Source organism: Vibrio sp. ZOR0018, assembly GCF_963865925.1.
In the GTDB taxonomy this organism is placed as follows: Bacteria; Pseudomonadota; Gammaproteobacteria; order Enterobacterales; family Vibrionaceae; genus Vibrio; species Vibrio anguillarum.
The window spans coordinates 372-58042 of record NZ_CAWMCN010000044.1 but is presented as its reverse complement, the minus strand read 5'-3'; the positions used below and the strand labels follow the sequence as shown (position 1 = coordinate 58042).

At 45.2% G+C, this 57671-nt stretch carries 47 protein-coding genes, 1 other RNA gene and 2 pseudogenes (1 of these 50 only partly in view); 18 read left to right on the top strand and 32 right to left on the bottom strand.

Annotated elements, in window-relative coordinates; genetic code table 11:
- The 3 genes from glnE to AACR75_RS01435 all read right to left on the bottom strand — a co-directional run.
- On the bottom strand, positions 1–2285 hold the 5' portion of the coding sequence (glnE, locus tag AACR75_RS01445; RefSeq protein WP_047691533.1) for a bifunctional [glutamate--ammonia ligase]-adenylyl-L-tyrosine phosphorylase/[glutamate--ammonia-ligase] adenylyltransferase. It extends 562 nt beyond the left edge of the window; the window shows 2285 of its 2847 coding nt (coding positions 1–2285); it begins with the start codon at positions 2283–2285; its stop codon lies beyond the left edge, outside the window.
- Positions 2286–2411: 126 nt separating this feature from the next.
- Positions 2412–3668: a methyl-accepting chemotaxis protein gene (locus AACR75_RS01440; protein ID WP_013856051.1), complete on the bottom strand. Its 1257-nt coding sequence runs from the start codon at positions 3666–3668 to the stop codon at positions 2412–2414.
- A 382-nt stretch (positions 3669–4050) separates the two neighbouring features.
- Positions 4051–5574, bottom strand: a complete 1524-nt coding sequence (locus tag AACR75_RS01435; RefSeq protein ID WP_047691531.1) for a CYTH and CHAD domain-containing protein — start codon at positions 5572–5574, stop codon at positions 4051–4053.
- A 204-nt stretch (positions 5575–5778) separates the two neighbouring features.
- On the opposite strand from AACR75_RS01435, the gene AACR75_RS01430 reads away from it, so the two are divergent.
- The 3 genes and pseudogenes from AACR75_RS01430 (at position 5779) to AACR75_RS01420 (ending at position 8630) form a co-directional block, all read left to right on the top strand.
- The gene (locus tag AACR75_RS01430; RefSeq protein WP_013856047.1) at positions 5779–6459 is read left to right on the top strand and encodes a TIGR00153 family protein; all 681 of its coding nucleotides are present in this window, start codon (positions 5779–5781) and stop codon (positions 6457–6459) included.
- Between the two features lie 144 nt (positions 6460–6603).
- Complete coding sequence (locus tag AACR75_RS01425; RefSeq protein WP_026027278.1) at positions 6604–7863, top strand: inorganic phosphate transporter; 1260 nt, start codon at positions 6604–6606, stop codon at positions 7861–7863.
- 158 nt (positions 7864–8021) lie between these two features.
- Positions 8022–8630: pseudogene (locus AACR75_RS01420) on the top strand (TIGR04211 family SH3 domain-containing protein).
- A 62-nt stretch (positions 8631–8692) separates the two neighbouring features.
- Here AACR75_RS01420 and AACR75_RS01415 read toward each other — a convergent pair.
- Both AACR75_RS01415 and AACR75_RS01410 read right to left on the bottom strand, forming a co-directional pair.
- A complete protein-coding gene (locus tag AACR75_RS01415; protein WP_047691528.1) occupies positions 8693–9460 on the bottom strand; it encodes a general secretion pathway protein GspB in 768 nt (255 codons plus the stop codon).
- Complete coding sequence (locus tag AACR75_RS01410) at positions 9460–11058, bottom strand: ExeA family protein (RefSeq protein WP_047691525.1); 1599 nt, start codon at positions 11056–11058, stop codon at positions 9460–9462. Before AACR75_RS01410 ends, AACR75_RS01415 begins: the two co-directional genes overlap by 1 nt.
- An 88-nt stretch (positions 11059–11146) precedes the next feature.
- Here AACR75_RS01410 and AACR75_RS01405 point away from each other — a divergent pair, with 88 nt between their 5' ends.
- Positions 11147–12358 (top strand): multifunctional CCA addition/repair protein, encoded by a 1212-nt coding sequence (locus AACR75_RS01405; RefSeq protein ID WP_047691523.1) that lies wholly within the window; start codon positions 11147–11149, stop codon positions 12356–12358.
- 116 nt (positions 12359–12474) lie between these two features.
- On the opposite strand, the gene eno is transcribed toward AACR75_RS01405, so the two are convergent.
- From eno to rlmD, 5 genes are all read right to left on the bottom strand, one after another.
- Positions 12475–13776, bottom strand: a complete 1302-nt coding sequence (eno, locus tag AACR75_RS01400) for a phosphopyruvate hydratase (protein WP_047691520.1) — start codon at positions 13774–13776, stop codon at positions 12475–12477.
- Positions 13777–13855: 79 nt separating this feature from the next.
- On the bottom strand, positions 13856–15496 hold the full coding sequence (locus AACR75_RS01395) for a CTP synthase (protein WP_047691517.1): 1641 nt from the start codon (positions 15494–15496) through the stop codon (positions 13856–13858).
- A gap of 223 nt (positions 15497–15719) precedes the next feature.
- On the bottom strand, positions 15720–16517 hold the full coding sequence (mazG, locus tag AACR75_RS01390; protein ID WP_047691514.1) for a nucleoside triphosphate pyrophosphohydrolase: 798 nt from the start codon (positions 16515–16517) through the stop codon (positions 15720–15722).
- A gap of 135 nt (positions 16518–16652) precedes the next feature.
- The gene (relA, locus tag AACR75_RS01385; protein WP_047691511.1) at positions 16653–18875 is read right to left on the bottom strand and encodes a GTP diphosphokinase; all 2223 of its coding nucleotides are present in this window, start codon (positions 18873–18875) and stop codon (positions 16653–16655) included.
- A gap of 63 nt (positions 18876–18938) precedes the next feature.
- The gene (gene rlmD / locus AACR75_RS01380) at positions 18939–20261 is read right to left on the bottom strand and encodes a 23S rRNA (uracil(1939)-C(5))-methyltransferase RlmD (protein WP_047691508.1); all 1323 of its coding nucleotides are present in this window, start codon (positions 20259–20261) and stop codon (positions 18939–18941) included.
- 183 nt (positions 20262–20444) lie between these two features.
- On the opposite strand from rlmD, the gene barA reads away from it, so the two are divergent.
- Complete coding sequence (gene barA / locus AACR75_RS01375) at positions 20445–23225, top strand: two-component sensor histidine kinase BarA (RefSeq protein WP_047691506.1); 2781 nt, start codon at positions 20445–20447, stop codon at positions 23223–23225.
- Between the two features lie 96 nt (positions 23226–23321).
- On the opposite strand, the gene acpS is transcribed toward barA, so the two are convergent.
- The 11 genes from acpS to rpoE form a co-directional block, all read right to left on the bottom strand.
- The gene (gene acpS / locus AACR75_RS01370; protein ID WP_047691503.1) at positions 23322–23702 is read right to left on the bottom strand and encodes a holo-ACP synthase; all 381 of its coding nucleotides are present in this window, start codon (positions 23700–23702) and stop codon (positions 23322–23324) included.
- A gap of 9 nt (positions 23703–23711) precedes the next feature.
- Positions 23712–24443 carry a pyridoxine 5'-phosphate synthase gene (gene pdxJ, locus AACR75_RS01365; protein WP_013856034.1) on the bottom strand — a complete coding sequence of 244 codons (732 nt, stop codon included), beginning with the start codon at positions 24441–24443 and terminating at the stop codon, positions 23712–23714.
- Positions 24440–25168: a DNA repair protein RecO gene (gene recO / locus AACR75_RS01360; protein WP_026029137.1), complete on the bottom strand. Its 729-nt coding sequence runs from the start codon at positions 25166–25168 to the stop codon at positions 24440–24442. The genes pdxJ and recO overlap by 4 nt, the downstream gene beginning before the upstream one ends.
- A 47-nt stretch (positions 25169–25215) precedes the next feature.
- Positions 25216–26190, bottom strand: coding sequence for a GTPase Era (gene era, locus AACR75_RS01355; RefSeq protein ID WP_010319802.1), 975 nt, complete (start codon positions 26188–26190; stop codon positions 25216–25218).
- Entirely contained in the window at positions 26183–26860 is a 678-nt protein-coding gene (gene rnc, locus AACR75_RS01350; protein ID WP_010319803.1) for a ribonuclease III, read from the bottom strand. Before rnc ends, era begins: the two co-directional genes overlap by 8 nt.
- 36 nt (positions 26861–26896) lie before the next feature.
- A complete protein-coding gene (gene lepB, locus AACR75_RS01345; protein ID WP_047691500.1) occupies positions 26897–27793 on the bottom strand; it encodes a signal peptidase I in 897 nt (298 codons plus the stop codon).
- A gap of 94 nt (positions 27794–27887) precedes the next feature.
- On the bottom strand, positions 27888–29681 hold the full coding sequence (lepA, locus tag AACR75_RS01340; protein WP_026027281.1) for a translation elongation factor 4: 1794 nt from the start codon (positions 29679–29681) through the stop codon (positions 27888–27890).
- A gap of 112 nt (positions 29682–29793) precedes the next feature.
- Positions 29794–30264, bottom strand: a complete 471-nt coding sequence (locus AACR75_RS01335; RefSeq protein ID WP_017046485.1) for a SoxR reducing system RseC family protein — start codon at positions 30262–30264, stop codon at positions 29794–29796.
- Complete coding sequence (gene rseB / locus AACR75_RS01330) at positions 30261–31241, bottom strand: sigma-E factor regulatory protein RseB (protein WP_047691497.1); 981 nt, start codon at positions 31239–31241, stop codon at positions 30261–30263. The genes AACR75_RS01335 and rseB overlap by 4 nt, the downstream gene beginning before the upstream one ends.
- Positions 31238–31861, bottom strand: coding sequence for a sigma-E factor negative regulatory protein (locus AACR75_RS01325; RefSeq protein WP_017046484.1), 624 nt, complete (start codon positions 31859–31861; stop codon positions 31238–31240). The genes rseB and AACR75_RS01325 overlap by 4 nt, the downstream gene beginning before the upstream one ends.
- A gap of 34 nt (positions 31862–31895) precedes the next feature.
- Positions 31896–32468, bottom strand: a complete 573-nt coding sequence (gene rpoE, locus AACR75_RS01320; RefSeq protein WP_026027282.1) for an RNA polymerase sigma factor RpoE — start codon at positions 32466–32468, stop codon at positions 31896–31898.
- 423 nt (positions 32469–32891) lie between these two features.
- Here rpoE and nadB point away from each other — a divergent pair, with 423 nt between their 5' ends.
- A complete protein-coding gene (gene nadB, locus AACR75_RS01315; RefSeq protein WP_017046483.1) occupies positions 32892–34499 on the top strand; it encodes an L-aspartate oxidase in 1608 nt (535 codons plus the stop codon).
- A gap of 54 nt (positions 34500–34553) precedes the next feature.
- On the opposite strand, the gene AACR75_RS01310 is transcribed toward nadB, so the two are convergent.
- Entirely contained in the window at positions 34554–35003 is a 450-nt protein-coding gene (locus AACR75_RS01310) for a protein YgfX (RefSeq protein WP_331415636.1), read from the bottom strand.
- Positions 34951–35211 (bottom strand): FAD assembly factor SdhE, encoded by a 261-nt coding sequence (locus AACR75_RS01305; protein ID WP_010319812.1) that lies wholly within the window; start codon positions 35209–35211, stop codon positions 34951–34953. Before AACR75_RS01305 ends, AACR75_RS01310 begins: the two co-directional genes overlap by 53 nt.
- A gap of 147 nt (positions 35212–35358) precedes the next feature.
- Between AACR75_RS01305 and ygfZ the strand changes: the two genes are divergently transcribed.
- Both ygfZ and AACR75_RS01295 read left to right on the top strand, forming a co-directional pair.
- Positions 35359–36330, top strand: a complete 972-nt coding sequence (gene ygfZ, locus AACR75_RS01300) for a tRNA-modifying protein YgfZ (RefSeq protein ID WP_047691494.1) — start codon at positions 35359–35361, stop codon at positions 36328–36330.
- Between the two features lie 641 nt (positions 36331–36971).
- Entirely contained in the window at positions 36972–37178 is a 207-nt protein-coding gene (locus AACR75_RS01295; RefSeq protein ID WP_010319814.1) for a DUF1107 domain-containing protein, read from the top strand.
- A gap of 74 nt (positions 37179–37252) precedes the next feature.
- Here the strand turns inward: AACR75_RS01295 and AACR75_RS01290 are convergent, their stop codons facing one another.
- From AACR75_RS01290 to AACR75_RS01280, 3 genes are read right to left on the bottom strand one after another with little or no spacing between them, the layout of a single operon-like run.
- Positions 37253–38482, bottom strand: a complete 1230-nt coding sequence (locus tag AACR75_RS01290; protein WP_047691489.1) for an FAD-dependent 2-octaprenylphenol hydroxylase — start codon at positions 38480–38482, stop codon at positions 37253–37255.
- A 12-nt stretch (positions 38483–38494) separates the two neighbouring features.
- Positions 38495–39676, bottom strand: a complete 1182-nt coding sequence (gene ubiH / locus AACR75_RS01285; protein WP_026028706.1) for a 2-octaprenyl-6-methoxyphenyl hydroxylase — start codon at positions 39674–39676, stop codon at positions 38495–38497.
- A 12-nt stretch (positions 39677–39688) separates the two neighbouring features.
- Positions 39689–40264, bottom strand: coding sequence for a YecA/YgfB family protein (locus AACR75_RS01280; RefSeq protein WP_017046479.1), 576 nt, complete (start codon positions 40262–40264; stop codon positions 39689–39691).
- A gap of 243 nt (positions 40265–40507) precedes the next feature.
- Between AACR75_RS01280 and AACR75_RS01275 the strand changes: the two genes are divergently transcribed.
- The 5 genes from AACR75_RS01275 (at position 40508) to serA (ending at position 43828) form a co-directional block, all read left to right on the top strand.
- Complete coding sequence (locus AACR75_RS01275) at positions 40508–40816, top strand: cell division protein ZapA (protein ID WP_010319818.1); 309 nt, start codon at positions 40508–40510, stop codon at positions 40814–40816.
- 20 nt (positions 40817–40836) lie between these two features.
- A non-coding RNA gene (gene ssrS, locus AACR75_RS01270) (6S RNA) lies at positions 40837–41021 on the top strand.
- Between the two features lie 2 nt (positions 41022–41023).
- Entirely contained in the window at positions 41024–41614 is a 591-nt protein-coding gene (locus AACR75_RS01265) for a 5-formyltetrahydrofolate cyclo-ligase (protein ID WP_047691486.1), read from the top strand.
- A 64-nt stretch (positions 41615–41678) separates the two neighbouring features.
- Positions 41679–42335 (top strand): ribose-5-phosphate isomerase RpiA, encoded by a 657-nt coding sequence (gene rpiA, locus AACR75_RS01260; protein ID WP_010319820.1) that lies wholly within the window; start codon positions 41679–41681, stop codon positions 42333–42335.
- A gap of 263 nt (positions 42336–42598) precedes the next feature.
- Positions 42599–43828: a phosphoglycerate dehydrogenase gene (serA, locus tag AACR75_RS01255; protein ID WP_026028313.1), complete on the top strand. Its 1230-nt coding sequence runs from the start codon at positions 42599–42601 to the stop codon at positions 43826–43828.
- A gap of 82 nt (positions 43829–43910) precedes the next feature.
- On the opposite strand, the gene ilvN is transcribed toward serA, so the two are convergent.
- The 6 genes and pseudogenes from ilvN to AACR75_RS01225 form a co-directional block, all read right to left on the bottom strand.
- The gene (gene ilvN / locus AACR75_RS01250; RefSeq protein ID WP_010319822.1) at positions 43911–44405 is read right to left on the bottom strand and encodes an acetolactate synthase small subunit; all 495 of its coding nucleotides are present in this window, start codon (positions 44403–44405) and stop codon (positions 43911–43913) included.
- A 1-nt stretch (position 44406) separates the two neighbouring features.
- Entirely contained in the window at positions 44407–46146 is a 1740-nt protein-coding gene (locus AACR75_RS01245) for an acetolactate synthase 3 large subunit (protein ID WP_013856017.1), read from the bottom strand.
- A 431-nt stretch (positions 46147–46577) separates the two neighbouring features.
- Positions 46578–48386, bottom strand: coding sequence for an AMP-dependent synthetase/ligase (locus AACR75_RS01240; RefSeq protein WP_026028312.1), 1809 nt, complete (start codon positions 48384–48386; stop codon positions 46578–46580).
- A gap of 197 nt (positions 48387–48583) precedes the next feature.
- Entirely contained in the window at positions 48584–49543 is a 960-nt protein-coding gene (gene leuO, locus AACR75_RS01235; protein WP_047691484.1) for a transcriptional regulator LeuO, read from the bottom strand.
- 343 nt (positions 49544–49886) lie between these two features.
- Positions 49887–50933 (bottom strand): annotated as a pseudogene (locus AACR75_RS01230) (MJ1255/VC2487 family glycosyltransferase).
- Complete coding sequence (locus AACR75_RS01225) at positions 50930–51463, bottom strand: phosphatase PAP2 family protein (RefSeq protein ID WP_047691481.1); 534 nt, start codon at positions 51461–51463, stop codon at positions 50930–50932. Before AACR75_RS01225 ends, AACR75_RS01230 begins: the two are co-directional and overlap by 4 nt.
- Positions 51464–51922: 459 nt before the next feature.
- On the opposite strand from AACR75_RS01225, the gene leuA reads away from it, so the two are divergent.
- From leuA to AACR75_RS01200, 5 genes are all read left to right on the top strand, one after another.
- Positions 51923–53470 (top strand): 2-isopropylmalate synthase, encoded by a 1548-nt coding sequence (leuA, locus tag AACR75_RS01220; protein ID WP_013856011.1) that lies wholly within the window; start codon positions 51923–51925, stop codon positions 53468–53470.
- Positions 53471–53543: 73 nt separating this feature from the next.
- Positions 53544–54635 (top strand): 3-isopropylmalate dehydrogenase, encoded by a 1092-nt coding sequence (leuB, locus tag AACR75_RS01215; RefSeq protein ID WP_019282467.1) that lies wholly within the window; start codon positions 53544–53546, stop codon positions 54633–54635.
- 59 nt (positions 54636–54694) lie between these two features.
- Positions 54695–56116: a 3-isopropylmalate dehydratase large subunit gene (leuC, locus tag AACR75_RS01210; RefSeq protein ID WP_047691479.1), complete on the top strand. Its 1422-nt coding sequence runs from the start codon at positions 54695–54697 to the stop codon at positions 56114–56116.
- A gap of 14 nt (positions 56117–56130) precedes the next feature.
- Positions 56131–56733: a 3-isopropylmalate dehydratase small subunit gene (gene leuD, locus AACR75_RS01205; protein ID WP_017042706.1), complete on the top strand. Its 603-nt coding sequence runs from the start codon at positions 56131–56133 to the stop codon at positions 56731–56733.
- Between the two features lie 112 nt (positions 56734–56845).
- Positions 56846–57631: a DUF547 domain-containing protein gene (locus tag AACR75_RS01200; RefSeq protein WP_013856007.1), complete on the top strand. Its 786-nt coding sequence runs from the start codon at positions 56846–56848 to the stop codon at positions 57629–57631.
- The last annotated feature ends 40 nt before the right edge of the window (positions 57632–57671 follow it).

Genomic DNA, 57671 nt, shown 5'->3' with positions numbered 1-57671 from the left:
GACGGGCGCAAACGAGTATCAACTTCATACAAAATACCAGAGGCGGTACGAGTGGCAAAAATGTGGATCACGCGCTGGGCTAAGCGCAAATAAAACTGACGGCCATCAATCTCTTTTGCGCCATCGGTGTAACAATCCACTGGGCAGTCATGGAGAAACACGATATCAAGATCGGAATTGTAGCCCAACTCCCAGCCCCCCACTTTGCCATAACCAACAACTGCAAACCCTTTACCATCCCTCTCTTTTAAATGAGTGGGTTGGCCGTATTTTGCACTGACTTGCTGCCAAGCTTGGTTGATCACAGCTTCAACGATGGCTTCAGCAAGGTAGGTTAAGTGATCGCTCACTTTCATCACAGGCAAAGCACCAGCAATATCAGCAGCAGCAATACGCAAAATGCAGATCTGTTTAAATTGGCGTAATCCTTCCATTTGCTGCTCCATATCCTCTTCGGGAATACGAGCAAGAAAATCACGCAGTTCAGTTTTATAAGCGGACAACTCCATTGGATTATAGAGATGCTGCGGGTCGATAAGTTCATCGAGTAAAATGGGGTAACGACTAAGCTGTTCCGAAATCATCGGGCTTGCGGTACATAAACGCACCAGTTGCGTCAATGCCGCAGGGTGTTCATCTAGCAGCTCAAGGTAAGTGGTTCGAGTCACAATTTTGTACATCAAATGCAGCACACGAGGTAAGCCAAACTGCGCATCTGGGTGAATGAAAATCGCTTGGAACAGTTTTGGCATCAACCGGTTTAATACATCTCGTCCGCGTGGGCCCAGCGTTTTTTTCGCTAAATCCTCTTTAAATTGGATCAATACATGCGCCATGCCGGCAGGATCATCACAGGTAAGCTCTTGTTGAAAAATCGTTTCAAGCACATCTGACTTGTGCGCCATATCCCACAGCTCGTGAAAATGTTTAGCAACGCAGTGGTCATCTTCTTCTTCATCATCGCCAATCAGAGTTGCAAATACTTGATGTACTTTGGTCATGTGTTGATGCGTTTCGTGAAGCAGCGTTACCCAGTCAGTGCATTGCATAGCAACAGCTAAGCGAAGTTGATCCAGTTCATTGTCTGGCAAGGTTTGCGTCTGCTTGTCGGCCATCGCTTGCAATAGGTTCTCAAGGCGACGTAAAAACAGATAAGCTTGTCGTAAATCGGCCACTTCTTGCGGTTTGAGCAGGGCAAGTTCTTCTATTGCAACCAGTGTTTCTAATAGTCCACGCTGACGTAAACTGGGTTCTCGTCCACCACGAATTAACTGAAATACTTGTGCGATGAATTCAATTTCGCGGATCCCGCCTGCGCCTAATTTGATGTTGTTATGCAGCCCTCGACGTCTCACTTCGCTGCTGATCATCGATTTCATACGGCGCAGAGATTGAATGGCGCTAAAATCGATGTAGCGGCGGAACACAAATGGTCGCAGCATTTGACGCAGCTCTTGGTACTGCGGATACATTTCCCGCCCCATTACTCGAGCTTTGATCATCGCATAACGCTCCCAATCACGCCCTTGCTCTTGGTAATAATCTTCGAGCGCCGCATAGCTCATCACCAGTGGGCCACTTTCACCAAAAGGACGCAAACGCATATCAACTCGGTAGCAAAAACCGTCAAAGGTATGTTGATCCAACGCTTTAATGATTCGCTGGCCTAAACGGGTAAAAAATTGCGCATTCGCGATGCTGCGGCGAGCGCCTTGTGTTTCACCGTTTTCAGGATAAGTAAAGATGAGGTCGATATCCGACGAGAAGTTCAACTCACCGCCACCTAACTTGCCCATACCGATGATCAGCATAGGTTGTGCTTCACCTTGGTCGTTAGTTGGCGTTCCCCACTCGAAGCAGCAAACAGCGTACTGCCACTGGTAAGTCTCAAAAATGAGTGCTTCCGCCAGTGCTGAAAGATGTGCAAGGCTCTCTTCTAACGTCCAACTGGCGGTGAAATCTCGCCAAGCGATGTACACCATTTCACGGTTACGAAACTGACGCAAAATACGATGCCCTGACATTTCATCTTTGCACTCTTCTAGCTGTATAGCGAGATCGTCTCGGTAATGCTCTAGCCTTGACTCTCCCGCCAACATTTCTGGTAATTGCATACACAACCGTTCATCTCGCAATAATGCTTCATTGATAAACTGGCTCATCCCGACCACATACAACAGCTGTTTTTTCAATGGCTCGGACCACTGTGCAATGCTCGGTTGTTGCTCTAGCAAATGTTGATAGGTGGTATGCGCAAAAGCGTGAAGTGATGAAGGCAGTAACATGAGACATCCTTGTGAATTGAGACCAATGCAGTCGCTAGAAGGCTATTTATAGCAAACTTATATCAATAAAAAACGCCCAACAACAAGAATTGTGGGCGTTGATTGAAGGATCGAATTTCTACAGAGTTAGACTTTGAACATCGTGATTTTCCGATCTAACTCTTCAGCGTTGCTTTGCATGATCTCTGATGTTTCAAGCAACTCACCAACTACTGTTACTGAGGCTTCAACGAGCTCCCTCACATTGGTTAGATTTTGGTCCATTTCCTGAGCCACGCTAGTTTGCTGCCCAGCGGCCGTTGCGATTTGGATATTCATGTCATTGATCCGTTGCACTTGATTCACAATACCATCTAATTCAGTGCCCGCATTCGTAACCAGCTCAACTCCTTCAGCCGCTTCAACTACACTTTTTTCCATTAAATCAACGGCTGAATTGGCACTATTTTGTAATTGAGAAATCATCTCTTGGATCTCAATCGTCGCTTTTTGGGTGCGCTGCGCTAAGTTACGCACTTCATCGGCCACCACCGCAAAACCACGCCCAGCTTCACCAGCCCGAGCCGCTTCAATGGCAGCATTGAGCGCGAGTAGGTTGGTTTGCTCGGAAATACTTTGGATGGTTCCAACAACACTGCCAATCGCAACCACTCGTTCTTCAACTTGGTTGACGGCTTGCGCTGATGCCGCGATATCCTTCGATAGCTCACTCATCTTAGTGATGGTGCCTTTGACAAAACGCTGACCAGTTTCTGCTTGACCTGACGCTTGCTCGGTTAGTGCTGATGCATTTTGTGCATGCTCTGCGACCGTTTGCACCGTGGATGTCATTTCACTCATGGCGGTGGCCAATTGGTCAATTTCGTTAAACTCTTCTTGAGCCGAATCTTTGGTTTCTGACATGCTGATGGTCATGACTTCAGTAAGTGACGAAAGCTCTTGTGAGGCATCCACTTGCATCTTAATGACGTCTTGCAACTGACGGCGGGTTTTCTCAAGCTCTCGCGCAACGTCGCCGTACTCATCTTTACATTCCATATTAATCGGTGTGGAAAGATCACGACTTGCCATCAACTTAATTGAATCACTTAAATATTGTGTTTGGCGTAGCATGACTTTCGCTGCGGCGAGTAAAAGCACAACAAAAACGATGATCATGAATGCCGTTTGCCATACTACTTGAGTCAAATAAGCATCATAGTGTTGCTGAGCGATTTCGGTATTCTGAGTTGCTGCAAGCAGTGATTCGTAAAAAGTACGAGCATCCCAAAGCTGCTTTGCGATGATCAATACTGTACTAAACACCATCAGCATAACCATTTTAGGAACGAGACGAATATCGGTAATCAAACGTTCCCATGGCTTAAATGCCATTGTTGCCATTGTCAGTTCTCCACTATGTCTTATATGTTGAAATTTCGGTAAGTAAGCAAACTCAAAAACTAAAAAAGCTATTTATTTTGAGCTTCGTATGAAAAAAGATGATATCAAAGATGAGACAAATCCAATGTGTTTATTGTTGCTGATCCACTCACTCATGGCATTATTTGTGATCTCAGGCTTGTTGTTCATCTCTGTCAATCATGATACCTGTTAGGTTTCTATCGACCCTGATTTTTTGAACTGTAGTCGTTTCGTTGTGCAACCTGTTGGAGATTTGATCTCATCCACAAATCAATTGCAATTAATGAAACTACATGAGCAGAGATATAAAAAAAGAGACACCGCAGTATCTCTTTTTCATTTTGGCTGTGAGCCATGTTGATTAGCGACTTTTACGCCAATAAGGCTCGGCTTCAATACCAATTTGTCGCGTCTGCTCCATTGCATGAACAATGGAGTTTTGTTGGCGAATCAGCCATCGCTTGAGTTGTTCTTGTTCGTCTTCTTGCAACTTGTCGATCAAATTCTCTAGCGGCTTGAGCATTAATAAATCATCTATTCCTTGCAGTAAATCAGCCCAAGGGAGACGGAAGTTTTTGCGCTCTTCAATATCATAAAGGCTCGCAAAACCAATGCCAGTGTAGAGATTACGCATTAAACGATACTGCTGATCAATATACTCTTGAGGGCTTAGCTCAACTTTAGGAGGAAAAGCTTCCATTAACTCGGCCCATGTGCGATCCAACTGCTTCACCGAAAACGAACCGACATTACGCGCCATTTTTTCTCTGGCTTTATCGTCCAAGAAGGGTTGCCATCCACGGCTCAAAATCCAACGACTGAGATCAAGCAGTAACCCTGTATACCGCGCCGAACTGAGCAGCTTTAAGTTTTCTTCCCGAGTGGGTAGTGCCTCTTGCTGCTCTTTTAACTCGGCGATGATAAATTTACGAGCGTCCAGTTTACGCAGTGCGTGGCCTTTATCTTCAAGCAGGTTTGTTAGGTAGTCATGAGTTTTTAACCACGATAACTCTTGCTCCAACCATTTCAATTCCTGACGTAAAATAGCGCTGGCGCGACGTGGCACAATGCCGCCATAAATGCTCAAGATCTGGCGTAAAAAACTGGTGGCGTGGCTTATCTCATGTAACGCCGGAATTGAATCGCGCTCGGTGTAGATCTGTTCATGGTGATGCCAATGGGATAATGCATGCTCTAGCGAGTGAATAAAACACTCTTCCACGCTGTCAGTACTGACTGTATTGACCAGGGTTAAGGCGTGAACTTCATCACCTTGATAACCAGGCGCAAGACGATAGCCTCGCGCCGCTTTACTCAAGTTACCCAGACGCATACCACCGTGCTCACAAAACTGGCGAGCTAACGTAAACAAAGCATCCGTTTGCCCCGATTTCAACTCCAGCTCCACTTCGCAGATAGGTTCTTGTTTTTCACCTGCAACGACAAAGCCTTGATCGAAAGCCACTTCAACTTGGCTGCCATCGGCCATGCCAATCAACCACTGCTCGCGTGTGAAGTTGGTCGAAAATAGAGGCATCAGTTCAGATTGTAAGGTCGTAATATCTTTACCTTGTGGCCAGATATCTTCCGGATGAAGCGTCAAGTTCGGTTCATTGCTGTTGTGCTCAGCATTGTATTCTGGTCTTTGGTGCAACCCTGCAACGACTCGACCCGCCGTTTTAACAGTTTGAACATACACATCATCAAAGCGACGAATACGAAGCCCTGTGTCATGTTGACGCAACCAGTTGTCAGGTGTATCGAAGTAAGTGTTCCCTAACGCTCGACAACTGTGCTGAAGTACTTTGATTTCAGAGATCTTGTAACGCAAAATTTCCGAAAATTCTGGTGAAACAAAAAACTTCAGTTCTATCTCGGTTTCCATAACTAACCCTTTCAAAGCAGATAGCGAAAGAATATGGCCTAATGCACAGTGGGGCAAGTAACAAATATCACCGGAATGATGATCTAAAACAGTTTTAATGAGAGATTTAATGGGTTAACATGCGCGCCTTTATAGCCATCGCTCAACATTTCGCCATGAATGGTGTATGTTATTTTAAGGTTATATTTTTTAGGTTGAACGACCATGCCAGTAAATACAATTATGGGGTTATTTGCAAAGTCCCCTATAAAGCCTTTGCAGCGCCACGTTGTGTGTGTGAATGAATGTTGCTCTCACTTAGTCAATTTCTTTGAAGTTTGTTCAAAGGGTGACTGGGAGAAAGCAGGTGAAATTCGAGCCCAAATTTCTCATTTAGAGAAAGAAGCGGACGTACTCAAGCGTGAAATTCGTCTTAAACTACCACGCGGTTTATTTATGCCTGTCGATCGTACTGACATGCTAGAGCTGTTAACTCAGCAAGATAAACTGGCCAACCTTGCAAAAGATATTGCAGGCCGTGTCTACGGTCGTCAATTGATCATCCCAGAGCCTCTTCAAGAAAACTTCATTGCCTACGTAAAACGCTGCCTTGATGCAGCAAATCAAGCGCAAAAAGTGATCAATGAGCTCGATGAGTTATTGGAAACAGGATTTAAAGGTCGTGAAGTCACACTGGTGGCGGAAATGATCAATCAACTGGATGTGATTGAAGATGACACCGATGCGATGCAGGTTCGACTCCGCCAACAATTAATGGCTATTGAGTCGAAAATGAATCCGATCGATGTAATGTTCTTGTACAAAATTCTAGAATGGGTGGGCGGCATTGCCGATCAAGCTCAGCGCGTTGGCGCTCGTCTTGAACTAATGCTTTCTCGCTCTTAAATCAGTAAGTTAACCAAATAACGAAGAGCAAAACTTGATCCATCAGCTTAGGCGTTGATTATTTTCTCCGCTGATGGTTTTGACTCGCTTCGAGAAAATGAGTCCAGTTATGCTCCGCTTGTTATCAAAAGACTAGGTATTACGATGGATATCCTTGCGAACTACGGCACTGTCCTGATTCTTGTTGCAGCCGCTTTTGGCTTCATGATGGCGATTGGTATTGGTGCAAATGATGTTGCTAATGCAATGGGAACTTCAGTAGGCTCAAAAGCGCTAACCGTAAAACAAGCTATTATCATTGCGATGATTTTTGAATTCGCTGGTGCATATTTAGCGGGTGGTGAAGTAACCGAAACCATTCGTAACAGCGTCATCGAACCCGCACTTTTCGCTCACCAACCCGACGTTCTTGTTTATGGCATGATGTCTGCACTTCTCGCTGCCGGAACATGGTTATTGTTGGCTTCATACATGGGTTGGCCTGTATCAACGACTCACTCTATCATCGGCGCCATTATCGGATTTGCCTGCATATCTGTCGGCCCAGAAGCGGTTGATTGGGCCTCAGTAAAAGGCATCGTAGGCAGTTGGATTGTCACTCCAGTCATTTCTGGTTTGTTCGCCTACTTAATCTTCGTCAGTGCTCAACGATTGATTTTCGATACTGAAAATCCACTGATGAATGCCAAACGCTTTGTTCCTATTTATATGTTCATCACCACTATGGTGATCGCACTGGTTACCATCAAAAAAGGCCTTAAACATATAGGCTTACACTTGAGTACCGGTGAAGCATGGTTATGTTCTGCGGCGTTATCAGGCCTTGTTATGGTCGGTGGTTACTACTACATCAAGAGAAAATTTGCCAACCGCGAAGAAGACCATGGGTTTTCCGGTGTTGAGAGCATCTTTAGCGTATTGATGGTGATCACTGCGTGTGCAATGGCTTTTGCGCATGGTTCAAATGATGTAGCTAACGCGATTGGTCCTCTGTCTGCGGTGGTTTCAACTGTTGAAAGCTTGGGTGCTGTTAGTGCTAAAAGCTCAATTGCTTGGTGGATTTTGCCACTGGGTGGTTTTGGTATTGTGGTTGGCCTAGCTACCCTTGGTCACAAAGTGATGGCGACGGTCGGTACGGGTATCACTGAACTGACGCCAAGCCGTGGCTTTGCCGCTCAGTTGGCAACAGCGTCAACGGTCGTATTGGCATCAGGTACTGGCCTTCCAATCTCAACCACACAAACACTTGTTGGTGCGGTATTAGGGGTTGGTTTTGCTCGTGGAATTGCGGCATTGAATCTAGGTGTGGTGCGTAATATCGTTGCTTCATGGATTGTCACCTTGCCAGCAGGCGCTTTACTTGCGGTCATTTTCTTCTATGCCCTGCAAGCAATATTTGGCTAATACAATAAGTCAATAGATTGTAAGTGCAATGTCATTAATTGACTCAAACGCACAGAAAGGGAGGCTTAGCCTCCCTTCTTTGTTGCACCAATCAACGAAACTTCTTAATATTTGTCGAAAGCATTTTAATACCTCATTTGATAGCTAAAGGACTTATCGTGAAAAAACTGATCTGCATGGTTTTACTGACCATGTTGGCTGCGCCAACGTTTGCGCAAGACCGCTATATTGCGGACAAACTCTTTACTTATATGCATTCAGGTCCAAGTAACCAATTTCGCATTCTCGGTAGCATCGATGCAGGAGACAAAGTAAAGCTGCTTGATGTTAATAACGATACTGGTTATAGCCAAATTATCGATGAGAAAGGCCGCACGGGTTGGGTTGAAAGCCGTTTTGTCACTCGCCAAGAAAGCATGGCGATGCGTTTGCCGAAATTGGAGAGTGAGCTGGCCGAAGTGAAAAGTAAATTGGCCAATGCAAAGCAAAATGCAGACAGTGAAAAAGCCGGATTGGCCAATTCATTAGAGGCTCGCAATCAACAAATTTCAGAGTTAGAACAAAACTACAGTGATATCAGTAAGCAGCTCACTGATTCACAAACTGAAATTCGCGAACTGCGCGCTAAGCTGGATACTTAGAAAGAGGATCTACTGCTTAAATACTTTACTTATGGGGGCGGCGTAGCGGGTATTGGTCTGTTACTTGGACTAATTTTGCCACACATTATCCCACGCCGTAAGAAACACCCTTCTGGTTGGGCATAATCTCCCTAACAGACTGGATCTATCACTTGAAAAACGGTCACCAGAGAAAGGTGACCGTTTTTTTATCCTTTCCAATCATAAAGAGCTGGGATTTCAATCAATTCACCATCAAAACGTATCAAGGTTGATTGCGGATTGATCTCGACTAATTGCACGCCATTCACCACATCATCGCCTACCTTTCGCTCTACGCCATTAATTTTTACCCATCGTTTATCTGTGCGACTTGAATAAACGTGAGTCTGGAAATTCAGCGCTGGGATACGTCCTGAAAAGGTATCAAGATGTTCTGTGAGCAGAAGATGATCTTTTGATGTGTCTCCTACAAGTACGACTTGATCTTTGCCTTGAATCGCCAACTCGACTCGTTGTACCAATTCCGGGGATAATTGACTTAAGTCGAGATCATTAAGGCCAAACTCCTGATCTGCGTTTTTATCTCGCGGCTCACGAGTCGTCAACTGAGTATCATGTAAAGGAGTAAGTGGCTGCGTAGAGCTTGTCTCGGTAAGTGTTTTCACTCGTGGTGTATTGATTTGTAACTCACCAAAGTCAGGGTATTCAAGAACTTGGTAAGCCCCCTCTTGTTGCACAACTTGTGGCGCATTGCGCTTCAATTGTTCTAGCTCATCGATTCGAGCTTGGTATGAATGATAAACAAGATAACCGCAACAGAGTAACGATGGAGCAAACAACACGGTAAGCGATGATTTCGAGCACCATGAAGATGGCAAGGATTGATTAAACACTGCCACATGAGAAGAGTGAGGTAAGCTTTTGCTCTGGTGGCTAAGCTCTGATTGCTCTAATGCTTTAAGCACTTGCGACATTATCCTTGCTCCTTAGTAATGAGAAGACGAGGTGCGTTGTGTTGAGTCAATAGCTCAAGCCGACTGATCGTGCGAGCCCCAGCAATACCATCGCTGTCCATTTTCTGCCAGCGCTGGAAAAACGCTACTTTGCGCTTTACCTCACCATCAAATTGTTGATGCCCTGTGGCTTGCTCTCCAAGTAACTGAGACAATTTTTGGTCAAGCAGTTCAACATCATCTCCTTGCATGCCCTGTTTCAACGTTCGGAGTAAATCGTGCTGCCAAATGTAGTGATATTCTCCTGTCCATACGTCATTGAGCTGACTTTGGTTAATTTGCACATGCTTTCCTGCCATTAACAATTGCACCTGCTCAGCATTGATCTGGTACAGCACCGCATAAGCTTGTGTTTGCTCCGCAGCTAAAGTAAGCACCACTGGCAAATTTAACTGCTTTAATTGGTTGAAATCACCCTGCATACGCTGACATTGAAAGCGTCCTTGTGCTTGAACATCACAAAAACTATCGGCCAAAGATGCACTGTAACCCCAAACTTTATAAAGATCGCTAATGGCCGCTTCCAATGCCTTCGAGCGTTCTAGATCTTGTTCCAATTGAACACTGATCACCACTTGAGTGATCGGTTTAGGTAATTCAGGGGAAGGCAACGCAAAGCGCATCATGCGATCAATCCATGGCGGGCTAAACCACGCCATGAACACCGCTAACACTAAACCCGCAATGAGAGGAGAGCGATACGATATTGAAGACGGTACGAGGCGAGCATGAGGCGACTGATAGACCGAGGACTGAAAATTCATGACCTCTTGACCCGCGGTACGCACTAATTCAAATGAGAGCGCTTTCACGCCCTGCTGATAGGCTAACTTGAAACTCGCATCGCACACTAAGTTAATTAAACGCGGAATACCGTGGGTCTGTTCCGCTATCCATTTGATACTTTTCTGATCAAACCAATCCTTGTGACCGCCGGCTAACGCTAAACGAAAGTGGATGTACTGCTCTGTCTCTTGAACATTGAGAGGCAGCAAGTGATAACGACCGGTAATACGTTGCGCAAGTTGGCGTAATTGAGGTAATTGCAATTTTTGTTGTAACTCGGGCTGACCAATCAGTAAAACCTTAAGTAACTTACGGCTCTCCGTTTCAAGGTTAGTCAGTAGTCGCAACTGTTCCAGTACATCGGCGGCCAGATGCTGCGCCTCATCTATCACTAATAGCGTCTGTTTCCCTTGCGCGTGGTTATGCAGTAAATGATGATAAATTACTTGGCTAAGCGCCTTTAAACTCCCTGAAGGTGGGTAAGACAGCGCAAACTCATCACAAATCGCTTCAAGCAACTCGATGTTCGAAAAAGTTGGATTTAAAATAAACCCCGCCTGAGTACACTCATCGAGTGCCGCAAGCATCGCTCTTGCGATGGTTGTTTTGCCAGTCCCCACTTCGCCAGTTAATAGCGCAAAACCACCACCATCACCCAGCCCTGCTTGTAAATGTTGCATCGCTTCACGATGACGATGGCTCAAAAATAGGTAACGAGAGCTCGGTACAATTGAAAATGGCGGCTCGGTAAATCCAAAAAATTCCTTATACATTCTCTCGTCTCTATCATTTCACTGTGATGAAAAGTACCATTACTAACATCAATCGCCAATGGCGTTTCAGCATATTTAAGGTAATCCGGTGCAAGTATACTTAGTTGGGGGCGCGGTACGCGATCAGTTGCTCCATATTGATATCTATGACAAAGATTGGGTTGTAGTAGGCAGCAGCCCAGAGCAAATGCTGGCCACTGGTTTTACTCCTGTAGGAAAAGATTTTCCCGTATTTCTTCACCCGAAAACGAAACAAGAGTATGCCCTTGCTCGCACTGAGCGCAAAACTGGCGCTGGCTACACAGGCTTTGCCTGCTACTACGCACCCGATGTGACTTTGGAAGAGGATCTCGCCCGCCGCGATCTGACCATTAACGCCATTGCACAAGATAACGCTGGTAAGCTTATTGACCCCTATGGCGGCCAGCGCGATCTGCACAATCGCCTACTGCGCCATGTTTCTGATGCCTTTATCGAAGATCCACTACGCGTCCTTCGCGTGGCTCGTTTTGCGGCCAAATTCGCACATTTAGATTTTACCATTGCCGATGAAACCATGGCACTGATGAAACAAATAACGCAATCAGGTGAGTTGCAACACTTAACCGCCGAGCGCGTATGGCAAGAGTGGCAGAAATCACTGGCCACTCAGCATCCAGAAATATTTCTTTCTGTTTTATATGAATGCGGTGCACTTAAAGTGGTATTACCCGAACTGGATCGCCTGTTTGGTGTTCCTCAACCGGAAAAATGGCATCCTGAAATTGATACCGGAGTACACACCTTGATGGTTGCAGCGCAAGCGGCGAAGCTCTCTTCATCGATAGCGGTTCGTTTTGCAGCGCAAGTGCATGACTTAGGCAAAGGAGTCACACCTAAAAGCGAATGGCCCAGCCATAAAATGCACTGTCACACAGGAATTAACATCATTAAAGCCTTGTGCGAGCGGGTGCGTATTCCAAATGAGTGTAAAGAGTTGGCACTACTCGTCTGCGAGCAGCATTCCAATATTCATCGAGCGGCAGAATTAAAACCCAGCACCAAACTCAAAATACTCGATAAACTCGATGCATGGCGCAAGCCTGAGCGCTTGCTGGACGTTTTACTTTGTTGTCAGGCCGATCATGCGGGTCGATTAGGTTGCGAAGAGACCCCTTATCCGCAACGCGATATTTTTCTCAAAGCTTATCAAGCGGCACTGAGTATCGATGTACAACAGGTGATCCGTGATGGTTTTCAAGGGAAAGCGATCAAAGAAGAACTGGATAAACGACGGATCGCAGCGATTAGAGCGGTGTAAATCTTTCCCTTCTTAACTCGCAATTCAAAATGCGAGTTGCGATAGCAGAAAAAACAAAACGCCCTGCATTGCAGGGCGTTCTTTAAAGTAATGATGCTAAGCTGTACCCCGTGGGATTAAGCTTGGCCTTTCACTTCTTTAAGACCGTTGAAAGGAGCACGACCAGCTAGCGCTTCTTCAATACGGATTAGTTGGTTGTACTTAGCAACACGGTCAGAACGGCTCATAGAACCCGTTTTGATTTGACCTGCAGCTGTACCTACTGCTAGATCAGCGATAGTTGCATCTTCAGTTTCGCCAGAACGGTGAGAGATTACCGCTGTGTAACCTGCGTCTTTAGCCATCTTAATTGCAGCTAGAGTCTCAGTTAGAGAACCGATTTGGTTGAACTTGATAAGGATTGAGTTAACGATACCTTTCTCAATACCTTCTTTAAGGATCTTAGTGTTAGTAACGAATAGATCATCACCCACTAGCTGAATTTTGTCGCCTAGAAGTTCAGTTTGGTGTTTGAAACCAGTCCAATCAGACTCGTCCAAACCGTCTTCGATAGAAACGATTGGGAATTGCTCAACAAGGCCCGCTAGGTAGTGGTTGAACTCTTCTGAAGTGAACGTTTTGCCTTCACCTTTCATGTTGTAGATGCCAGCGTCTTTGTCGAAGAATTCAGATGCTGCACAGTCCATCGCTAGAGTGATGTCTTTGCCTAGCACGTAGCCAGCCGCTGCAACCGCTTCTGCAATAACTTCTAGCGCTTCAGCGTTAGATTTTAGGTTAGGAGCGAAACCACCTTCGTCACCAACAGCAGTGTTGTAGCCTTTAGACTTGAGAACTTTAGCTAGGTTATGGAATACTTCAGCACCCATGCGAACCGCTTCTTTAAGAGTTTTCGCGCCAACAGGTTGGATCATGAACTCTTGGATGTCTACGTTGTTATCTGCGTGCTCGCCACCGTTGATGATGTTCATCATTGGTAGAGGCATAGAGAATTGGCCAGCAGTACCGTTTAGCTCAGCAATGTGCTCGTATAGAGGCATGCCTTTCGCAGCCGCAGCCGCTTTTGCGTTCGCTAGAGAAACCGCTAGGATTGCGTTCGCACCGAAGTTAGATTTGTTTTCAGTACCATCAAGGTCGATCATCACTTGGTCGATAGTTGCTTGATCTTTAGCATCTTTACCAACTAGAGCATCAGCAATTGGGCCGTTTACAGCTGCAATCGCTTTAAGAACACCTTTACCTAGGAAACGTGATTTGTCACCGTCACGTAGCTCAAGAGCTTCGCGAGAACCAGTAGATGCACCAGATGGCGCAGCTGCCATACCTACGAAACCGCCTTCTAGGTGAACTTCAGCTTCTACTGTTGGGTTACCACGTGAGTCGATGATTTCGCGACCTAGAACTTTAACGATCTTAGACATTAATGTTTCCTCTCGTTGAATTTAAATGTCAAAACTATAAAGGGCAGCAGCACAACAATTGCAACTGCCCGTATCCTTGTTACTTCTCTGATTCACCGCGTTGGAACTCACCTGCCGCTTTAATAAAGCCTGCAAATAGTGGGTGACCATCACGAGGGGTTGACGTGAATTCTGGGTGGAACTGAGCTGCTACAAACCATGGGTGAGTAGGGTTCTCAATCACTTCAACTAGCTTCTTATCAGCAGACAGACCTGATACTTTCAAGCCAGCTTTTTCGATCTGCGGACGAAGTTTATTATTAACTTCATAACGGTGACGATGACGTTCATGAATGGTTGCACTACCGTAAAGCTCATACGCTTTGGTGCCTTTCTCTAAGTGGCATAGCTGCGAACCAAGGCGCATAGTACCACCAAGATCAGACTTTTCAGTACGCTCTTCTACGTTACCTTCGTCATCTACCCATTCGGTGATCAAGCCTACCACAGGGTATTGAGTCTCTTTGTTAAATTCTGTTGAATGCGCACCTTTCATACCCGCAACGTTACGCGCGTATTCGATCAGCGCCACTTGCATACCTAGACAAATCCCTAGGTAAGGAACTTTGTTTTCGCGGGCATATTGCGCAGCAAGAATTTTGCCTTCGATACCGCGATCACCAAAACCGCCAGGTACGAGGATTGCGTCCAAACCAGTCAGCACTTCCGCACCTTTGGTTTCAACGTCTTGAGAATCGATGTATTTGATTTTCACGCTCAAACGGTTTTTCAAACCTGCGTGTTTCAGTGCTTCGTTAACCGATTTGTAAGCATCAGGCAATTCAATGTATTTACCGACCATCCCGATCACCACTTCAGCGGTTGGGTTAGCCTCTTCGTAAATCACTTGTTCCCATTCAGAAAGATCCGCTTCCGGTGCTTTAATACCAAAACGGTTACAAACGATATCATCCAAACCTTGAGCTTTGATCAGTTGAGGGATCTTGTAGATAGAATCAACATCTTTCATCGAGATAACGGCTTTTTCAGGCACGTTACAGAACAAAGCAATTTTCTTACGTTCGTTCGCTGGGATAACGCGATCGCTACGACAAACCAAAATATCAGGCTGAATGCCGATAGAAAGCAGCTCTTTAACTGAATGTTGAGTCGGTTTGGTTTTCACTTCACCAGCAGCGGCAAGGTAAGGAACTAAAGTCAGGTGCATAAACATCGCGTGTTCACGGCCCACTTCAATCGCAAGCTGACGAATCGCTTCCATAAATGGCAATGACTCGATATCACCAACGGTTCCGCCTACTTCAACGATAGCGACATCGTGACCTTCAGAGCCTGCGATAACGCGATCTTTAATCGCATTGGTGATGTGTGGAATAACCTGAATCGTTGCACCTAGGTAGTCACCACGGCGCTCTTTACGCAATACATCGGCATAAACACGACCAGCAGTAAAGTTATTGCGCTTGGTCATTTTGGTACGAATAAAACGTTCGTAGTGACCAAGGTCAAGGTCAGTTTCAGCGCCATCTTCCGTGACAAACACTTCACCATGTTGAGTTGGGCTCATTGTGCCTGGGTCAACGTTGATGTAAGGGTCAAGCTTCATCATAGTCACTTTAAGACCACGAGCTTCTAAAATCGCCGCAAGAGATGCTGCCGCAATACCTTTACCTAGAGAGGATACAACCCCGCCAGTAACAAAAATGTAATTTGTCGTCATGTTTAACCTGAAATTGGTTGAATGAGGGAAATGGATTTCTTCTGGACGGGATAAAAATATACCAGAAGCCCTTATTCGCTACAACGTGAAATCTATCACACTGTCATTTTTTATTTTTTGCTTCAAATCAAAGAGCACCGCTTGATATGGCTTATCACACCACTCAAATGAGTCAAATTTGTCTCAATGGGTGGGTTTTATTGTGGATTGCCAACACAGGGTATTACTTCGACTCCAAGCGCTTCACTTCATTCCACATCGCATCCAACTCTTCGAGAGAAAAATCGGTCAAGGTTTTGTGCTGACGTGCCACCAGCATTTCAATGCCTTTAAATCGACGTGAAAACTTTCGATTTGCTTTATTTAACGCCACTTCTGGATCAATTTTTAAGTGCCGAGCAAAGTTAACAGTGGCAAATAATAGATCGCCCATTTCATCCTCTACTCGAACCGGATCAGGGTTGATTTGCAACGCCTCTTCCATGACTTCTTCGATCTCTTCTTGGACTTTATCAACCACTGGGCCGATAGAATCCCAATCAAAGCCATATTGGGCACACTTTTTTTGAATCTTTGTAGCACGTAAAAGAGACGGGAAAGCGTGTGGTATTGAGTCTAGAATACTTTGATCTTTTTTTCCTGATTGTACCTTTTCTTTGGCTTTTTCAGCTTCCCAATTGGCGTTGATTTGCGCTTCATCCTCAAACTTGGCACCCGAAAAAACATGAGGATGGCGGCGCGTAAGTTTTTCATTCACCGTTTCAACAACTTGCGAGAAATCAAACAACCCTTGCTCTTTCGCCATTTGACTATAAAAAATAACTTGAAATAGCAAGTCACCTAATTCTTCTTTGAGATTAGGCCAATCTTGGTTGTGGATCGCTTCTACCACTTCATAGGTCTCTTCGATTGTGTAAGGAACAACCGTGTCAAAAGTTTGCTTGATATCCCAAGGACAACCTGTTTTTGGGTCACGCAACTGTGCCATGATCTGTTCCAGTTGTTCAATTGGGTGGCTCATTTATCCGCTCCTTACATCAATATTTAAAATAAAAAAGCGAGCAGTCATTGCCACTCGCCTTTGAAAACCTAGGGCGCTTGCGTCGCGATTCAATTGCGATTCACGCCAAATAAGAGTGTTACAGTGATATGAAATTTAGCCTAGGCGTTTCACCAACATCACATCTTTGATCTGCTCGACTCGCATTGATACTCGTGACAGCGCTTCGATGTTACTCACCTCAAGATCAAAATCCATGATGATTAACTGTCTTTTGTAGTCACTACGACTTTTCATGCTGATGACTTTCACTTTCTCATTTGCAAGCAAGGTGGTGATGTCTTTGAGTAACCCACCTCGCTCCATCGCTTCAACGCGCAGCGTCAAAGTATAGGTTCCAACAAACCCGCGCCCCCAAACGGTATCAATGATGCGTTCAGGTGCGTGATGGCTCAGCTCTTCTAGCTGTTCACAGTCACTGCGATGGACTGAAATACCACGCCCTTGAGTAATGTAACCTTTGATCTCATCACCTGGGATAGGTTGGCAACAGCGCGCTAGGTGTGTCATGAGGTTATCTACCCCTTCCACTACAACGGCATCTTTGTGCGCTCGATGTGGCTGAGCTGGACGAGTTTGCGCATCTTGCAATTTTTGCAGTGCTTGTTGATCTTCTTGCTCAGCGGTCGGCTTATTCACCAAGGCATTGATGTGATTAACAATTTGGTTGATTCGCAGATCACCACTGCCAATGCCGACGTACAGCTCGTCAGGCGTATTGACGTTAAAACGTTTGAGCGCATATTTATCGGCATCTTTTAACGTGGCACCGATTTTGGCTAATTCTGATTCGAGGATCTCTCGTCCGGCTTCAAGGTTTTTCTCGCGGCCTTGTTTACGGAACCAGGCGTTAATCTTGGCGCGCGCACGGCCTGAATGAACAAACCCCGTTGCTGGATTTAGCCAATCACGCGACGGATTCGGCTCTTTCTGAGTGATGATTTCGACTTGATCACCCATAGATAATTTATGAGTAAATGGAACAATACGACCCGCGACTTTGGCACCGATGCAGCGATGCCCCACTTCAGAGTGAATATGGTAGGCAAAATCGAGCGGCGTGGCTCCCATAGGTAAATCAACCACATCACCACGAGGTGTAAAGGCGTAAACGCGATCATCAAACACCTGGCTACGCAGCTCGTCGATCATCTCACCCGAATCAGACATCTCTTCTTGCCAATCAAGAAGCTTGCGCAACCAAGTAATTTTCTCATCGTAACCGCTGCGGGCAACCGTTGCGCCCTCTTTATATTTCCAGTGCGCAGCAACCCCAAGTTCAGATTCTTCATGCATCTGCTTAGTACGAATTTGAATTTCGATGGTTTTGCCTTCTGGTCCTAAAATCACCGTATGAATGGATTGATAGCCATTCGGTTTCGGATTCGCAACATAATCATCAAATTCGCTAGGCAGGTGTTTGTATTTGGTATGAACGACGCCCAAGGCGGCGTAACAGTCTTGCAATTGATCAGCAATAATGCGAACTGCACGCACATCAAACAGTTCATCGAAAGCCAACCCTTTCTTCTGCATTTTGCGCCAGATGCTATAGATGTGTTTCGGACGGCCACTCACTTCGGCATTGATATGAGAAAGCTTCATCTCGGCGCGCAGATCTTCGACAAAATCGTGAATATATTGTTCGCGCACGATGCGGCGCTCGGAAAGCTGCTTAGCAATTTGTTTGTAGGTATCGGACTGCTGGTAGCGAAATGCGTAATCTTCAATTTCCCATTTGAGCTGACCAATGCCCAAGCGGTTTGCTAAAGGGGCATAGATATTGGCGCACTCTTTAGCCGCTACACGGCGAATTTCGTCAGGTTCATCTTTTACTTCACGTAAATTACAAATGCGCTCCGCTAATTTGATCACCACGCAACGAAAATCATCTACCATCGCAAGCAGCATGCGGCGAACGTTATCCACCTGCTCTGAAGCTTCACTGCCTTGCAAGGTGACGTTTAACTGACCAAGTGCCGCCATCTCTTCGACACCATCAATCAGCTTCACTATGCCTTTACCATAGGTCTCTTCTAATACTTCACGGTCAAAAAGCCCACTACTGACGATAGGAAAGAGCTGAGCCGCGACTAAAGTGGCGCGATCCATCGATAAGGTAATCAGGATTTCGATCATTTCACGGCCGCGCCACAGCAGTAGCGGTCCTTTGGCATGACCTTCTAATAACGTTTCACACTGACGATATACGTCCGTCAGTTTAGAAGCTGTGCTTTTATCTTGATGTAAACTCGCAATCCATTTATCTAGCTCAAACTGTTCGTCTGGATTCAAGTGTGCGCTTCTTACCGCAACCATCTGATTCGTCCTAGTTTTATAGTTTGTGGTATTCGACTAACTTCGACTGAGTTAGTTCTCTGTCTACCGACTTTTTACAAATAGCGCCATCGATTCTAAATGACTGGTGTGTGGAAACATATCCAACATGCCAAGTTTTACCAACTTATAACCTTGGCTGAGTAAACTTTGACTGTCTCTTGCCAGTGTCGCCGGGTTACAAGAAACGTACACCACGCGCTGAGCGCCGAGCTTAGCCAATTGGTCGACAATGCCTGCCGCTCCTGCTCGCGCTGGGTCGAGTAGTACTTTAGCAAATTTTTGCTTTGCCCACGCTTGCGTTGACATATCTTGTTCCAAATTTGCTTGGTAGAACGTGATATTGTCGATTTGATTGCGCTGCGCGTTTTGTGTCGCTTGCTCAACCATCTCATCCACACCTTCAATGCCCACCACCGATTGAGCGTATTGGGCCATCGGCAAACTAAAGTTCCCTACGCCACAAAATAGGTCCAACACTCGGTCATCCTCAGTCAAGGCTAACCATTCCAATGCTTGAGCCACCATTTTTTGGTTTACTTGACGATTGACTTGAATAAAGTTGGAGGGCAAAAATTCGATAACTGATCCGGTTTCACAGTAGCTTGCCATCTCTCCGTGAAGACGTTCGAGCTGATCGCTTTCTGGCATCACATACAAAGTGAGATGATGCTGCTGAGCAAACGCCAGCAGCGCCGCGTGATCTTCACTTGGCAGCGGCTGAAGATGGCGCAACACCATCATCGCGCCTTGATCACCCAGCACCAATTCAACATGGCCAATCGCTTGCTGAGATTTAAATTGCGTTAACAGCGCTTGGATAGGTGTAAGTAGCGTGTTGAGTTGTGGTTCTAGCACTGGGCAGTCCGTCACGTTAACGATTTGCTTGCTCTGCTTTTTGCGAAAGCCAAATTGCAGCTGTTGCTGCTTTTTGTCCCACAACACGCTGATGCGGGCACGGCGGCGATAGCCTTTATCGGCGCAACTTATTGCGGGGCTCAATGCCAACGTTTGTCCGGCGAATTTACTCATCAATTGCGAGAGTGTTTGCTCTTTGTGCGCCACCTGCGCACTGTGCTCTAAATGCTGCAGATCGCAACCACCACATTGACCGTAATGGCGACAAAATGGCGTCACGCGTTGTTCACTGGCCGTTAAGACTTTAATCAACTGACCGCGAGAGTATTTATTTTTGCTTTCAGTTAGCTGCATCAGCACTTGCTCACCGGGCAGCGCGCCATCAACAAAAAGCAGTTTATTATGTTGATAAGCGATACCAGAACCTTGATGATCAAGACGTTCAATCAATACCGTTTGATGTTTTGTTTCTAATTGCGCTTTCTTTTTCGGTTGGAAAAAACGTGCCATGCTCTGTGCCTAAGTAAAATTAAATCGATGTTTTTTGCCCTAGCGTCACTATTTAGTGCGGGGATGATTGTCGAACTTACTCGACTTGATTAAGCTAGCCGTCAATTAAACGATTTTCGTACAGGCTTGCTCATCAAATTGCGGGCTATTTTCCCATATCCACACCACGATGTTTAGACAATAATGACCAGATATGGCTTACGCGCGCGCGTTATTACTTTAACCTTAGCTCCAACCTTAATTATCGGCTTGTTGCTCAGTGCTTTTTTCTCATTCAATCGCTACCATGATCTGGAAAAACAGGTGATCAATGCGGGGGCAAGCATCATTGAGCCCTTGGCCATTGCTAGTGAAGACGCCTTAAAAAACCAAAGCCGTGAGTCGGTGCGCCGAATTATCAGCTACGCGCATCGGAAGAACTCTAAATTTGTCCGTAGTATTGCGGTGTTTGACGCCAACCACGAACTGTTTGTCACCTCGAACTTCCACCCTAACTTTGAAAGCTTAACTTATCCAAAAGAGAAACCCATTCCGATTTTAAGCAGCTCAAATCTCACCGAGAACACTTTAATACTGCGCACGCCAATTTTGGCTGAAAACCGTCTAACCGAAGGCATAAATGCCAATACATCAACGCCTGCGCTCGGCTATATCGCGATAGAGTTGGATCTCTCTTCATTGCGTTTACAACAGTATCAAGAGGTCTTTTCCGCCTTTTTAGTGCTTGCGCTTGGGCTCGGTTTATCAGGGATGTTCGCATTCCGACTCCTGCACGATGTGACTCGCCCTATCTCACACATGAAAAACATGGTGGATAGAATTCGTCGCGGCCACCTTGATGTGCGGATCGAAGGCAAAATGCACGGTGAGTTAGATTCGCTCAAAAAAGGGATCAACGCGATGGCGGTATCGCTATCGGAATATCACGTCGAAATGCAGCACAGTATCGACCAAGCCACCTCGGATTTGCGAGAAACCTTAGAGCAGTTGGAAATCCAAAACGTTGAATTGGACATTGCCAAAAAACGCGCCCAAGAAGCCGCGCGCATAAAATCAGAATTTCTTGCCAACATGTCCCATGAGTTGCGCACGCCGCTTAACGGTGTCATTGGCTTCACCCGCCAAATGCTCAAAACCCAGTTGACGAATAGCCAAGCAGATTACTTACAAACCATTGAAAAATCGGCCAATAACTTATTGAACATCATCAATGACATTTTGGATTTCTCCAAGCTAGAAGCCGGTAAGTTAGCGCTGGAAAATATTCCGTTCGAGTTTCAAGAAAGTTTGGAAGAGGTGGTTAACCTCCAAGCGACCAGTGCTCATGAAAAAGGATTGGAAATTACTCTTAAAGTGGATCAAAAAATCCCAGCAGGCTTGGTCGGTGACCCACTTCGTATCCAACAAGTGTTGACCAACCTGGTCGGTAACTCGATTAAGTTCACCGAACGTGGCAACATCGACATCAGTGTTGAATTGCGCTCACAACGCGACAATGTGGTTGAGCTGCAATTTATGGTGCGCGACACCGGCATTGGTATTTCAGAGCGCCAACAAGCACAACTGTTCCAAGCCTTTAGCCAAGCCGATGCCAGTATTTCTCGTCGCTACGGCGGTACTGGACTTGGTTTGGTTATTACTCAGAAATTGGTCAGCCACATGGGCGGTGAAATTAGCCTCACCAGCCGTCTTCACCAAGGTTCCACCTTCTGGTTTACGCTGCGTCTTAATACCACTGAAATGCCGATGAGCGACTGGCTTGATCCACATATTTTGAGCAATAAACAGCTGTTGCTCGTTGAACCCAATATGCAAGCCGCCTCCATCATCCAGCAAATGTTGGTGCAGGCAGGGTTGAGCGTCACATATCGAGCGGTGATGCCAGAAGAGACGGATCGCTTCGATTATGTATTACTCAATTTAGCCCCAAGTAGAGAGACTGATTTAGATTTGGTTGAGCAGTGGGTCACAAAGGCTATTCAGCTTGCCGACAACGTGATTATCGGTACACCAAGTACCGAGCTCGCCCTATCCGATTATTTAATGCAGCATCATCCAGTGCAGTGCATTACCAAGCCACTGTCGCGTAAAAAATTGCTGCAACTGTTAATCGCGCACCAACCTGTACAGACTGCCATTCAAGATCTACCGATCACACTCGATACATTACCCCTGAAAGTAATGGCGGTGGATGATAACCCTGCCAACCTCAAATTGATCATGGCCCTGCTGCAAGAACGTGTTGAAACCGTCATTGCCTGTACCAACGGTCAAGAAGCGGTCGAACAAGCAAGCCGCCAGAAATTTGATATGATTTTGATGGACATCCAAATGCCACAGATGGACGGAGTCACCGCTTGCCAAGAAATTAAGAAAACGGAGCTCAATCACCAAACGCCCGTGATTGCGGTAACAGCTCACGCGATGATAGGAGAGCGCGATCGTCTACTGAAAGCAGGAATGGATGATTACCTCACCAAGCCGATCGAAGAGCACATCTTGCAGCAAGTGTTAGCACACTGGAACCCCTACGCCAACCGTGAACAATTGGAAAAATTACAACTCACAGAACAAGTCATACCGCCATCATCACAGGAAGCTGAGCAGCCTAACCATACCATTATCATTGACTGGCAAAGTGCACTCAAACAATCGGCCAACAAGGAAGATTTGGCCAAAGAGCTGCTACAGATGCTAGTTGATTCGATTCCACAGGTGAGCCAAGTCGTCAGTATGGCGTTGGAAGATGATGAATACTCTACTCAAGATCTACTGCATCATATTCATAAACTGCACGGCAGTTGCTCATACAGTGGCGTACCCCGCTTGAAAAAAGTGTGCGCGGCGCTCGAACAGACATTGCGCTCAGGCAAATCCATCAGCGATGTCGAACCGGAATTATTCGAGCTACAAGATGAGATGGACAAAGTGATCATCACCGCTAAACCGTATTTAAGCGAATGAGCAATTTAACCGAAGAGACAATTTAACCGAATGAAAAAAGGGGCTTGCCGCGCAGTTGCCATGTTTGCTTATCAGCAAGCAGAGAAGATTGACAGATTAAGACTCTAAAATCACCGTCGCCACCGCATAATGACGCTCATCAGAAATGGTTAGGTGAATGTGATTCACACCGGCTGTGGCAGCCAACTGCTTAGCCTTACCTGATAGTGTTAGCACGGGTTTTCCGTTGGCGTCGTTGGTGACGGTAAAATCCTGAAAGCTAACGCCATGCGCAATACCCGTACCAAGCGCTTTAGATGCCGCTTCTTTAGCGGCAAAACGTTTCGCTAAATAGCGCCCTTTTTTCTTGAGCGAATGGAACACCGTCAATTCATCTTGGGTTAGCACCCGCTCGGCAAAAGCATCGCCACTGCGTGACAATGCTTTTTCTATGCGTTCAATTTCCGCAATATCAGTCCCTAAGCCGATAATCGCCATCGGTAGACCTTATTTGCGAGCCGCTTGCATGATGGCTTTCATATCGGCGACCGACTTCTCCAAACCATCAAATACAGCACGCCCGATAATCGAGTGCCCAATGTTGAGTTCGTAAATTTCAGGCAGTGCAGCAATGGCAGCTACGTTGTGGTAAGTCAAACCGTGACCAGCGTTCACCGTAATGCCCAAATCACTCGCATAGCTCGCAGCCGCCGCAATTTTCTTTAACTCATCTTGCTGATCCGCTTCGGTTGTTGCATCGGCGTAATGACCAGTATGCAATTCAATAAACGGTGCACCGCAAGTTTTAGCTGCGTTAATCTGCTCACGATCAGCATCAATAAACAGAGAGACTTTGATGCCTGCAGCGGTCAGTTTTTCGGTTGCCGCTTTCACTTTGTCAAGCTGTCCTAATACGTCCAGCCCACCTTCCGTCGTTAGTTCTTCACGCTTTTCAGGCACTAAACACACAAATTCAGGTTGGGTTTGCAGAGCAATATCAATCATTTCGTCGGTAACGGCCATCTCGAGGTTCATTCGAGTTTGCAACGTCTCGCGTAAAATACGCACATCGCGATCCTTGATATGGCGTCGGTCTTCACGTAGGTGAATGGTAATGCCATCGGCTCCGGCACGCTCTGCCATTTCAGCAGCATGCACGGGATCTGGGTATTTAGTACCGCGGGCATTTCGTAACGTGGCGATGTGATCGATATTAACGCCTAAGTAAATTGCGCTCATTTTCCTATACTCCGTACTCTGGAAAAACTAGACATGGGCAGGAAAAGCTCCCTGCTTTTTAAAGGTTTGCCGCCAAGATACGGCTTTAACGCTATGCGTGTAAAGCGTTTTGCCGCTTGAAGCTGCTCTTTACTGACAAAGCGCCGCTCACTAATGGCAATCAACTCATCGCCCATAAACGTGAGGTTATCGCGCCTGATAGAAGCGATAAAACCTTTTTGCTCGCGATAGCGATAAGTCATGCGAGGATCGATGGCTTCTCCCGTTCCGGCGCAATGCAAGAAATCAACGCCATAACCCATTGAAGCTAGCAACGCGAGTTCAAAACGGCGCAGTGCTGGTTCTGGATTTTCACACTGAGCCAACTCGGTGAGTGCATGCAGATAATCATGGAACAGACCTGGGCAAGGCACTTCTTGCGCAAGCACGCGGCCAATCAGCTCATTGACGTACATGGCAGAATAGAGATGAATACCACTGAGCGGTAAGCCAAGACTAATCGGTTCTGCTTGGCGCAAGGTTTTCATTGAACCGTTGCCTGACCATTTGAGCAATAAGGGGGTAAAAGGTTGCAGTGCACCTTTTAAGTTCGATCGTTTACTGCGTGCGCCTTTGGACATTAAGGTGACGCGGCCATACTCCTCGCTAAACACATCAAGGATTAGGCTCGACTCGCTATAAGGACGTCGATGAAGGACAAAACAGCGCTGTAAACCGTCTGACATATCAGCACTCAAAGGTGAGCGATGTTCTCGCCCACCTCGAATAGAGGTTATAGATCGTCAATATAACCAAGGCTACGAAGGGCACGTTCATCATCTGCCCACCCGGATTTCACTTTCACCCAAGTTTCTAGGTAAACCTTGCGACCAAACAACTCTTCCATATCTAAGCGCGCTTCACGGCCGATGGTTTTGATTTTTTCACCACCTTTGCCGATCACCATTTTTTTCTGGCCGCTGCGTTCAACGAGGATCAACGCGTTAATATGAAAACCATCGGTTTCAGGGTTATAGTCAAAACGTTCAATTTCAACGGTTACTGAATACGGCAGCTCTTCACCAGTAAAGCGCATCAGTTTTTCACGCACAATCTCGGAAGCCATGAAACGCTGTGAGCGATCAGTCACATACTCTTCAGGGAAGTGATGCGTGGCTTGAGGTAAATGCTCACGCACATGTTTGCGCAATACATCGACGTTTTTGCCATGTTTTGCCGCAATCGGCACGACATCAACAAATTCCATCTTCTTCGATAGCTCTAGCATATGCATCATTACATCGTTACGATCTTTCACGTTATCGACTTTATTGACACACAACACTACAGGGAAATTAGCATTGCGTAACTTGTTGAGCACCATTTCATCATCGGCGGTCCACTGAGTGCCATCGACTAAAAACAGCACTAAGTTAACATCACTGAGTGAACTACTTGCCGCACGGTTCATCAAGCGGTTAATCGCACGTTTTTCTTCGATGTGTAACCCCGGAGTATCAACGTAAATCGCTTGGTATGGCCCCTCTGTATCGACACCCATAATGCGGTGACGAGTGGTTTGAGGCTTGCGCGATGTGATGGATATCTTTTGTCCCAGTAAGTTATTCAGCAGGGTTGATTTCCCGACATTGGGGCGACCCACAATGGCGATAAAACCACAGTGCTGCTCACCACTTTCCGGAGTTGCTTCATTGCTGTTGGTGTTTGATGCGAAGTATGCATCCAAATCAAATTCGTTATCAGCCATTTGTCAGTTGCTCTAGTGCAATTTCAGCCGCCGATTGTTCAGCTTTACGACGACTGGTGCCTTTACCAATTACAGGCGTTCCCATTCCTGCTACATCACACGATACCGTAAATTCTTGGTTGTGTGCTTCACCTTTAATATTAGTCACTGTGTAGATAGGCAGTTGCTTTCTTCTACCTTGCAGAAACTCTTGTAGGCGAGTTTTTGGGTCTTTTTGCGATACGCCCGGCTCAATGGCGTCAAGGCGCTCTTGATACCAGCTCAGAATAATACGTCGTACTACTTCGGTATCGCTGTCTAAATAAATCGCACCAATGATGGCTTCTACGGCATCAGCAAGGATTGAATCACGGCGGAAACCACCACTTTTCAACTCACCTGGACCTAATTTTAAGTAATCTCCTAGGCAAAATTCTCTGCCCAGTTCAGCCAATGTGTGACCACGCACAAGCGTAGCGCGCATACGACTCATATCCCCTTCGTTAATTTTAGGGAAACGGTGGTACAGCTCATCAGCGATGACAAAACTTAAAATTGAATCGCCCAGAAACTCAAGACGTTCATTGTGCTTACCATTTGCACTGCGATGTGTCAGTGCTAAGGAAATAAACTCGGGATCATTAAATGAATAACCGAGTTTAGTTTCTAATTTACTAATTGGAGAATTCATGCTCTCTCGATGTAGTGATGGCTAGCCAAAGCTAGCCTAGTTAATGCCACCAATGCGGTTAAAACGCACACCAGTTGGGATCCACGAAGGTAAAACGCTATCGGCACCACGTTCAAACTCAAAACTTATCCAAATACCGACCGCTTTACCGACTAAGTTTGCTTCTGGAACAAAGCCCCAGTAACGGCTATCAGCACTGTTGTCACGGTTATCACCCATCACAAAATACTGACCTTGAGGAACAACCCATTCATTAACGCCATGGCGTGGCTGATAAGCATCAACACGATCACGACGCAATGGATTGATCAAAATCTGGTGTTCAACCTGACCTAACTTTTCATTCACTTGAATTAAAGGGATGCCATTTTGGTTGAACTCACTCTCTTCAACATTGGACAGTTTGACCTGTTTACATTCTGTTGAACCTTGAGCTTGAATACAAATCTCTTTGTTGCTGCTATAACGAACTGTGTCACCCGGCATGCCGACCACGCGCTTGATGTAGTCAATGCTTGGTTGCGGTGGGTATTTAAACACCACGACATCACCACGCTCTGGTTTACCAGTTTCGACCAGTTGAGTACGCCATACTGGGTCTTTCAAACCGTAAGCGTATTTCTCAACTAAGATGAAGTCGCCCACCAGCAACGTTGGCATCATTGAGCCAGATGGAATCTGAAAAGGTTCGTACACAAAAGAGCGTAGCACCAGCACAAAAGCAATCACAGGGAAGATAGAAACACTGTTTTCAATCCACCAAGGTTGCGCGGAAATTTTGGCGCTGAGTTTGTCATCCAAGCCGTTGGTTTGCGCTTCAATAGCGGCCATCTTCTGTTGACGTTTTTTCGCCCACACCAACTTCTCCAGCACCCAAACTATGCCAGTCAATAGTGTGACGATCACCAAGATGAGTGAAAATGTATTCGCCATGGAGTTCCCTTATCTAAAAATACGAAAGTGAAAGAGCCGAAACTCTTTCACTTAAATGGTGACTACTGCATGCATAAGAAAGCCAAAGCAATGCTTAATCTTTACCTACGTGCAAAATGGCAAGGAAGGCTTCTTGTGGCAACTCAACATTACCAATTTGCTTCATGCGCTTCTTACCTTCTTTCTGCTTCTTAAGCAGTTTTTTCTTACGGCTAATATCACCACCGTAACATTTCGCCAGTACGTTTTTACGCAGCTGCTTCACGGTTGAACGAGCAATAATGTGGTTACCGATCGCCGCTTGAATCGCGATATCAAACATTTGGCGAGGGATAAACTCTTTCATTTTCTCAACCACTTGACGACCACGCGTTTGCGAATTGTCTTTGTGAGTGATGATGGCTAGCGCATCCACTTTGTCACCATTTAGCAAGATATCCACACGGACCATGCTTGAAGCTTCAAAGCGTTGGAAACCATAATCAAGTGATGCATAACCACGAGAAGTTGACTTCAAGCGGTCAAAGAAATCAAGCACCACTTCGGCCATCGGTACATCATAAGTCAAGGCTACTTGGTTACCGTGATAGACCATATCAACCTGCACGCCACGTTTTTCAACGCACAACATAATGACGTTACCCAAATATTCAGAAGGGGTCAAAATGTTACAACGCGCAATCGGTTCACGAATCTCTTCAATGTCGTTCACCGCAGGCAATTTAGCAGGGCTATCAACATAAAGCATCGTGCCATCGGTCTTCTTCACTTCATAGACTACCGTTGGCGCAGTGGTGATAAGGTCAAGATCGTATTCGCGCTCTAAACGCTCTTGAATAATCTCCATGTGGAGCATACCCAAGAAACCACAACGGAAACCAAAACCAAGGGCAGCCGAACTTTCTGGCTCATAGAATAACGAGGCATCGTTTAGGCTCAGTTTACCTAACGCATCACGAAAGTTTTCGTAATCATCAGAAGAGACAGGGAAAAGCCCCGCATACACCTGCGGTTTCACTTTTTTAAAGCCTGGCAATGCTTTTTCACACGGATCTTTCGCGCTGGTCAGAGTATCACCTACAGGAGCGCCGAGAATGTCTTTAATACCACAAACCACCCAGCCCACTTCACCAGTGTTCAACATGGTTTTGTCGACTTGTTTTGGCGTAAAAATACCTAAACGGTCAATACCCCAAGTTTGGCCTGTGCTCATCACTTTAATCTTGTCATTTTTCTTCAGCGCACCATTTTTCACTCGCACTAAAGAGACAACACCTAAGTAGTTATCAAACCAAGAATCGATGATTAACGCTTGCAGCGGCGCAGCAGGATCGCCCTCAGGAGCCGGAATACCAGAAACGATTTTTTCTAGCACTTCATCCACGCCAAGGCCTGTTTTCGCAGAGCAGCGCACTGCGTCAATAGCATCAATGCCGACGATATCTTCAATTTCTTCCGCTACGCGTTCAGGCTCTGCGGCTGGCAAATCAATCTTATTTAGGATTGGGACAACTTCAAGGTCCATTTCAATGGCGGTATAGCAGTTAGCCAATGTTTGCGCTTCAACGCCTTGACCAGCATCCACCACCAATAGAGCACCTTCACAGGCGGCTAAAGAACGGGAAACTTCATAAGAAAAGTCAACGTGTCCAGGAGTATCGATAAAGTTGAGCTGGTATGTCTCGCCATCGTTTGCTTTGTAATCGAGCGTCACACTCTGTGCTTTGATGGTGATGCCACGCTCACGCTCAAGGTCCATAGAGTCTAGAACTTGAGATTCCATTTCACGATCACTTAATCCACCACAAACTTGGATCAAACGGTCAGATAGGGTCGACTTACCATGGTCGATGTGGGCGATAATCGAAAAGTTACGAATGTGCTTCATAGATTTGGGATGACTAAACTCTTGAAAAAAGGGACATAAGAAAGCCACATCAAGCGGCGTTTCCATAAAGTTGGCCGATTCTACCCAATTTCGGTAGGGTTCGCATCATAAATTAGGCGATAGGTTCACCAAGGACTCGGACCAAAACCACCTCTTGCTGCGATCGTTTTTCAAGAACCACAGAACAACGTTTGGCAATTCCGATCCCCAGCGCGATAAAAACAGCGGCCGTGATGATCACGATGCCCTCACCTAAACCGAGCCAAGGGGCCAAGAGGCTCTCACCCAGCCAAGCGCCAAACATCATCATAAAAAGCGGCACCAAATACACTAAGGCTGCCGATTGAAGCAAGCTTTTTTCGGGAAAACCGATTTCAACCGTCTGGCCTTGCTTCACTGGTTTTTTCGTATCGAGTTGCCATAACAGCGCTTTGTTACCAATCGCTTTCGATACGATCCCTGTGCCACAGCTTTTGGAGGACGAACAACTGCTGCAACTGGTCTGCTGCTGACAACTGAGTTCAACGTGAAACCCTTTAGCATCAGGTTGAACAGCGGTGACTGTCGCTAACGCCGTCATCATGGTTTGGTTGCCTCTGTTGAGGACGCCGCAGGCTGGACAAACATCACCGATTGAGCAATGCGCTGCGCCGTTGCCGGTGGAATATCACCGACCACTGAGATTTCATTGTTTCCTTTCACCACACTATGCAAGGTACGGCGGCCTTGACGAACCAGTTGGCCTTTCAGCGAATGGTTGTCACTATCGGAAATATAGACAGAAAAACTAAATAACCCATCACTGAACATCTGGCTCTCTACCAAACGCTCAGTAATCGCCATACGATAACGGTTAAGCTCTTTGGGTTCAAAGCCTTCAGGTTTCCAACTCACTTGCCAAAAACTTTCCGTAAGGTTGCCTTTCGGTAACGTTAATACTTCGGGTAACTCAACGTCATTTAGCCCTTGCATCGCCTGCGCTAATTTGTCGCTAATGGCGTAAGAGATAGTGCGATATTGCTCAAGCACCTCGCCGTCGCGATCGACTAAATCAGCTCGCAATGGCAAGTTACTGGTTTCATCTACCCACAAAATATAGGAATAGCGTAAGCCATCTTTCGGCACCACTCGCACCACTTGGCAAGCCGTACCCGCTTCACGTGCACGGCCAACTTTGACGAAATCGTAGTAACGGCCTAATTCGGTGACATTGCTGGTTAGCATCGGAATCGTCGGCGCAACCATAGTGCTTGACTCAATGGTGAACGGTTCTACCCCAGGTTCAATGTAACTCACTTCATTGCCACGGCGAATCACTTCACGGATCGGGCCGCTGAGATAAACGAGATGCGCAAATTGCTGATCGCCTTGACTTGCATGACGATACAGCAGTGGATCGATGCTGTTTTTCTTAATCAGAATGTAAGACAGCTCATAATTTAAATGCTGACTGGCCTCGTTCATTTGAAGCAACAAAGCCTCTGCAGGTTGGTCTTCTGCAAAGGCTAATGTAGAGTTCAAACTGAACAGCGCCAGTGCACTGATCAGGAATTTATTCATTCAACTACCGATTCAAGTACATCGTTATGTGGGCTTGCACTTTCACTGTTCAGGCGAAGTTGCAGCTCGTAGTCTTGCAATAATGCGTTTACGCGGCGACGTTGTTCTTGCACGCGGCTTTCGCTGGTTTGGCGCTCTACTGAATCACGCGTTAGGCTCACTGGCTCTGCGCTGCCAGCCAACGGAATGGTTTGCAGTACGGGTAATTGGTCGTTTTGATTCACTCCTGAATCACGGCCACCGTATTGTTGAACACCTAAAATCACCACAAACGACACACACGCAGCAACCGCAACCTGGCCAAATTGGGAAAGCCAAGCCGGTAACTGCCGACGAGCTTGAGCTGGCGTCGGCTGAGACTCACGGCTTGCATCACGAAAATCAATAACCGAAGCAGATTGTAAACGACTGTGTGCGGGTTCGTCATCCAATGCTAATGCAACGCTCTGTGCAATATCCCACTCAGCTCGGACTGGGGCATCTCCACGCATCACATCACCAACCAAATGGTAATTTTTCCACGTTTGCAAACTTTCTTGGTCGAGCTCTAATTCTTGAATGAGCGCTTTATCGACCATTTCCCCATCCATGAGTGCTGAAAGTCTTTCTTTGTCAGCCATTATTTATTCACCATTTTCGTTACCAGTTTGAGCGCTATAAAAGAGGTTTAATTTTCTTTTCTACCGCTTCACGAGCACGGAAGATGCGAGAACGCACCGTTCCTACAGGACAATCCATGACTTCTGCTATTTCCTCGTAACTTAAACCATCCAGTTCACGCAAGGTCATCGCAGTTTTCAAATCTTCAGGCAACGCTTCTATCGCACCAAAAACGACCCGCTGCAATTCTTTCGACAACGTAATGTTCTCAGGGTTCGATATTTCTTTTAATGCGTTGCCACTTTCGTAATATTCAGCATCTTCAGCATCAACATCGCTAGCGGGCGGTCTACGACTTTGGGCTACAATGTGATTCTTAGCGGTATTAACAGCAATACGGTATAGCCAAGTGTAAAAGGCACTCTCTCCGCGAAAACTTGGGATAGCCCGATACGCTTTGATGAACGCTTCTTGTGCGACATCGGCTACATCTCCAGAATTGCTCACATACCGAGAAATAAGGTTGCAGACTTTATTTTGGTACCTTAAAACCAAAAGGTTAAATGCTTGCTTATCTCCACTCTGAACTCGCTCAATCAATACTTGATCGGTCAGCTGCTCGTTCATTCGAGCCTGTACTCCTATTGTTATTCCCCTTACCTTCTCAGATATGGGCATTCATTATGCAAAATGTAGTATTGACACCACCGCTTACATGAGCACTATTGTGACTCAAGGGAGAATAGAAAGTTCCATTCTGTCTAAAAATATTTGCCAAGCATTATTCAATAAATGTGATCTAATTTCACTATAGGGGATCCCCAGTATAGTGAGGGTCGATAAGACGAAAGACAATGGCATTTACAAAGTATTGCATCAAATCTTTCTCTACTGCTATTGGCTTGAAGCCATAGCGATACCGTTAGCCATAGCGATACCGTTAGTGGATAAACCTTGCGGCTGAATCACTTCAAGAGTATAGATACATGCAATGCATATTTAAAATGAGAGTTGGACAACTCTACTCTAGTTCGGGAATTTAAAAGTTTTATGAACGCAAACCGTGAACATCTATGCGATGTATTAGTCGTAGGCAGTGGCGCAGCGGGTTTATCGCTCGCACTACGCGTAGCAAAACACAGTAAAGTCATTGTACTGAGTAAGGGACCACGCAGTGAAGGTGCCACTTATTACGCTCAGGGAGGTATTGCCGCTGTTTTTGACGAATCAGACAGTATTGAGTCACACGTCGAAGACACTCAAATTGCGGGCGCAGGGATCTGTGAAGAGGATACTGTCCGTTTCATAGCCGAGCATGCTAAAGAGTGTGTTCAGTGGCTCATTGATGGCGGCGTTCCTTTTGACAGAGAAGAAAATGACAGTGATGAAGCACCTCGCTATCACTTAACTCGTGAAGGCGGCCATAGTCATCGCCGCATCTTGCACGCGGCTGACGCCACTGGCATGGCAATGCAAACCTCCTTGCAAGACAATGTTCATAATCACCCCAACATTACTATCCTTGAACGTCACAATGCACTGGATTTAATCACCGAAGATAAAATCGGTGGTGATAAAAAAAGAGTGGTTGGCGCTTATATTTGGAACCGCAATGAGGAACACGTTGAAACGATCCGCGCTAAGTTTGTCGTTTTAGCCACGGGCGGCGCCTCAAAAGTGTATCAATATACCTCTAACCCTGATGTTTCCTCAGGTGATGGTATCGCAATGGCGTGGCGTGCAGGATGCCGAGTGGCGAACCTTGAGTTCAATCAATTCCATCCAACTTGTCTTTTCCACCCTGAAGCACGTAATTTCCTACTGACAGAAGCACTACGTGGCGAAGGCGCTTTTTTAAGACGCCCAGACGGTTCACGATTCATGCTCGATTTTGATGAACGTGCCGAACTGGCTCCTCGTGATATCGTGGCTCGCGCCATCGACTATGAGATGAAGCGTTTAGGTGCTGATTGTATGTATCTGGACATCAGCCACAAACCGGCCGATTTTATTGAAAAACATTTCCCAACCATTTATACACGCTTGATGGATTTGGGCATTGATATGACCAAAGAGCCGATTCCGATTGTTCCTGCGGCGCACTACACTTGTGGTGGCGTTATTGTCAATAAACAAGGTAAAACGGATCTGCATAACCTGTATGCGATCGGCGAAGTTAGCTACACCGGTTTGCACGGCGCTAACCGAATGGCGTCGAACTCTCTATTAGAATGCGTCGTTTATGCCTGGTCAGCGGCAAAGGATATTTTAAAAGGATTACCAACGGCTCAGCTCCCACCAAGCTTACCCGGTTGGGATGAAAGTAAGGTCAATAACTCTGATGAAGAGGTCGTAATCCAACATAACTGGCATGAACTGCGCCTATTTATGTGGGATTACATGGGGATTGTCCGCACAGATAAGCGCTTAGAGCGAGCACTACGCCGCATTCAATTACTGCAACAAGAAACCCACGAATACTATAGTCATTTCCGCGTTTCAAATAACCTGCTTGAGCTGCGTAACTTACTGCAAGTGGCAGAGCTGATGGTGCGTTGTGCTATGCAACGTAAAGAGAGCCGCGGTTTGCACTACACGCTCGATTATCCAGAGTTAGCCGAAAATAGTGGCCCAACGATCCTAACGCCAGACGAGTAACCTCGCCAACGATCATCTGTTAGCGTCAAGTTGACCGAATGAATAAAGGAGCATTTATCGCTCCTTTATTGTTGGTGATTGGTTATGGGTAACCTGCCGAAGCTGCACCAATAAACGGCGATAATCCGCTTCCACACAACTGTCGCGCCACACTAGATAGCGCTTACCTTGTTGTGCATAAATGATCAACACCATAAACGCAAACTGTGTAGAAACCTTTTCAATGGACAGGTTCTGGTCGGCACATTGCCACTCACCGTGACTCGTGAGCTTGAATTGGCCGATTAAGCTAGGGACTAACAGTGAGGTACTCTTTTGCGCGGTGATAAGAGGTGCGTAAAATAAGGGGAGCGTTACAAGTGGAATCGGCGATATCAATAATGCCCACACGGCTATCATCAAAAAAATGAAGTTAGTAATGCGGGCAAAATGGGAAGGAAATAATACGAAATTAACGCACTTTACTGAGGTTGTGGGCAACAATTTTATCCACCATGGCCGCATGCCCAAGATTTTCGCTACGACCATGCCCCATAATCCAAGTAAATAGATCAGGGTCGTCAGACTCAAGTAGGGAAACGAAATCTCGTTGCTCATTTTCATTCAGAGAATCAAAGCACTCTTCAAAGAACGGCATCACAACCACATCGAGCTCTAACATTCCACGACGGCATGCCCACTTGATTCTTGCTTTTTCTTCAGTGGTGTACATCGGTTTTCCTCACCTTATGTTTATTTGCGTTGAGTGTATCAACTGGATGAAGATACAACTAGTAGATGAGTCACAGTCCCTGTTCAAGCTGACAAAAAAAAATTTCCGGATTAACATGGGGCTCAAGATTCTCTTTAGGTAACGACTATGGACTGGCAAAACACATTGACACCTCTCGCAGTAACCGCCAATGACTCACTTCCACCACTGATGCTGACTCATCTTGCATCCTGGGGCGCTATCATCATTTCAGGCAATGATAAAAAAGCCTATTTGCAAGGCCAAGTGACCTGTAATGTCGTCACTCTTGAACCAACACAGTCAACCTTAGGCGCCCATTGTGATGCGAAAGGCAAAGTGTGGTCGGTCTTTCGCCTGTTCCATCATCACGATGGTTATGCGATGTTCCAGCCTTTATCAGCGATAGAGACTGAATTAAGAGAGCTGAAAAAATACGCTATTTTTTCTAAGGTCAATATCAGCCAGAGCCAAGACGTCGCACTGGGCGTTATGGGCGAACAAGCTGAGCAATATATCAATACATTAACGGCGGATGAAGGTGAAGTGCGTTTGATTGACGGCGGTAGCGCCATCAAAATTTCATCCCAACGTTGGCTATTACTTGTTTCAGAGCAAACCGCGCAACAGCTCATGACGCAAAGTGAAGCACTGAAAGTCACCGAGGAAACGTGGACTCGCTTTGATATCGAAGAAGCAGTCCCCGTCCTTGGTCAAGCGGATCAAAATGAGCACATACCGCAAGCCGTTAATCTTCAGGCCTTTAATGGTATCAGCTTTAATAAAGGGTGTTATACAGGCCAAGAAACCGTCGCTCGCGCTAAATATCGAGGCATTAATAAGCGTGCAATGTACATCCTTCAAGGCAACATTGAGCAACCGCTAAGTAATGATCAACCAATCATGATCGAACGCTCAGTTGGAGAAAACTGGCGTAGTGCTGGGCAATTAATGGTTCATTACACGTTTGCTGATAATACCGCTATCGGTTTAATAGTCTTACCAAACAATCTCGAGCCAGAAACTGAGTTTCGTCTTGCAAGCCAACCAAACACTCGTTGGTTTATGCAAGCTCTCCCTTACTCTCTTACTGACGAATAAGCTTCTTCCTTATATTGACCATGCGCCTCTTTACGAGGCGTATGCTTTGTAACACTCGCCTATCTCGAATAAATTTCAGGAAAAAGAATGCAATAATGTAATCCATTACATTGGCACGTGATCGCTCTCTAAATCACACAACTTTAGGGGTGAATTTTTAGTCATTATTGAAACATAAATAGTCATCAGTTTTATTTTGACGTACTCTAACAATGCTGGTCAGGACAAACGAGAAGTTGCCCTGACCAGCAAAAAAAGTGAATCCACTGATTGTTTCAGGACATCCACTTTTTGTGTAATGCATCTGTGACTATTCGCCCGCCTATTTTATTTAAGCGGGCTTTTTTTTAGGCTATTCCTAACCAAAATTTAACACTTTCCATAAACAGCAGCTATTCTTTAAAGTGTAATATTTGTCGTGCTTAATATGCACCAAGTGAATGGTGCACTGAGCATTTTTTGTTAGCACTATTTTGAGGAGATAATCACGCAAACATGGGTATTTATCCAACATTTTGACTACGGCAGCACAAATATCCAAAAGAGTCATCAATAACTGCATATTCCTCTATGGCAATCACACTATTAGAGGCGCAATTTATTTATAATTTGCAGTGTTAGAATAACAGAAGGATCGAAGTATGAGACTGTTTAAGCGCTATACGCCAGGTATGATAGCTAAACACGTAAGTCGGCTTTTTAAAGGAAGAATCTATATTTACGGGGTTGGAAAATTTGAATTCGATAATGGCAAACTGATCTTGCCAGAGCGCGCAGACAAGCGCCACTTTCAGACGGTGAAGGAAGTGAATCAGGAAATCATGAGACTACGCTGCGCCTACGCATAATACGAGTTTCATTAAAGAATTTTAAAAGGGTTGGCCATAAGCCAGCCCTTTTGCCATCATTAGGTTAATCACTGTTAGGGCTCAAGCAGCACCATTTTACTCTTGGCAAGATCAGGTAAATCACCTTTTAAACCCAGTGCTCTTTTCATAATCTCATCTTTGGCTCCAGGAAGTTGTCCAGCCAACTGCATGCCAATGCCACGGATCAGTTTCTTCGCCGGGTTATCACCTTCAAAAAGATCTTTGAAACCTTGCATCGCGGCAATCATTTTGGCGGCTTCTGTTTTTCGCCAACGTTCATAACCTCGCAAATTTTTGAGCAAGCCAATATCTTCACCTTGATGCCACAACGCGAGTAGTTCTTGAGCTAAGCTTGCAGCATCAAGTAAACCTAAATTAACACCTTGCCCGGCTAGCGGATGGATGGTGTGTGCCGCATCACCAACGAGTGCGATTCGTTGTAAAGCAAAATCTCGGGCATAACGCATTTTAAGTGGGAAAGCAGCACGTTCACCGACCACCTCACACAAACCTAAACGATGATCAAACTCAGCGGTCAGTATCTTATTGAATTCGAGCTCAGACAGGCTGAGCAAGCGCTGCGCTCGGTTGGGCTCTGTAGACCAAACGATTGAGCTCATATGAGGATCAGACATAGGTAAAAAGGCCAGCGGACCTTGTGGTGTAAACACTTGCCTTGCCGTCGATTGATGTGGTTCCACCGTGCGGACATTTGCCACCAGCGCACTGTGTCCATAATCCCAATGGGTTAATGGAATGTCTTGCTGCTGACGAACCCAAGAGTTTGCGCCATCGGCTCCTACTATCAATTTTGCGGTGAGTGATTGACCGTTATCGAGCGTTAGCCACGCTTCACTTTCTCCGACAGCCAGAGATTGGCATTGAGCGGGCATAAAGAGTGTCACATTCGCTTGCTTTTGTACTTGTTCGAGTAAGGCTAATTGAATGACGCGGTTCTCAACAATGTGTCCCAGATCCGGCTGAGTCATCTGATTGGCACTAAATTCGATCCGCGCAAAACTATCGCGTTCCCACACTTCCATCGCCGAATAAGACGCAGCACGACGAGAAATAATACCTTGCCATGCACCAAGGTTTCGCAACATGATTCCACTGGAACGGCTTAAGGCGGAGACTCGCACATCAGGCAGATCTGCCAGTTCAAGGCTGGGTACTCGCCCCTCAATCACGGCGATGCGCAGTTCGCTATGTTTTAATGCGGCGGCCAGTGCAAGGCCAACCATTCCGCCACCCACAATGACAATATCGACACTTTGCATCATATACAGACCCTTTTATCTATTCACTACGCCAAGCGTTCGGCGCAGTAGCGGCATTTTCAGCCACGGTAAATTATCCATCATCATGAGGCCTACATTGCGACCAATACGAGTGGTTAGCCAATCATTGGAAAAGAGATGCACCAGGGATGATGTCAGCTTAATGGTGGCATCACGATCCGCTTCTCGGCGTTGGGAAAAAGCCTGTAAGCCGTGATAGCAGCCAACATCGGCTTGCTGCTTGATAAGCTCATCCGCCAAGCTTGCCACATCTCGAATACCTAAGTTAAAACCTTGTCCCGCAATCGGATGTAATGTCTGAGCGGCATTGCCCACAACGGCAAAACGATGTGAAATGTTCTGCTCTCGATAACGCAGTTGTAATGGATAGCAGGCACGAGTGCCCACTTTATTCATTCGCCCTAAACGCCAACCAAACGCATCTTGAAGCTGTGCTAAAAAACCCTCATCACTGAGTGAAAAAACTCGCTCGGCTTTCGCGGGAGGTAAACACCAAACTAAAGAGAGTCGATTATCACTCATTGGTAATAACGCGACAGGACCATCGGCGGTAAATCGTTCAAACGCTCGTCCTTGGTGAGCTTTTGAGCTCACAACGTTAGCAATAACCGCGACCTGCTCAAAATCATGCTCTTGTTGGATGAGGCCGATTTGCTCGCAGCAGGTCGATATCGCCCCATCAGCTGCGACCAATAACTTAGCTTGGATCGTTCGTTGATCGTTAAGGGTGACAGTGACCTTATCCATACTGCGTTCCACTTGCTGAACCGCGCTTGGGCAAAATAACTCAATATGCGGGCTCTGCTGCATTTTTTGCGCGTAAATCTGCCCAACATCGGCTAATTCAACCACGTAACCTAATGCTTCTAAATCGAGTTGCTGACAAGTGATATCGGTCATCCCAATATGAGACCGATCCGACACATGAATATGTGTAATTGGGGTGGCGACCTCTTGCAGCGACTGCCACAAGGAGAGATTTTGCAAAATTTGTACGCTACCGTAGGATAAAGCAATTGAACGCGAGTCAAAGCCAGGATGGGCGAGCTTATCATCCAGCGGATGCGCTTCGACCACAGCAATCGCAAGCTTTCCTTGAGAAAGCGTATCTAAGGCCAACGCCAGTGTTGCACCGGCCATCGCCCCACCAGCGATAATCACATCAAATTGCTTCACAGTCATCTCTCTTTAATGCACGGTCGGCTGAGTTTCTTGTAGAGGTTTGATACCAAATTCAGCATGAATTGTTAACACACAAGCTTTTATATGCTCGATGACGTGTTCCAAAAGTTGAGCTTGCTCATCCAAGTCATCCTCTTCATCGATACCGAGCTTGGCAATTTCTTCTAGATCAGCCAAGGCCTCTTTAGTCTCTGCGGACGCTTTTTTCAAAACAACCCCAATCAAGCCAAGCCCAGAAATAAAGTGATTTACCCAGTCGGCTACGCCATCAGCCAAATCAAATACACTGGCACTGGCCTCTTCATCTGGCAACAGTAGTGACAACTCCATCCCGCTACCAGTGAGCTCTTCGATTGTAAAGGTGAGTACTTGTTCAGCCAATGTCAACGGACGATCTGGCCAACCCATACCTTCGTTAGTGTAATCAAAAATAAGTGGCTGCCAGCTCTTATCATTTAAGCCCAGACCACCGGCCAGCATACCCGTTAGCAACCCATGCAACTCAGCAGGGTTAACCGCAAGTGCTGCAGATTGAAGGGCAGTGGCAAGAGAAAGATAATCCGGTAGTTTTTTTTCGCTCATGGGAAGCTCGTAATAAAATCAAATAAGCGCGATCCTACCACTTAGCTTCCAATGCGAAAATGCTCAAAGCGTTAATTGTGGGTAGCTTTTACTCAATTTGCCTAATAACTGTGTTTTTAGTCCCTCATTTTTTACTGCTCGCTTTGAAAAGCTTGAATCTTAGGGCCGCTTTACCTATAGTTTCCACCTCGATGGGCATGTGAGTGGCACCATCTTAGACAGCGCGATAAGAGTTCATCCATCATGAGTAATCAAGCGGTAGACGTAGAAATTTTAGGAAAATTGACTCGTGTGAATTGCCCTGCGGGACAAGAGCAGTCTTTAATCCAAGCGGCGCAAGATCTTGATAACCGATTGAAAGAGATGGCAGAGCGTACTAAAGTTACCAATGAGGTAAAGCTACTCACGATTGCTGCGCTCAACATTTGTTATGAATTGCAAACCAAAAACAATGAGAGCCTAGGCCAACAAAATCAATTAACCGAGCGCATGGAACAGCTCGCTGCATCTCTTGAAGATGCCATCAGTAAAGTGAAGCTAGGACAGCAGTAGTCTTTACCAGCGTAACCAAATTTACCCTAGAGTGTTTGTCAGCCGGATTTAAGTCCCTGAGCCGATAAGCAACACCAAAGGGTTAGTACTTGGTAGCTATTGAGCAAGCTCGGCTCGTACCGAGAAGCCTGCGGTTACCATTGCTGATCCGCCTTGAACCAGCTGGTTCAAGGGCCAAAATCCGCAACGGCACTCTGGGGTATCCTTATGCAAAACACTCGACACACACTTCGTCAAGTCATCCGCCAGCGGCGTAAACAGCTATCACCTACGCAGCAAAAACACGCTTCAATTGAACTTGTCTCTCGTTTTTCAACACTGCCTGAAGTTTTAACGAGTCAGCACATTGCCCTCTACTTGGCAACCGATGGTGAGCTTGAAACACAACCGCTCATAGCGTGGTTATGGCAACAAGGCAAACAGACCTATCTTCCCGTTTTACACCCCTTCTCGAGTGGGAATTTATTGTTCTTGCGCTATGATGCTCAAACCATAATGACGCGAAATAAATACGGCATTGCCGAACCCAAGCTCAACCAAACATTGATCAAACCAGTAAATGAGCTAGATATCATCTGCACACCATTGGTGGCCTTTGATCAAACAGGGCAAAGGCTCGGGATGGGCGGCGGCTATTATGATCGTACGTTAGAAACTTGGTTTAAAACGGGTAAAGGTGCCCTACCCATAGGTTTAGCTCATGATTGCCAACAAGTGACTCATCTGCCGAGCGAAGCATGGGATATACCTTTACCTCAAATAGTGACTCCAAGCCAAATCTGGCAATGGGAATCATAAATTATTGAGGCTATAATCGCCCCGCAACATTACCGTCACTATAAATCGATATCAGGAGATTGGCATGACTCAAGATGAAATGAAAAAAGCCGCCGGCTGGGCCGCACTCAAATATGTAGAAAAAGGCAGCATCGTTGGTGTGGGTACGGGTTCAACGGTGAATCACTTCATTGATGCACTGGGTTCGATTAAAGATGATATTAAGGGTGCGGTTTCAAGTTCTATCGCCTCAACAGAGAAGCTAAAAGGCCTAGGTATTGAAGTGTTCGACTGCAATGATGTTGATCAACTCGATATTTATGTTGATGGCGCAGATGAAATCAACCCTGCGCGCGATATGATCAAAGGCGGCGGCGCTGCGCTCACTCGAGAAAAAATCGTTGCCGCGATTGCGGATAAATTCATTTGTATCGTTGATGGCACAAAAGCGGTCGATGTTCTAGGTCAATTCCCACTTCCAGTTGAAGTGATCCCAATGGCGCGCTCTTATGTGGCACGCCAACTGGTTAAACTTGGTGGTGATCCAGCCTATCGCCATGGCGTAATAACGGATAACGGTAACGTTATCTTGGATGTGCACGGATTAAAAATTACTGATGCCAAAGCATTAGAAGATAAAATTAATGGGATTGTCGGCGTAGTAACCGTTGGTTTATTCGCTCACCGAGGTGCTGATGTCGTCATCACTGGCACGGAAAATGGTGCCAAAATCGAAGAGTAAGTCACAAAATAAGGCTACTTTCCGTTATTTCATTACAAACGGCACCCATGGGTGCCGTTTTTCTTCGCTATGCCCTAGAAAATCATGCCTTATTTCGTAATTTTCTTACCCAAAACAAAAAAAGTTTGTTACTTTATTGGTCAGAAGACGCACAAGGAAAACGTTTGTCTTCCAACAAAATGGTTAATCTTCCTCTTTACATTAGCCCTTTTGCTTTATGTGCGCCGTGTTTGCCCACCTTCCCATTTTTAAGGACGAGAATAATGGCCAAAGTTTCACTCGAAAAAGACAAAATCAAAATCTTACTCCTCGAAGGGCTACACCCTTCAACGGTTGAAGTACTGCAATCTGCCGGTTACAGCAATATTGAGTATCACAAAGGTTCTCTGGGTGATGAACAACTGCTCGAAGCGGTGAAAGATGCTCACTTCATCGGAATTCGTTCGCGCACCAATTTGACTGAAGCGGTAATCAACGCGGCAGAGAAGTTAGTTGCTATCGGCTGCTTCTGCATTGGCACCAACCAAGTTGACCTGAATGCAGCCGCAAAACGCGGTATTCCTGTCTTTAATGCACCATTTTCGAATACTCGCAGTGTTGCTGAACTCGTTTTAGGCCAAACACTGCTACTACTGCGTGGGATTCCTGAAAAAAATGCATTGGCGCATCGTGGTATTTGGAAAAAAAGTGCTGATAACTCTTATGAGGCTCGCGGTAAACGCTTAGGTATTATTGGCTATGGCCACATTGGCACCCAGCTCGGTATCATTGCCGAAAACCTCGGTATGCAAGTCTATTTCTATGACATAGAAAACAAACTCTCACTCGGTAATGCAACGCAAATACATACCATGAGTGAGCTACTGAATAAATGTGATGTCATTTCTCTGCATGTGCCTGAAACTCCAGATACTAAAAATATGATGGGTAAAGAAGAGTTTGCACGCATGAAGCCTGGCTCTATCTTTATCAACGCAGCACGCGGAACGGTAGTCGACATTCCCGCACTCTGCGATGCATTGGCATCAAACCATCTAGCTGGCGCGGCAATAGATGTATTTCCAGAAGAACCCGCCACAAACTCTGAACCTTTTGAATCCCCACTGATGCATTTTGATAATGTCATTCTGACACCGCACATTGGTGGCTCAACTCAAGAAGCACAAGAAAATATCGGTATTGAAGTAGCCGGTAAGTTGGCAAAATATTCAGATAACGGCTCAACCTTATCAAGCGTGAACTTCCCTGAAGTATCACTGCCAATTCACCGTGATAGTTCGCGTTTACTGCATATTCACGAAAACCGTCCGGGTATTCTGACACAAATCAACACCATCTTCGCCGAAGAAGGGATCAATATCGCCGCTCAATATTTACAAACGTCAGCGGATATCGGTTATGTAGTGATTGACGTAGAAACCGCTCGCTCTGCGGAAGCTCTTACTAAGCTGAAAAGCATCAGCGGCACCATTCGTGCGCGTATTCTTCACTAAGCACTTCTCTAGTAAAAGCACCAAACGACAAAAAGGCCACATAAAATGTGGCCTTCCTTATTTCGATAGGGAGCTCGGTAAATTAAGCTTTAAGCGCTCGCTCCCCGCGAGCAATACCTACCACGCCACTTCGCGCGACTTCGATTACTTCAGTGACTTCCGACAACGCTTGAATAAAGGCATCGAGTTTTTCGCTGGTTCCGGCAAGCTGCACAGTATATTGCGCCGCAGTGACATCCACGATCTGCCCACGGAAAATATCAGCCGTACGTTTCACTTCGGCACGCGCAAAACCGCTAGCTTTGACTTTCACCATCATCAGCTCACGTTCAATGTGTTCGCACTCTGACACTTCTTGCACTTTAAGCACATCAATCAACTTATGCAGTTGCTTTTGAATTTGTTCAAGTTGCATTTCATCGGTCTTAGTAGTGATGTTTAAGCGTGATAATGTTGCATCATCGGTTGGTGAAACCGTTAGTGATTCAATGTTATAACCACGTTGAGAAAATAGACCAACAACGCGAGACAAAGCACCCGATTGGTTTTCCATTAATATTGAAATAATGTGTCTCATATTATGTTCTCTCCGTTTTACTTAACCACATTTTGTCCATCCCTTCGCCTTTAATTTGCATTGGGTAGACGTGCTCCGTTTCATCCACATTAATATCAACAAAAACCAATCGATCTTTCATATCGAGTGCTTTTTTAAGCCCGGCTTCAAGTTCATCAGGCTGTGAGATACGGATGCCAACGTGGCCATAAGCTTCTGCAATTGCTGCAAAATCGGGAACAGAACTCATATAAGAATTAGAGTGGCGTCCTTGGTAAATAATATCTTGCCACTGTTTTACCATGCCAAGAAAACGGTTGTTTAAGTTAATAATTTTCACTGGAATATCATATTGCAACGCAGTGGAAAGCTCTTGGATATTCATTTGAATACTGCCATCCCCAGTGACAATCACTACCTCTTCTTCTGGCATGGCAAATTTAACCCCCATTCCAGCGGGTAAACCAAACCCCATGGTGCCCAAACCGCCAGAGTTGATCCAACGACGAGGCTTATTGAATGGATAATAAAGTGCGGCGAACATTTGGTGCTGACCAACATCGGAGGCCACATATGCGTCTCCATTAGTCAGTTTATGCAAAGTTTCAATCACTTGCTGCGGCTTAATGCGTTCGCTGGATTTCTCATAAGCTAGGCATTGGCGGTCGCGCCAGCTTTGGATATCTTGCCACCATAGTTCAAGCGCCTGCGAATCATTACAACCACCTTGCTCAGAGAGCAATTGCAGCATAGTTTCCAGTACTTGTTCGGCTGATCCCACTATCGGTAGATCGACTGGCACATTTTTAGAGATCGACGAAGGATCAATGTCAATGTGCATGATCTTAGCGTTCGGGCAATACTTTTCTAGATTATTGGTTGTACGGTCATCAAAACGCACGCCAATACCGAAAATCAAATCCGCATTGTGCATCGCCATATTGGCTTCATACATGCCATGCATTCCAAGCATGCCTAACGCATTTTTATGCGTCCCAGGGAAAGCACCAAGCCCCATTAACGTGCTGACTACGGGTAAATTGAGCGTTTCAGCCAGTTGTAAAATGTGCTGATCTGCGCCTGAAATAACAGCGCCACCACCAATGTACAATACGGGTTTTTTGGCTTCTAACAACGCTTTTAGCGCCTTTTTAATTTGCCCTTTATGACCAGAAGTAGTTGGGTTGTATGAGCGCAGTTTGATCGACTCAGGATACGTGTAAGGGAGTTTGATCTGAGGATTCATCACATCTTTAGGCAGATCGATCACGACCGGCCCCGGGCGCCCTGTTGAGGCAATATAAAAGGCTTTCTTAATGGTTTCAGGAATATCTTCAGCTTTTTTTACAAGAAAACTGTGTTTGACGATCGGACGAGAAACCCCAACGATGTCACATTCTTGAAACGCATCGTTACCAATGAGGTTATTTGGCACGTTGCCTGAAATAACAATCATTGGAATTGAGTCCATGTAAGCGGTAGCAATCCCTGTGACGGTATTCGTCGCCCCTGGGCCAGAACAAACAAGTACCACACCCGTTTTTCCGGTTGCTCGAGCATAGCCATCTGCCATGTGCGTGGCCGCTTGCTCGTGGCGAACAAGGACATGTTTAATTTGGTCGGTTTTTGCGTGCAGCGCATCGTAAATATCAAGAACGGAACCACCTGGGTATCCAAATATTTGCTCTACACCTTCTTCGATCAGAGATTGAACCACCATCTCTGCGCCAGATAACATCTGTTGATTGGATTGCGTTGCCATTTTTTCTCCTTACCAGTACCCAACACATGGTCAGTCAATGGGCCTGGTTTTACATAGTTTAGGGCTTATTTGTAGCCTAATTCGAAAACTTTCCACTTTCGGCTATGTCTTGCTTTTGTCATAACAAAAAACAAGGTAACGCAACAACTGTAACTCTTTCTTATCATCGGGTCGAACGCCAAATAGCGCACACTTTGGCAAATGTTTGGTTAAATGGAATTTTATTAGGTAACTATCGTAAAACTGGTATTAAAAACAGCTCAATCCATGAGTAATTAGCAAAAATAAAGCAAAAAATATTACCATGCAGCAATGTAGCGTTATGAGGAAGCGAGGTTTAACTTCCGTCGTAATATAAAAAATCCCCCACGCTTTATCTGAAAAGCAAGTGGAGGATTTTTAAACAATGAAAAAACTATCTTAAGATAATCTTACTCACCTTTAGTCTTTTCTTTGTACATTTCCTCGATTTCATCTTGGTAACGATCACTAATGACTTTTCTACGCAGTTTCTGAGTCGGCGTCAGCTCACCTTTGTCCATTGAAAAAGCCTTAGGTAATAATTTAAACTTTTTCACCTGCTCAAATTTGGCTAGCTCTTTTTGCAAATCATTGACTCGTTTTTCCAGCATCTCAACCACTTGGTTGTTCTTGATAAGATCTAATCTGTCATGATATTTGATGTTGAGCTCTTTGGCGTAAACCTCCAAGCTGTCATAACAAGGTACAATTAAAGCCGATACAAATTTACGTGTGTCAGCAATCACCGCAATCTGTTCAATAAAGTGATCTTTACCAATCGCTCCCTCAATAACTTGTGGCGCAATGTATTTACCACCGGAGGTTTTCATCAGCTCTTTGATACGATCAGTAATGAAGACATTACCTTGCTCATCAATGTGTCCAGCATCTCCTGTTTTGAGAAAACCTTGTTCATCGAATGCTAACGCCGTTTCTTCTGCCATTTTATAGTAGCCGCGCATAACCATTGGTCCGCGAACAAGAATTTCATTGTTGTCACCGATTTTGACCTGAGCTCCTGGCATCGACATGCCTATTGAATCAGGATTAAAACACCGGTCATCCCAACAAGAAACCGTTGCTGTGGTTTCCGTCATGCCATAACCCAACTTCACGTTAATGCCAATGGCATGGAAAAATCGGCCGATGGTTTCATCTAATTTCGCGCCACCGCAAGGCATGAAATTAATCCGCCCACCAAGCAATGCACGCAATTTAGACAACACGATTTTATCCGCTAACGCGTAACTCTTTTTCAGCATGAAGGATGGTTGGCGCTTTTCTTGGTGACAAAGAGCCATCTTAGCCCCCATATTGACCGCCCAAGTAAATAGCACTTTTCGATGCAACGGCGCTTTCGAGACTTTTTCGTGAATAGCGGAGAAAATTTTCTCGTAGAAGCGAGGAACGGCACACATTACCGTTGGCTTTAGCTCACTCAATGCATCACGTACTTGCATCGTATCCTGCAAATAACAGTTAGTTGCACCGCTGTAAAGAATGTAAAAAGTCCACGCCCGTTCAAACACGTGTGACAATGGTAAAAAACAGAGTGACACATCATCCTTAGAGATGTTTAACCGCTCATCATGCCCTTCAAGCTGAGCGCCAATATTACGGTAATCAAGCATCACGCCTTTAGGTTGACCTGTGGTGCCTGAGGTATAGATGAGCGTCAGCAGATCATCCATATTCGCCTGTTCAAGGCGAGACTCTAATTCCGCTTGCTGGCCATCTGTATTTTGTTCAATAAAAGTCTGCCAATGGATGCCATGTTGAAAACTTTTTAGATCAATGCCATCACTCATGGCGACAATTAATTCAAGCTGTTCGCACTCATCAAAAAAATCCAGTGCCGCATCGTATTGTGCCTGTTCACCGACCAAGAGCACTTTGACATCAGCATCTTGAATAATATAACTGGCCTGCGCTGGCGTATTAGTTGGATAAATAGGTACCGTAACGGCTCTTAACTGCAAAGTAGCCAAGTCAGCTATTGTCCACTGCGGCATGTTATTCGAAAAAATCCCGACTTTATCTTGGATTTTTATACCTTGCGTTAAAAGTGCAAGTGACATCGCATCGATACGTTGACCAAATTGCTTCCAGCTGATCCCATGCCACTCTTTCTCTATTTTGTGTTTTAGAGCAATGCACTCGCCACCTTTGACAATCTGTTCACGAATTCTTTTTACGATATGGAAATTTAAATTGGGCATCTTTTTTACCTGTAGCTTACACATGTAAGCTTTTTGAGCGCACAAGTGTACATTTAGAAGCAAAAAAGGCAACTGACGGATGTCAAAGTTATCAATTAATTCTACAGACAAAAAAGCCCTGAATGGATATAACCAATTCAAGGCTCAAAGAGGAGTATCACTAAGTTTAGATCACAGTACAAACTAACGGGTACACGTTAGTTTAATGCAACAACTTCGCCGCAAATCATCATTAACTGATCACGCAGCCAAATATGGCCTTTGTCTTTTTCACTAGACTCATGCCAACTGAGATAACCACTGATTTGACCATTTGCAAATGGGAAATCGAGGATTTGTAACTGATCTCGGTTAGCCGCATTCTCAACCATCCAACGAGGGGCAATCGTCACCAACTCAGATTGTCCGACCACATAAAGCACGTTGCTCAAACTGGTCCCTTCATAATAAGGAACACAGTCTAATTCGCGGTATGCTTGCTCAGAAAAGCTACGTTGCCCATGGATGCGAGATAACTTCGCATGCTTTTCAACTGTTAGGCTATCAGCGTTAATAGAGCCATTGATGCGTGGATGAGACTTAGATGCCACCACCACTAATTCATCTTGGAAAATTTCCGTACTGGAGAACCCTTGTTCATCAAAACGCGCGTAATCAATCACAAAATCGATCTCTTGGTAACGCATACGCTCGGCTAACAAACGGTTAAATTCCGCATCAAGATGAAGTTGGACCAAAGGCGCTTGTTCATGAACTGATGACATAATTTTCGGCGCGAAACGCATATCACAAGGACTGCAAATCGCTAATTTAAATAAGCGGGTTGATGTTTCAGGAGAAAACACCGAACTTGGCAATTCATTACGGATTAATTGCAGTGCTTGACGCATCGGACCGAACAGTTGACGTGCGCGTTGAGTAGGTTGAATACCTCGCCCTTGTCGCATAAACAGTTCATCATTAAACATTACCTTCAAACGCGCTACAGCATTGCTGACTGCTGGCTGAGACATACCCAAATTATGAGCGGCACGGGTAATATTTTGCTCTTGCATTACTGCATCAAAAACCGTCAGCAGGTTTAAATCTACACCACGTAATGTGCTTTCCATGCGGTAACTAGCAATAGCGCTCATTGCATCTTTTTTATCTAACATTTTTGGGACGCCTCTTGTTGTTATCGTCAATACCGTAAAAGTAATTTTTTAGAATAGATAACCTGCCATTTATTATATTTACCCAGACACAACTGGGTGGAGGCTACTATCTGCTAAGCATTTATCGATTGGCAACAAGATTGATAAAATATCAGTTTTTTTTATCCAAACAAAAAGATTGTCCTTATTTATCAGTACGATGTATTTTTATAAAAAACCATAAAACAGAAAAATTTATGCATTTTATTCAAAACATTGAATCAAGTGATGAATAACAAGCCTTCACCTTAATACATTCACCAAATAAATTAATTACGTCAAAATTAAAAGCATTTCGTCAATATTAGCTAAATGACACATAACTAGGGAAATCAACCTGTCGCCATAAAGACTGGCTCAGCTCTTTATGATTATCCCATTTGCCATTTTGTACCCATTCAACCAAGGCTTTCGCTACATTAGGATAGACAACGCGCTCGACCTGTTTTTCATCCAACCAACGGCGTAACTCCGACGGGTCCAAAAACTCCATAGATGCAGCAAGCCCGAGATTCTCAAGAGTGGCAACGTTACTTTGCTGCTCAAATTGACCCGATAGTGGCTTAAGTAGCAGCTTTTTACCCAATGAAAGTGCTTCTGATGGTAATTCAAAGCCACCATTAGCAATCACGCCATCGCAGCAATGCAAGTGATATTGAAAATGGGTATGACATAAGGGACGCAGCTCAACATTTTCAACGGATTGCGCTTCCATTAAGGAAGGGTGATAACAAATAAATGCTTGATTTTAAAAACGAAAAAGCAACTCAAGAATATCATCAACATGCTCAAATGGAAGATAGACCAAAATGAAATGCTCGCTAGACGTATGCTGCTCTGAACGATAGATAATCGGAGGAAGGATCGGTTGATCAAAATGATACCAATGTAAACCGACGTGGTAGTTGGCAGGCGCAAACTGTTGAATAATCTGTTTATCCAGCCAACTTGCCCCTTTCAAAGGCACATTATAACGAAATGCATTTTGATGACTTATCCCAATACACGGAATACCTTGCTGTTTAGCCGCCCATGCCGATACTGGTTCAAAGTCATTAATGACCAAATCATACGGAGACAAATCGAGGTTTTTTGTCTCACTCACGAAAGTCAGCAAATTATTATTTAGCGCCGTTTTAACGTAATTTACGTGTCCCTGTTCAGTTTCAAAAGTAAAACCGCGCCGAGTTTGGTAATCACCGAAACTTTCCATCGAAAAGTATTTCTCTTTTTCACGTCCAGAAAAGAGAAATTGCACATCAATTTTGGCTTCTCTCAACGCTTCACTCATCACTCGTGAACGAGCAATATGGCCATTTCCGGTGCCTTGGACACCATACAGAATTTTCAAAAGCCTCTCTCCAGCAACCACAAAGCAAATCTTGCGCTGCTTACACCAAGCAGCGCGCCAATCACGATATCCGTCAAGAAGTGAACCCCAAGTAGGATGCGAGATACGCCAATTAAGCCAGCCCAAACCAAGACAAAAGCATCGCTATGAGGATAGAAGTGGCCAATTAATGTCGCCATAACAAACCCTGCAGCCGTATGACCAGAGGGCAAACTGTAGCGATCCGAAGGGGTAATAAAGGCAATGAATGAAGGAGAAAACTCTTCAGGGCGACGACGCTGAAAGCTATTTTTCAATCCCCAATAAATAGGGAGTTCAATCGCGAAAGCGGCCAGTCCAGCCATTAAGAATAGCTGGCCATTAAGCGGGTCTAAATACCAAGCTAACGCACCAATCAACGCGTACAAATGCCCATCCCCAGTATGGGAAATAGCTTTGCTGATCTGCGCTACAGGCTGATTAAAACGATGCTGTAAACAAAATAGCGAAAACGCTACGTCAAACTTAACAATTTGTCCGATGGCACGCATGAGCGACTCCTGTCATTCCATAAACCACTTACGCTCTAAACGTAGAAGTTTAAAATGACAAATACGTGACTGTTTGTTGGAGAATGAATGAATTTAACCGATGACAAACGTTCTTGCGTGAAAACATTCCGTGCTACAAAAAGTGATCCTCTCTACCAATTCTGCTCATTTTTACCGCTTTTGACTAAAACTGATCCGATATGAATAAAAAAACAACTTAATGGTTGACGAGTTAAGTCGAGTACGGTACTAATTTGTTAACTTAATCTTGTGGAATGTTACGAATGACTATCCGTTTTTCTATCCTGCTGGGCCTGCTCCTTATCGTGAACCATTCGCGCGGGTAGGTTGTGGAAGAAAAACACCACACAAGATGACAAGAGCCCGCACTGAGATGCGGGTTTTTTTATAACTATATTTAGGAAGTAAACGATTAACCATCGGTGCAAGGGAGCAAACATGAATAATCAAGTCATTATATTCGACACCACATTACGTGATGGCGAACAAGCTTTGTCAGCAAGCTTAACCGTTAAAGAAAAACTGCAGATTGCTTACGCATTAGAGCGCCTTGGTGTTGATGTTATTGAAGCAGGTTTTCCAGTTTCCTCCCCAGGTGATTTTGAATCGGTCAAAACGATTGCCAAACACATTAAAAACAGCCGCGTCTGCGCGCTTTCTCGCGCGGTAGCAAAAGATATTGATGCAGCAGCCGAAGCTCTGAAAGTCGCCGATGCTTTTCGTATCCATACGTTTATTTCAACCTCAACCATTCATGTGCAAGATAAATTGCGCCGCAGTTATGATGATGTGCTCGAGATGGCAGTCAGTGCGGTGAAACACGCCCGTAACTACACCGATGACGTCGAATTTTCCTGTGAAGATGCGGGCCGAACGCCTATTGATAATCTCTGTAGAATGGTCGAAGCCGCAATTAATGCCGGAGCTAAGACCATCAATATTCCGGACACGGTCGGTTATACTGTTCCTAGCGAATTTGGTGGCATTATTCAGATGCTGTTTGAGCGAGTCCCTAACATAGATAAAGCCATTATTTCCGTTCATTGCCACGATGACTTGGGAATGTCAGTCGCAAACTCGATTGCCGCTGTACAGGCTGGCGCAAGGCAAATAGAAGGCACCATCAACGGTATTGGTGAGCGCGCTGGTAACTGTTCACTGGAAGAGATCGCGATGATCATCAAAACTCGTCAAGAATTCCTCGGCGTACATACTGGTTTAAAGCATGATGAGATCCACCGCACCAGTAAGTTGGTTAGCCAACTGTGCAATATGCCGATTCAAAGTAACAAAGCGATTGTCGGTGCCAACGCATTTAGCCACTCGTCAGGCATTCATCAAGATGGCATGTTGAAAAACAAAAACACTTACGAAATCATGACTCCAGAGTCAATTGGCCTAAAAAACCAAGCGCTGAACTTAACGAGCCGCAGTGGCCGCGCCGCAGTAAAAAGCCATATGGATAGCATGGGTTACAATGAAAACGAATACAACCTCAATGCCTTGTATGAAGATTTCTTAAAATTGGCAGATCGTAAAGGCCAAGTGTTTGACTATGACTTAGAAGCGTTGATGCACTTTTCAAATCTGCGTGATGAAGACGATTTCTACAAATTGAACTATTTGAGTGTTCAATCAGGCAGTGTTATGGCGACCACCAGCATTAAATTGCTTTGTGGTGATGAAGAAAAATGTGAAGCTGCCGTTGGTAATGGCCCTGTCGATGCGCTTTACCAATGTATTTACCGTCTAACTGGCTATGAGATCGTATTGGATAAATTTGACCTTACCGCCAAGGGCGAAGGTGAAGATGGACTCGGGCAAGCCGATATTATTGCCAACTACAAAGGGCGAAAATATCACGGTACAGGCGTCTCTACGGATATTGTCGAAGCATCAGGACAAGCCTTATTGCACGTGATCAATAGCATTCATCGTGCCGATCAAATTGCAGAAATTAAACAAAAGAAAGTGGCAACCGTTTAACGTACCTAGATTAGAGCTTTCAGTCTTTAGAGCTCACTGGGGCAAGCAAATATAAAAATAGTAAAGGACTAACATGACAGACAAAACATACAAAATTGCCGTTCTTGCAGGTGATGGTATCGGCCCAGAAGTAATGCAACAAGCACACAAGGTATTGGATGCGATTGAAAAAAAACATGCTATCCGGTTTGCCAGAGAAGAACATGATGTCGGCGGGATTGCGATTGATAACCACGGTTGCCCGCTGCCTGAAAGCACCATTAAAGGATGTGAAGAAGCAGACGCCGTATTGTTTGGTTCCGTAGGCGGTCCTAAATGGGAGCATTTACCACCCAACGACCAACCAGAACGCGGCGCACTCCTACCGCTTCGCAAACATTTTCAACTGTTTTGTAACTTGCGTCCTGCTCAAATTCACTCCGGCTTAGAAAGCTTTTCTCCTTTACGATCCGATATCTCCGATCGTGGCTTCGATATTGTGGTTGTTCGGGAATTGACTGGTGGTATTTATTTTGGCCAACCCAAAGGACGAGAAGGCGAAGGGGCAAATGAAAAAGCATTTGATACCGAAGTTTACCACCGCTACGAAATCGAACGCATTGCAAAAATAGCGTTTGAGTCCGCACGATTACGTCGTAAAAAAGTATGCTCAGTCGATAAAGCGAATGTATTACAAAGCTCTATCTTATGGCGTGAGGTCGTGGAAGAGATCGCAAAAGATTATCCGGACGTCGAGCTTTCACACATTTATATCGATAATGCCACTATGCAGCTCATTAAAGATCCCTCTCAATTTGATGTCATGCTGTGCTCTAATATTTTTGGTGACATCATTTCCGATGAATGCGCCATGATCACAGGCTCAATGGGCATGCTACCTTCCGCTAGCCTTAATGAAAGCAATTTCGGTCTCTATGAGCCAGCAGGTGGCTCTGCACCTGATATCGCAGGAAAGAACATCGCTAACCCAGTAGCACAAATTCTTTCCGCCGCTTTAATGCTACGTTATAGCTTAGGCGAAGAAAGTGCCGCTCAAGCTATCGAAAATGCCGTATCAAAAGCGCTTACCGCAGGCGAACTCACCGCAGATCTTGCCAGTGGTAAAGCGGCACTTTCAACCTCTGAAATGGGCGATAAAATTGCCAGCTATATTTTAAACTCATAATTAGTAGGACTAGGCTCGCCTAGTCCTTTATAAAGCTCAAAGAGCTCAAGGAAGAAGCAATGTCGCAAGCAAAAACCTTATACGAAAAAATTTATGATGCCCACATTGCGGTGTCAGCTGAAGGGGAAACCCCCATCCTTTATATCGATCGTCATCTCGTTCATGAAGTGACATCACCGCAAGCATTTGATGGTTTACGCGAAAAGGGACGTAAAGTTCGTCAGACGAGTAAAACATTCGCTACCATGGACCATAACGTTTCAACCACCACAAAAGACATTAATGCCTCGGGTGAGATGGCTCGAATCCAAATGGAAACATTGTCCAAGAACTGTGCTGAGTTTGGCGTAACACTCTACGACTTAAGTCATAAATACCAAGGCATCGTTCATGTCATGGGGCCAGAATTAGGTATTACTCTTCCCGGTATGACCATTGTCTGCGGTGACTCACACACAGCAACACATGGCGCATTTGGCTCGTTAGCGTTTGGCATCGGTACATCAGAAGTTGAGCACGTACTTGCAACCCAAACATTGAAACAAGCTCGCGCGAAAACGATGAAAATCGAGGTGACAGGCAAAGTCGCTCCAGGCATCACCGCTAAAGATATCGTGCTAGCCATTATAGGTAAAACAACGGCGGCCGGTGGTACAGGCTATGTCGTTGAGTTTTGTGGTGAAGCGATTACTGATCTCTCAATGGAAGGTCGTATGACGGTATGTAATATGGCGATTGAGCTTGGAGCAAAAGCCGGTCTTATCGCCCCTGATCAGACTACTTTCGACTACATTAAAGGTCGCAAGTTTTCTCCTCAAGGAAGCGATTTAGAAGCCGCCATTAAGTACTGGGCAACGCTAAAAACCGATGATAATGCTAAATTCGATGCAGTCGTTACCCTAAATGCCGCGGACATCAAACCACAAGTAACGTGGGGCACAAACCCAGGCCAAGTAATTGCTGTCGACGAAACCATTCCATCTCCCGATAGCTTTACTGATCCTGTCGAAAAAGCATCAGCAGAAAAAGCACTGGCGTATATGGGACTTGAAGCGGGTAAATCCTTATCAGACTACAAAGTGGATAAAGTTTTTGTCGGTTCTTGCACAAACTCTCGCATTGAAGATATGCGAGCAGCAGCTCAAATCGCGAAAGGTAAAAAAGTCGCACCACACGTTCAAGCATTGATTGTTCCAGGTTCAGAGCAAGTTAAAGCGCAAGCGGAAGCGGAAGGCTTGGATAAAATATTTATTGAAGCGGGTTTTGAATGGCGCTTGCCGGGCTGTTCAATGTGCTTGGCTATGAACAATGACAGGCTCGGTGCAGGTGAACGCTGTGCATCAACATCCAACCGCAATTTTGAAGGCCGCCAAGGTCGAGATGGCCGCACACATTTAGTCAGTCCTGCAATGGCCGCCGCCGCCGCCATCGCTGGACACTTTGTCGATATCCGTAATATTCATTCTTCAACACTCAACTAAACAGGGGATCACCAATGTCAGGTTTTAAACAGCACACAGGTTTGGTCGTTCCTCTTGATGCAGCGAACGTCGATACAGATGCCATTATCCCTAAGCAATTTTTACAGAAAGTAAATCGCACTGGTTTTGGCAAACACCTTTTTCATGATTGGCGTTTTCTAGATGATGCAGGTCAACAACCTAATCCAAATTTTGTCATGAATAAACCTCGCTATGAAGGAGCGAGCATTCTACTTGCTCGTGAAAACTTTGGGTGTGGTTCTTCACGAGAACATGCCCCTTGGGCTTTAGCGGATTACGGCATCAAAGCCATGATTGCACCCAGTTTTGCGGATATTTTTTATGGTAACTCAATCAATAACCAAATGGTTCCAGTCCGTCTTACAGAGCAAGAAGTTGATGAAATATTCCAATTTGTTGAAGGAAATGAAGGGGCTCAACTAACTGTAGATCTTGAACGAATGGAAGTTAAAGCCAATGGAAAAACATACTCATTTGAAATTGATGAATTTCGTCGCCATTGCTTACTTAATGGATTAGACAATATCGGTTTGACGCTACAGCACGAAGATAAAATCGCTGATTATGAAACAAAAATTCCTAGCTTTTTGAAATAGCGAGTATCGATTTAATTTCCAGAGGTTGGTGTAGATGCACCAACCTTTTATTTTATCTGAAATTTATCAATCCCTACCTAGGTCATATAACCTATGAGATGAGAGGTAAACGATGAAATATCTATTAACGCTATGTTTGACACTCGGGTCAACGAATGTATTTTCTGCTCCTAAATCACAACTATGGGATTATTGGAACTCTAGTAATGAAGAAAATACACAAGCCATTTCACATCAAATTTGGCAGACAACACTTGATACTTATCTAATCCAAGAAAATCACAACAACCTCTTCGATTATCAAAGGGTCAACTCAAAAGATAAAGAGCAATTAGAGCTCTATATTTCACAATTATCAGCCCTTGATCCAAGAGAGTATGCAAAGCTGGAACAATATGCTTACTGGGTCAACTTATATAATGCCTTAACAGTTAACTTAATCGTCGATCATTATCCAATACCATCCATCACTAAACTGGGAGGATTTTTCTCATTTGGCCCTTGGGAACAAAAGATCATTACCATCAATCAAAAAGAGCTGACTCTCAATGATATTGAACATCGAATTTTAAGACCCATTTGGAAAGATCCTCGAACCCATTATGCGGTCAACTGCGCAAGCCTTGGCTGCCCAAACTTACAAAAGCAGGCTTTCACAGCAGAAAATACTGAATTATTACTGGAGAAATCAGCCACTGAGTTTATCAATAGCGAAAAAGGAGTAAAGGTCACCAATGATAAATGGGTTCTGTCTTCTATTTATGACTGGTTTGCTGAAGATTTTGGAACGAAACAGCAATTATTTGAGCACTTAGTGCAGTACAACAAGGCACTAAAAAGCGAGAAAAAGAGTATCAGCTATCACTATGATTGGACATTGAATGATACGAATAGATAGAAAAAAACCTCAGCATTTCTGCTGAGGTTCGTAATTCAGA

Excerpts from the sequence above, each read along its gene's own strand:
- AACR75_RS01440 (WP_013856051.1), bottom strand. The coding sequence starts at position 3,668 with ATGGCAACAATGGCATTTAAGCCATGGGAACGTTTGATTACCGATATT.
- AACR75_RS01435 (WP_047691531.1), bottom strand. The coding sequence starts at position 5,574 with ATGGAAACCGAGATAGAACTGAAGTTTTTTGTTTCACCAGAATTTTCG.
- AACR75_RS01430 (WP_013856047.1), top strand. The coding sequence starts at position 5,779 with ATGCCAGTAAATACAATTATGGGGTTATTTGCAAAGTCCCCTATAAAG.
- AACR75_RS01425 (WP_026027278.1), top strand. The coding sequence starts at position 6,604 with ATGGATATCCTTGCGAACTACGGCACTGTCCTGATTCTTGTTGCAGCC.
- AACR75_RS01415 (WP_047691528.1), bottom strand. The coding sequence starts at position 9,460 with ATGTCGCAAGTGCTTAAAGCATTAGAGCAATCAGAGCTTAGCCACCAG.
- AACR75_RS01410 (WP_047691525.1), bottom strand. The coding sequence starts at position 11,058 with ATGTATAAGGAATTTTTTGGATTTACCGAGCCGCCATTTTCAATTGTA.
- eno (WP_047691520.1), bottom strand. The coding sequence starts at position 13,776 with ATGTCTAAGATCGTTAAAGTTCTAGGTCGCGAAATCATCGACTCACGT.
- AACR75_RS01395 (WP_047691517.1), bottom strand. The coding sequence starts at position 15,496 with ATGACGACAAATTACATTTTTGTTACTGGCGGGGTTGTATCCTCTCTA.
- mazG (WP_047691514.1), bottom strand. The coding sequence starts at position 16,517 with ATGAGCCACCCAATTGAACAACTGGAACAGATCATGGCACAGTTGCGT.
- relA (WP_047691511.1), bottom strand. The coding sequence starts at position 18,875 with ATGGTTGCGGTAAGAAGCGCACACTTGAATCCAGACGAACAGTTTGAG.
- rlmD (WP_047691508.1), bottom strand. The coding sequence starts at position 20,261 with ATGGCACGTTTTTTCCAACCGAAAAAGAAAGCGCAATTAGAAACAAAA.
- barA (WP_047691506.1), top strand. The coding sequence starts at position 20,445 with ATGACCAGATATGGCTTACGCGCGCGCGTTATTACTTTAACCTTAGCT.
- acpS (WP_047691503.1), bottom strand. The coding sequence starts at position 23,702 with ATGGCGATTATCGGCTTAGGGACTGATATTGCGGAAATTGAACGCATA.
- pdxJ (WP_013856034.1), bottom strand. The coding sequence starts at position 24,443 with ATGAGCGCAATTTACTTAGGCGTTAATATCGATCACATCGCCACGTTA.
- recO (WP_026029137.1), bottom strand. The coding sequence starts at position 25,168 with ATGTCAGACGGTTTACAGCGCTGTTTTGTCCTTCATCGACGTCCTTAT.
- era (WP_010319802.1), bottom strand. The coding sequence starts at position 26,190 with ATGGCTGATAACGAATTTGATTTGGATGCATACTTCGCATCAAACACC.
- rnc (WP_010319803.1), bottom strand. The coding sequence starts at position 26,860 with ATGAATTCTCCAATTAGTAAATTAGAAACTAAACTCGGTTATTCATTT.
- lepB (WP_047691500.1), bottom strand. The coding sequence starts at position 27,793 with ATGGCGAATACATTTTCACTCATCTTGGTGATCGTCACACTATTGACT.
- lepA (WP_026027281.1), bottom strand. The coding sequence starts at position 29,681 with ATGAAGCACATTCGTAACTTTTCGATTATCGCCCACATCGACCATGGT.
- AACR75_RS01335 (WP_017046485.1), bottom strand. The coding sequence starts at position 30,264 with ATGATGACGGCGTTAGCGACAGTCACCGCTGTTCAACCTGATGCTAAA.
- rseB (WP_047691497.1), bottom strand. The coding sequence starts at position 31,241 with ATGAATAAATTCCTGATCAGTGCACTGGCGCTGTTCAGTTTGAACTCT.
- AACR75_RS01325 (WP_017046484.1), bottom strand. The coding sequence starts at position 31,861 with ATGGCTGACAAAGAAAGACTTTCAGCACTCATGGATGGGGAAATGGTC.
- rpoE (WP_026027282.1), bottom strand. The coding sequence starts at position 32,468 with ATGAACGAGCAGCTGACCGATCAAGTATTGATTGAGCGAGTTCAGAGT.
- nadB (WP_017046483.1), top strand. The coding sequence starts at position 32,892 with ATGAACGCAAACCGTGAACATCTATGCGATGTATTAGTCGTAGGCAGT.
- AACR75_RS01310 (WP_331415636.1), bottom strand. The coding sequence starts at position 35,003 with ATGCGGCCATGGTGGATAAAATTGTTGCCCACAACCTCAGTAAAGTGC.
- AACR75_RS01305 (WP_010319812.1), bottom strand. The coding sequence starts at position 35,211 with ATGTACACCACTGAAGAAAAAGCAAGAATCAAGTGGGCATGCCGTCGT.
- ygfZ (WP_047691494.1), top strand. The coding sequence starts at position 35,359 with ATGGACTGGCAAAACACATTGACACCTCTCGCAGTAACCGCCAATGAC.
- AACR75_RS01295 (WP_010319814.1), top strand. The coding sequence starts at position 36,972 with ATGAGACTGTTTAAGCGCTATACGCCAGGTATGATAGCTAAACACGTA.
- AACR75_RS01290 (WP_047691489.1), bottom strand. The coding sequence starts at position 38,482 with ATGATGCAAAGTGTCGATATTGTCATTGTGGGTGGCGGAATGGTTGGC.
- AACR75_RS01280 (WP_017046479.1), bottom strand. The coding sequence starts at position 40,264 with ATGAGCGAAAAAAAACTACCGGATTATCTTTCTCTTGCCACTGCCCTT.
- AACR75_RS01275 (WP_010319818.1), top strand. The coding sequence starts at position 40,508 with ATGAGTAATCAAGCGGTAGACGTAGAAATTTTAGGAAAATTGACTCGT.
- AACR75_RS01265 (WP_047691486.1), top strand. The coding sequence starts at position 41,024 with ATGCAAAACACTCGACACACACTTCGTCAAGTCATCCGCCAGCGGCGT.
- rpiA (WP_010319820.1), top strand. The coding sequence starts at position 41,679 with ATGACTCAAGATGAAATGAAAAAAGCCGCCGGCTGGGCCGCACTCAAA.
- serA (WP_026028313.1), top strand. The coding sequence starts at position 42,599 with ATGGCCAAAGTTTCACTCGAAAAAGACAAAATCAAAATCTTACTCCTC.
- ilvN (WP_010319822.1), bottom strand. The coding sequence starts at position 44,405 with ATGAGACACATTATTTCAATATTAATGGAAAACCAATCGGGTGCTTTG.
- AACR75_RS01245 (WP_013856017.1), bottom strand. The coding sequence starts at position 46,146 with ATGGCAACGCAATCCAATCAACAGATGTTATCTGGCGCAGAGATGGTG.
- AACR75_RS01240 (WP_026028312.1), bottom strand. The coding sequence starts at position 48,386 with ATGCCCAATTTAAATTTCCATATCGTAAAAAGAATTCGTGAACAGATT.
- leuO (WP_047691484.1), bottom strand. The coding sequence starts at position 49,543 with ATGTTAGATAAAAAAGATGCAATGAGCGCTATTGCTAGTTACCGCATG.
- AACR75_RS01225 (WP_047691481.1), bottom strand. The coding sequence starts at position 51,463 with ATGCGTGCCATCGGACAAATTGTTAAGTTTGACGTAGCGTTTTCGCTA.
- leuA (WP_013856011.1), top strand. The coding sequence starts at position 51,923 with ATGAATAATCAAGTCATTATATTCGACACCACATTACGTGATGGCGAA.
- leuB (WP_019282467.1), top strand. The coding sequence starts at position 53,544 with ATGACAGACAAAACATACAAAATTGCCGTTCTTGCAGGTGATGGTATC.
- leuC (WP_047691479.1), top strand. The coding sequence starts at position 54,695 with ATGTCGCAAGCAAAAACCTTATACGAAAAAATTTATGATGCCCACATT.
- leuD (WP_017042706.1), top strand. The coding sequence starts at position 56,131 with ATGTCAGGTTTTAAACAGCACACAGGTTTGGTCGTTCCTCTTGATGCA.
- AACR75_RS01200 (WP_013856007.1), top strand. The coding sequence starts at position 56,846 with ATGAAATATCTATTAACGCTATGTTTGACACTCGGGTCAACGAATGTA.